Genomic DNA, 55171 nt, shown 5'->3' on the forward strand with positions numbered 1-55171 from the left:
CGGGAAGGCGGCGGGTGAGGACCGGCGGAGGGGCACCGCCCCGGTCGTCATGACCCTGCCCGCGCCGGACGGCGGCGACCGGCCGGCGCTGCGCGTCGGGCCGCTGGTCTGCTTCGAGTCGGCCTTCCCCGACATGACCCGGCGTCTGGCCCGGGACGGCGCCGACGTGGTGGTGGCCCAGTCGGCGACCTCCACCTTCCAGGAGAGCTGGGCCCCGGCCCAGCACGCCTCGCTGGCCGCGCTGCGGGCCGCGGAGTCGGGGCGTCCGGTGGTGCACGCGACGCTGACCGGGATCAGCGCCGCGTACGGACCGGACGGCCGCCCGGTGGGCGACGGCCTGGGGACGGGCGCGAGCGCCGTCGCGGTCCGGGAGCTACCGCTGTCGGGCGCCACGACCCCGTACGTACGCCTCGGCGACTGGCCGGTGCACGCGGCCGTCGGCGTGCTGGTGCTGCTGGGGGCCGTCGGGGTCGCGGGGCGGCTCAGGCGGCCTGGGCGAGTGCCTCGCGCACCACGTGCTCGCACAGTTCGTGGGTCAGGAGCGCGTCGCGGGCGCTGAGCAGGCGGCCGTCGCGCACGGCTTCGAGGAAGGCGAGGACCGCCTGCTCGATGCCGCGCTGGCGGGCCACCGGCACCCAGTCGCCGCGGCGGCGCACGGTCGGCTGGCCCTTGTGGTCGACGACCTCGGCGAGGTTGAGCACCTGGCGCTTGGTGTCCTGCCCAGAGACCTCCAGGATCTCCTCGGTGGAGCCGCCCCGGCGGTTCATGACGCCGAGGGCGGTGAAGCCGTCGCCGGACAACTGGAGCACGACGTGGTGCAGGAGTCCGTCGCGGACCCTGGCCCGTACGTCGGTGTGCTCGACCTCCCCGGGCAGCAGGAAGCGCAGCGTGTCGACGACGTGGATGAAGTCGTCGAGGACGAAGGTGCGCGGGTCCTCGGGCAGGCCGACGCGGTTCTTCTGCAGGAGGATCAGTTCGCGCGGGTGGTCGAGGCACTGCGCGTAGCCGGGGGCGAGCCGGCGGTTGAAGCCGACGGCGAGGCTGACCGCGCGCTTCTCGGCCAGTTCGACGAGCCGTTCGGAGTCGGCGTACTCGTAGGCGAGCGGCTTGTCGACGTAGGTGGGGACGCCGGCCTCCAGGAGCCGGGTGGTGATCTCTGCGTGCACGGAGGTGGGGGCGTGCACGAAGGCGGCGTCGAGTCCGGCGGAGAGCAGCGAGTCGAGGTCGCGGTGGCGCTGCACGGCGGGCAGGTGGAGGCTGTCGCCGACCAGGTCGAGGGTGGCGGGGGTGCGGGTCTGGAGGTGCAGTTCGATCCCGGGAAGGGTGGAGAGGACGGGGAGGTACGCCTTCCGGGCGATGTCCCCGAGTCCGATGCAGCCGACCTTCACGTGGGTCTCCCTCGCCGTCGTTCCCCGGCCCCCGCCTCGGGGCCGTTCGCGCCGGTCAGCTTACGCGGGGCGGTTCGGCGGCGTCCGGCGGGCACCAGTCGGCGATGCCGTCGAAGCCGCGCAGGATCAGTCCCGGGCCGAGGCGGGAGGCGGCGGTCACGGCGGTGTCGCGCAGGGCGACGGCGGGGCGGGCGGAGAGCAGGGCGAGCCGGCCGGTGCGGGCGGCCTTGCGGACCAGGGCCGTGGTGCGGGGCAGCCGGTCGGCGGTGTACGCGGCGAGGGCGGCCGGCACGGGCAGGCCGCGGCCGGCGTGGTGGGCGAGGACGACGGCGTCCTCGACGGCCTGGTTGCCGCCCTGGCCGAGGGTGGGCTGCATGGCGTGGGCGGCGTCGCCGAGGAGGGCCACGCGTCCGCGGTGGAAGGCGGGCAGCGGGTCGATGAGGTGGTGGACGTCGTGCCGGAGGATGCCGGCCTCGTCGGCGGCGGCCAGGATCGCGGGCACGGGGTGGTGCCAGTCGCCGAAGAGGCGCCCGAGTTCGGCCTTCTCGCCGTCGGCGGAGCGTGCCCCGGCGGGCGCCGCGGCCATGGCGTACGCGTAGACGCGGCCGTCCTTGAGGGGCTGGCTGCCCCACAGGCGGGCGGGGCCCCAGGTCTCGTGCGGGGCGAACGGGCGCTCGGGGGCCGGGATGACGGTCCGCCAGGTGGTGAAGCCGGAGTAGCGGGGGCCGGGGTGGGCGGGGAAGAGGGCGGTGCGGACGGCGGAGCGGATGCCGTCGGCGGCGACGAGGAGTTCGGCCTCGATCGTGCCGTCGGGGGTGGTGACGCGGGCGGGCCGGTGGGTGCCGCCGGGGTCGTCGAGGGCGGCCGGCGTCGCGGTGCGGACGGGGGTGCCGGGCAGGGCGGAGGTGAGGAGCTCGACGAGGGTCGCGCGGTGCAGCAGGACGAGGGGGCCGCCGAAGCGGGCGGCGGCGGCCGCGGCGTCGGTGCGGCAGAGCCAGCGGCCGTCGGGGCGGCGCATGCCGCCGTCGCCCTGCCAGGCGGCGAGGTCCCGGACCCGGTCACCGAGGCCGAGGGTGTCGAGGGCGCGCAGGGCGTTGGGCGCGAGGGCGATGCCGGCGCCGACGGGGGCGAGGTCGGGGGCGCGTTCGAGGACGGTGACGTCCCAGCCGCGCCGCCGCAGGGCGACGGCGGTGGTGAGGCCGCCGATGCCGGCTCCGACGACGACGGCACGGTGCTGTTCCATGACTCCCCCTCGGGGACTACGGATGTAGTGACACCCTGACCGTACTACAGATGTAGTCCGCCAGGGAGGCGAGGGTCGGTAGGTTGTCCCCATGACCGCAGCACCGGCCCCCGACGCCCCGCCGACCCGCGCCGAGCTCATCGGCGACGCCGCCCTCGACCTGCTCGTCGAGCGCGGGATGCGCGGACTCACCCACCGCGCCGTGGACGAGCGGGCCGGACTCCCCCAGGGCTCCACCTCCAACCACGCCCGCACCCGGCAGGCCCTGCTGGAGGCCGCCGTCCGGCGCCAGGTGCAGCGCGAGGCCGGCGTACTGGCCCCGCACGAGCTGCCCGCCGCCGACGCGGCACCCGAGGCCGTGGCGGACGCGCTCGCGACGGCCCTGCACCGCTATCTGACGGACCACCGGGCGCTGCTCGTCTCCCGCTACGAACTGGCCCTGGAGGCCACCCGCCGCCCCGAGCTCCGCACCTTCTTCGACTCCGCCGGAGCGGTCTTCCACGGCCCGCTGATCGCGATGATGACCGCCGCCGGATCCCCCGCGCCCGCGCGCCACGCGCTCTCCCTCATCGCCTGGTGCGAGGGGCTGATGTTCTCCTGCGCGGCCGGCTCCTTCCACGCGGCCGTGCCGAGCCGGGCCGAACTGCGCACCGGCTTCGACGAACTGCTGCGCGGCATGCTGGGCGGCGGACCGGCCTGAACCGCCGTCAAACCACTGGCCCGGCGGGGCGATCATCGGAGACGATGCGGGGATGACGACCGAACGCACCGCATCCACCCCGCGCGTCGACCCGGGCACCCTCACCGGCGAGCGCGCGGCCCTGGAGGAATGGCTCGACTTCCACCGGGCCACCCTCGCCCTGAAGTGCGAGGGCCTGGACGACGCCCAACTGCGCACCGCCTCCGCGCCGCCGTCCGACCTCAATCTGCTGGGCCTGGTCCGGCACATGGCCGAGGTCGAGCGCGGCTGGTTCCGGCGGACCCTCGCCGGCGAGGACGCCGGCTGGATCTACTGCACCGAGCAGGACATGGACCGGGACATCCACGCCACGGAGGACGACACCTGGGAGGAGGCGTACGCCACCTGGCAGGACGAGATCGCCCGGGCCCGCGCCAACGCCGCCGGACGCGGACTCGACGACGTCGGCACCGGCAAGCACCGCTCCGGGCAGACGTACAACCTGCGCTGGATCTACCTTCACATGATCGAGGAGTACGCCCGGCACAACGGCCACGCCGACCTCATCCGGGAGCGCATCGACGGCGCCACCGGCGACTGAGCGGGCCGGGCCCCTCTCGTACGGCCGGGGTCAGCCCGCCGCGCGGTGATCACTCATGCGGGGCATTCCCCGCGAGTAGGGGCGCGCGGAAGGCGGTCCCACCAGCAGAGTTGCGCGGGTGCATGGAACCAGAACCACAGTGACGCTGCTCGCCGGGATGGCCGTGGCCGCCCTCTCGGGCTGCGTCGCGGTCGAGCCGCCGCCCGCGGCCCCCGCGCCCGCCCCCCGCCTCTCGGCCGAGACCACCGGCCAGGACGTCGCGCCCCAGATCGTCGAGGGACCCGCCCGCGAGGCCCTGGAGGCGGCGATGCCCGATCCGACGCCCGAGCCGCGATCGGCCGTCGAGCGGCACAAGGAGGGCTCGGACGACCGGCCCGACCCCGGGCCACCGCGCCGCACCGAGAAGCCGCGCCCCTCCGCCGTACCGAAGCAGCAGCGCCGGCACCCGGACGTCCGGCTCCCCGAGCTCCCGAAGATGCCCCACGGCCGCGCCGACGTCTGCGAGCTGGGCGAGCGGTACGGCGGCTGGAACCCGGCGAGCGACCAGGCGAGGATCTGCCGGGGCGCCTACGGGCGCTAGGCCGTGTCCGGACGGGCCTAGGCCGGGGCGCCCGGGTGCTCCTGGCGGCGGAGTCGCAGCTCCAGGCGCTCGATCGCGGCCCGCACCCCGTTCCCGTAGCCGTCGTCGTCCAGGACCACGGCGGCGGCGCGGGCCCGGTCGAGGTGGACGCGGGCCGCGTCGGGGCGGTCCAGCTTCACGTAGTCCGCGGCGAGGTTGAGATGGAGCGAGGGGTAGAGGGCGCGCAGCGCCACCGCCGAGTCGTGCCGGGCGAGCCGGTCCTCGTCGAGCCCCTCGGCGGCGGTCAGGGCCCGCAGGTCCCAGGCGAGCTCGGTGTCGGGGTCGTCCTGGGCGTCCGCCATGTAGTGGGCGAGGGTGCAGCGGTGCAGCGGGTCGCCGTCCGGGCCGAGCTGGTCCCAGATTGCGCCGAATCGGTTGCGGGCCTCTTCCCGGTCGCCGCCGTGGAGCAGCATCATCGCCTGCCCGATCCTGGTCATGACGGAGTCGTCCGCCACCTGCTGCCCGGTCACTGCGCCTCCACGCGTTCTCGTCGGCCCCCTCGCTCCGAGACTGCCGGATCCGGCGCCGGGTGTGGCCCCGCCGCGCCGGATCCGGCCTGATCATCACGGGAATCGCCCGGCTCAGCCGAGGTCGGGGATCCGCCAGTCGATCGGCTCGTGGCCCTGCGCGGCGACGGCCTGGTTGATCTGGGTGAAGGGCTGGGAGCCGAAGAACTTCTTGGCCGACAGCGGCGAGGGGTGGGCGCCCTTCACCACGACGTGGCGGGTCTCGTCGATGAGCGGCAGCTTCTTCTGGGCGTAGTTGCCCCACAGCACGAAGACGGCCGGGTCCGGCCGGGAGGCGACGGCCGAGATCACGGCGTCGGTGAACTTCTCCCAGCCCTTGCCCTTGTGCGAGTTGGCCTCGCCGGCCCGGACGGTCAGCACCGCGTTGAGCAGCAGGACGCCCTGCTCGGCCCACGGCATCAGATAGCCGTTGTCGGGGATGGGGTGGCCGAGCTCGGCCTGCATCTCCTTGTAGATGTTGCGCAGCGAGGGCGGGGTCTTCACGCCCGGGCGGACGGAGAAGCACAGGCCGTGGCCCTGGCCCTCGCCGTGGTACGGGTCCTGGCCGAGGACCAGGACCTTCACCCGGTCGAACGGGGTGGCGGCGAGGGCGGCGAAGACCTCCTCGCGCGGCGGGTAGACCGGCCCCTTGGCCCGCTCCTCCTCGACGAACTCGGTGAGCTGCTTGAAGTAGGGCTTCTCCAGCTCCTCGCCGAGGACGCCGCGCCAGGACTCGGGCAGCATGTCGGTGTCGGTCACGTCAACAACCTCCGTGGGCTTCGTTGTACTCCGGACGAGAACCTACCGGGGGCCACTGACAACGCCGTCGGCCGCCCGGTCCTGCGGGACCGGGCGGCCGACGGCTCGTACACGACTACACGCACACGACTACGCGACTACGCGACTACCAACTGGTGCGGCGGCTGAGCTCCCACATCTGCATGACGGTCTGCGGGTCGAGGGCCCGCTCGCCGCCCGCGATGTCCTCGCTCGCCGCGATGTAGAGCTTGCCCTGCCACAGCGGCAGCAGCCGGACGTCCCGCACCATGATCTCCTGGGCCTTCTTGAACTCGTCCGTGACGGCCGCGCGGTCGCTCTCGCGCCGGGACCTGGGGAGGAGCTCGCCGGTGATCTCGGGGCTGACGTACGGGGTGCCGAGGACGTTCTCCTCGCCCACGAACGGGGCGATGAAGTTGTCCGGGTCCGGGAAGTCGGGGAACCAGCCTCGGCCGAAGACGGGGTACTCGCCCTTCTGGTAGCCGGCCTGGAACTCCGTCCACGGCTTGCCGTGGAGCGTGATCCGGAAGAGGCCGGAGCCCTCCAGTTGGCGCTTGAGCTCGGCGAACTCGGGCGCGGTCGAGGAGCCGTAGCGGTCGGTGGTGTACCAGAAGTCCAGCTCGACCGGCTCGGTGATGCCGGCGCCGCGCAGGATGGCCTTGGCCTTGGCCGTGTCGGGCTCGCCGAAGCGGTCGTAGAAGCTGGTGGTGTGGCCCGCGATGCCCTTGGGGACCATCGAGTACAGCGGCTCGGCGGTGCCCTGGTAGACCTTGTTGACCAGTTCCTCGCGGTTCACGAGCTGGGCGATGGCCTTGCGGACCGGCAGCTTGGCGACCGAGGAGTCCTTGGTGTTGAAGACCAGGTAGCGGATGTCGGCGCCGGTGGACTCGACCAACTGGAGGCCCTGGTTCTCCGGCGTGTCGGCCTGGAGGTCGACGACCTCCGCCGCGGTCAGACCGCGGTAGGTGGCGTCGATCTCCTTCTCCTTGAGCGCGGTGACCATCGCCTCGGAATCCGCGAAGTAGCGGATGGTCACGCCGCCGTTCTTGCGGTCGGCGAAGCCCTTGTAGCTCGGGTTCCGGGTGAGCTCGGCCTTCTCCTTGACCTTGTACTCGTCGAGGACGTACGGCCCGGAGCCGACCAGCTTGCCGTCGGTGCGGAGCCGGTCCGCCGGGTACTCCGCCGGGTCGACGATCGACATGGCCGGGGTGGCGAGGACGAAGGGGAAGGTGGCGTCGGGCTTGTTGAGCCGGAAGACGACCGTGTCGGGCTGGACGACCTCGATCTTGTCGAGCGAGCCCAGCATGCCGTTGGGGCCACCCTTGTGGTTGATCGTGCGGATTCGCTCGATCGAGTACTTCACGGCCTCGGCGTCCAGCTTGTGGCCGTTGGAGAAGGTCAGCCCGTCGTGGATCCGGCACTCGAAGACCCGGCTGGAGGAACCCTCCTTGAACTTGCAGTCCGCGGCGTCCGGCTCGGGCGTCGTCCGGCCGGTCGGGAAGCTCACCAAGGTCTGGAAGACATTCCGGAAAAGCTCCCAGGAATTGTCCCAGGCGGCGGCCGGATCGAGCGTGGAGGGCGAGCTCGTCGTCCCCACGACGATCCTCTGTTCCGTTGCGGATTCACCGTCCGAAAACACACTGCATCCGGACAGGAGGGATATGGACGCAAGGGCTGCAGCGGCCTGCAGACTGGTCCGGTTGAACACGTGCACGCTCCTCGTTCAGCCTGGGGTCGGCCGACGATACCGCAGCGCCCCGCCAGGTCAATGATCGACCCTGGCGGGGCACTTGAGGCATTCGCTGAACAACCGGGGCCAAACCGGTCAGGAAATCAAGAAAGTGTCCGGATATCGGTCACCCGACACCGGCGTTCAGGAAAATACCGCCGTCGACGACCAGGGTCTGACCGGTGATCCAGTCCGACTGCGGCGAGGTCAGGAAGGCGGCGGCACCGCCGATGTCCTGCGGCTCGCCGAGCCGGCCGAGGGGGTAGGCGGCGGCCGCCTCCACCTCCCGGCCCTCGTACAGCGCCGCGGCGAATTTCGTTCGCACGACGGCCGGGGCGATGGCGTTGACCCGGACCACGGGCGCGAATTCGTGCGCGAGCTGGAGGGTGAGATTGATCATGGCCGCCTTGCTCATTCCGTATGCGCCGACGAACGGCGAGGCGGCGATTCCGGCGACCGAGGCGATGTTCACGATCGCCCCTCCGTGTTCCTTCTGCCACGCCCGGTACGTGTGCTGGGCGAAACCGAGGGCCGATACCACATTGGTCTCGAAGACCTTGCGGGCCACCCCCAGGTCGAGTTCGGCGATGGGGCCGAACACCGGGTTCGTGCCGGCGTTGTTGATCAGGAAATCGACCCGCCCGAAGGTCTCCATCGTGGCGGCGACGGCGGCGGCCTGGTGGGCCTCGTCATGCGCCTTGCCGGGCACCGCGATGACCCGGTCGGCGCCGAGCCGCTCCACGGCCTCCTTGAGGGCGTCCTCGCCCCGCCCGGTGATGCAGACCCGGTCGCCCCGGGCCACCAGGGCCTCGGCGACGCCGTAGCCGATGCCCCGGCTGCCACCGGTGACGAGGGCGACCTTGCCCGAGGGCTCCGGCAGTACCCTGCGCTCGCTCATGTGCGTACTCCTCCCCGCGCTCGGGCGTCAGTTGAGCGGGCCGCCGGCCACGTACAGGACCTGGCCGGAGACGAAACCGGCGTCGTCGCCCGTGAAGAAGGCGATGGCGTTGGCGATGTCCTCGGGCCGGCCGACGCGCTGGACCGGGATCATGGACGCGGCGGCGGCCTGGAACTCCTCGAAGCCCATGCCGACCCGCTCGGCGGTCTGCGCGGTCATCTCGGTGACGATGAAGCCGGGGGCGACGGCGTTGGCGGTGATGCCGAACTTGCCGAGCTCCTTGGCGAGGGTCTTGGTGAAGCCCTGGAGACCGGCCTTGACGGCGGAGTAGTTCGCCTGGCCGCGGTTGCCGAGCGCCGAGGAGGAGGACAGCGAGACGATCCGGCCGAAGCCCGCGTCCACCATGTGCTTCTGGCACGCCTTGGCCATCAGGAACGCGCCCTTGAGGTGCACGTTCATGACCGTGTCCCAGTCCGCCTCGGACATCTTGAAGAGCAGGTTGTCGCGGAGCACGCCCGCGTTGTTGACGAGGATCGTGGGGGCGCCGAGCTCGGCGACGACCCGCGCGATCGCGGCCTCCACCTGGGCGCTGTCGGAGACGTCGCAGCCGACGGCGAGCGCGGTGCCGCCCGCGGCGGTGATCTTCTCGACGGTGTCCTTGCAGGCCGCCTCGTCGAGGTCGAGTACGGCGACGGCGCGGCCCTCGGCGGCCAGCCGGATCGCGGTGGCGGCGCCGATGCCCCGTGCCGCACCGGTGACCACGGCTACGCGCTGCTCGGTGGTGGACATGCTTGTTCTCCTCGCCCTTGGATCGTCCCTGGATGCGGTCCGTACCGGCGGCCCGCTCGCTCTCCCGCAGATGAGCGACCGCTTAGTATCGCCCGCAGACGAGACGCTAGAAGCCCTGGCACCCGGTGTCAACGGCCCACCGGGTGCACCGGATCACTCCGTGTCGCCGAACGCGCCCGCTCAGCGCACGAGGAGGTCGAGCAGGCGTTCCACCTCGGCCTCGGGATCGGTGGTCAGACCGGTGTGCACGGGGCCGGGCTGGACCACGGTGGAGCGGGGGGCGATCAGCCAGCGGAAGCGCCGGCCGGCGTCGTCGCGGGCCGCCTGGCCGGCGGCGTCACCGCCCGCGCAGACGCCCTCGACGGCGTGCAGCGCGGCCCGTACGCCGGTGACGTCGGCGGCCGGGTCGAGCGCGGCCAGCTTGGTCTCGTCCAGATGGGTGCGGGCCGCCACGAAGGAGCGGGCGCGGCAGTAGACGACCACCCCGGCGTTGAAGCACTCGCCACGTTCGACGCGGGGCACCACGCGCAGCAGCGCGTACTCGAAGACATCGCGGTCGGTCACGGGGTGCTGTCCTTCTCGGTGGCGGGCTCGGCGGCGTGCGGCCGGGGGGCGAGGCGTTCGGCGAGCCAGCCCGGGGGCTGCTGGGGGCGCCGCTCGGTGCGCGGTCCGAGGGTGATCCGCTCGTGGACGGTCGCGGCGCGCGACAGCAGGGCCTCGACGTACGCGGCCCGCAGCTCGTCCGTGCCGGCGAAGCCGGGTTCGTCGACGAGCCACGCGTCGGGCACGTCGGCCGCGACCTCGGTGAGCAGCTCGCGGGTGACGAGCGGCGCGAGCTCGGCGGCCGCGGCGGCGATGTCCGGCGCGAAGGGGGCGAGCGCGTGGTCGGAGGCGTCGTACGGCTTGGCGGCGGAGGCGGCGGCGCCGGGCCAGTTGTGGTGCCAGATCATGGTGGCGCCGTGGTCGATGAGCCACAGGTCGCCGTGCCAGACCAGCATGTTGGGATTGCGCCAGGACCGGTCGACGTTGTTGATGACCGCGTCGAACCAGACGACGCGGCCGGCCTCCTGGGGATCGACCTCGTAGGCGAGCGGGTCAAACCCGAGCGAGCCCGGCAGGAAGTCCATCCCGAGATTGAGCCCGCCGCTCGCCTTGAGAAGCTCCTGCACCTCCTGGTCGGGCTCCGACAGCCCGATGACGGGGTCGAGCTCGATGGTGACGAGCTCCGGCACCCGCAGCCCGAGCCGACGGGCGAGCTGCCCGCAGATCACCTCGGCCACCAGGGTCTTGCGCCCCTGCCCGGCGCCGGTGAACTTCATGACGTACGTGCCGAGATCGTCAGCCTCGACGATCCCCGGAAGCGATCCACCCTCCCGCAGGGGCGTGACATAGCGGGTCGCTACGACCTCTTGCAACACTTTCCCAGGCCACCCATCTCTTCAACCTTGCAATCCACGGAAGGCTTCTCCGGAACGTAGAGGCCGGGAACACGGGTCTACAGCGCTGGGGAGAATCTGGGGAGTTTCGGCTAGCAAGCTGATCCCCCGCGCTCCCCAAGCAGACCGTCGATGGTGCCGCGTCCCTTGCTGCCGGCCTCCGGCATGAAGTGAGCATAGTAACCGAGAGTGATCGCAGGCGAGGAGTGTCCAAGCCACCGAGCCAGGGTCACGACGGACTCTCCGGCTTCCAACATGATCGAGGCATAGGTGTGCCGAAGCACATGGAAGCCGTCCTTCGGGGCCGCCGCCCACTGCCAGGCTTTCGCCCCCTCGGCGCGCGGCGGGATGACGCCCGCCTTGGCCAAGGCCGGCTTCCAGGTGTAGGTGTTCCATGTGTTCACCGCGACAGCGTTGCCGAAGCGCGTGGTGAGCAGCAGGGAGAACTTCTTCTTCTCCCCCTCCGGCTTGCCCCACGGCAGCTCCACTTCTACCGGCGGGAACGCTTCGATGTGACGCTTGAGTTCCTCGGCTACCGAGGGGGGCAGATCCACCGTGCGGATCTTCTTCCCCTTCGGCAAGGCGAAGTACAGCCTTCCGTGAATCGCCTGTACTTGGCGCCGAACGTGCAGCAGTCCGCGCCCGTAGTCGATGTCCTCCGGACTGAGCCCGAAGACCTCTCCCTGGCGGAGTCCGCACCCCAGGCCGACTACGACGGCGATCCTGTTCCGCTCGCTGATGGCATCGCGGACTCGCAGGGCCGTGTCCATCGGCCACGCGTCGCGCCGCTCCCGTGGCGACTTGGGCCACCGCACGGATTTCGCGTGCATAGGGTTGCGCGCGAGGCGCTTGTCGTCGACGGCCGCCTCCAGGATGGAGGAAAGCTCGGACAGGATGCCGCGCTGGTAGTCGACTGACGAGACTGTCGACTCCAGCTTGGTTATGAACGCGCGCAGATCCGTTGCAGCGATGCTCCTGAGCGGAAGCTGGCCCAGGTGCGGGACGATATGGAGACGCCACCTACGCTCCTGACTGTCCTGGGTTTTCGGAGCACCGCCTCGCCCTGGTGCCCAGTGCATCGCGATGTAGTCGGCCAGCGTGATGGACCCGTCGCGCGGATCTACGAATTCGCCTCGCTCCTCGTCCGTGGCCGCCCGGCGAAGCCACGCCTTGGCATCCTCCAGCACATCAAAGGATCGGTCTCGCACCCCAGGAATCCCAGCGACCTTGTACCGCTTACCTTTACCGTAGCGAGCGGTCTTCTCCCTTCTCCCGGTGACCGGATCCTTCTTCTTCTTGAGCCAACGATCCTCGACATACCCGGCCAAATAAATACCTTTCAAGAGAAGGCGAACGGCGCCTGATAACGCCACGTGGTCAAACGCCGGGGTTCCCACGACGCTGTGGAGCCGCACCCAGTGGGTTCAGGGCAGGGTTAGAGCGAGAGTCTGCGCGTTCCTGCTCATCGATCCAGGCATCGAGAGCTGTACGCCGATACATGACACGGCCACGAGAGCCCATACGGAAACTCGGCGGCCCCTGCCGTCGATGCCGCCAGACATAAAGGGTGTGGGGGGATATGCCCAGGTACTCGGCGGCATCCTTTACGTTGAGAAACCCGGAGCGAACAGCGCTGGCAGGGTCAGGCGCAGCTGAGGCAGCGAGCAGCGATCGTGCAGGCATGGAGCGCTTCCTGTGAGGGGGAAAGAAAACGGGCGTGGGCAGCCCTCGTTCACGACGACTCCACCGCCAAGCACAGTCGAATGCGAACACCTAAATGATCCTGACGATCGCCGGTTAGGCTAACCGGCGATCATGGGCTATGTTGCTCTGCACTCCGGACCACCGCGGCGCCCCCTCGTCACGCTCGGGCACTGTCAACCTGCAATGTGATAGGTCCGTCCGCCCGACGGTTCATGTTCCACAACACAAACGAGAAGGCCGTCCTCCTCGAGTCGAGCGAGGCTTCGCACGACGATCCGGTCCGGGTCTCCGAGGGCGCGAGCCACCTGTACAACGTCGACTCCGGGGTGCCTGGCCACGTAGGCAAGTACAACCCGGTCCCGGCGGTAGTCACGTTGTAGAAGATCCTCTCCGGTCAGCCCGGCCGCACACACGCAGAGGCACAATCCAGTCGCTACGCCTCCGAAATCATGTCGCGCATGAGACATTGCGACCTGCAGCGCACTGAGGGCGAATAGGAAGGGGCTTGAAACTCGGATGGACGACAAAACCTTTGACACAATCCCTCCAAGATCCATCAACGTAGGCACCGCGGCAATTACCAGCGGACCGGATGAGTAGGTTGACATGCCACTACACGGTGTTCCAGTCCCAATCGGAAGATTCCTGTCTGCCGTGAGCAATGTCGAACTCAGTTCTCATTCCACCGGGTTGGCCGGGCAAGCGAGAGCAGCGCTTCTAAGGACCTGGTTTTGAGGTCGTGGGTCGCCACATGCGGCGTTTTCTGTTTCGGATTGCGTGTTCGCCTGCGGCAGGTCACGCGTTGACGCTGTGCTGTGGGCATGGGTGATACCCGGCTGGAACCTGTGGTGCTGTCAGAGGCCGAGCGGCTGACGCTGGAAAACTGGGCCAAGCGCCGCTCGACCGCGCAGCGGCTGGCCATTCGCGCACGCATCGTGCTGGCGTGCGCGAACGGCTGGAACGACACCGTGGTCGCCGCGCGGCTCGGCGTCGGCAGAGACCACCGTGCGCCGCTGGCGCACACGGTTCATGCGCGACTGCCTCGACGGCCTCGCGGACGAACCCCGGCCCGGGGTCCCACAGACCATCACCGACGCCCAGTCGAAGAAGTCGTGGTCCGCACCTTGGAACAGACCCCTCCTGCGGGTGCGCACTGGTCCAAGCGGGAGCTGGCCAAGGTCGTAAGTATCTCGCCCGCGAGCGTGCTGCGGATCTGGCACGCCTTCGGCCTGCAGCTGTGGCGGACCGAGACCTTCAAGATCTCTCCGGACCTATTCCTCATCGACAAGATCCGTGACGTCGTCGGCCTGTATCTCGCCCCGCCGGCGAACGCCGTCGTCTTCGCTGTGGACGAGAAACCGCAGATCCAGGCCCTTCAGCCGACCGCGCCGGTCCTGCCCATGATCCTGGGAGTGCCCGAGCGCCGCAGCTTCGACAGGCCCGCCCGCTAGAGAGCTGAGGCACGGCAAGACCCAGGCGCCCGGGGAAGGCTAGAGGATGTTCCAGGTGAGCTGCTTGTCTCGCATTCGGAGTCCTTCGACCCGCCGCTGGATCTCGCTCAGCGACTCGGGGGCATGTCGAACCTTCCTCGCGTTGGTGGTGATCATCCGTAGTTCGCGAATATCACGCAAGACCGGATAGCCCGCGCTTCTCGTGACGTCCCACCCGTAGGCGTCCACGAACGCTTGATAGTGAGCCTGGCCGTAGCCGAACCGTCGGCAGTGAACCTCAACGGTGACGAGGTCCCATTCCGGCTGACCCTGGGCCACCGTGTCCCAGTCGCACAGCACTGCCGACCCACCAGGGGTGTGCAGCGCGTTCCGATGCTGAGGATCGCCCTGTATCAGTCCGGGAGCGAGGGAGAACTGGACGTCTCCCAGTGCTTCTTCGAGTCGGTCCGCTTCCTCCTCCAAGAATCCGAGGGCTACAGCAGGAAGGCAGGTGATGGCCGTCAATGAGCGACGGATCGCGCGGATGTTGTCGTGCTCGGCAAGAGCGATCGGGGGTGGGGGCAGCGAGTGAAGCCTCTTGAGAGGCCCGGCCAGCGCCCCCGCCGCCACCGGGTGCTCAGGCTGCGGCAAGTAGGTCCAGAAGGTGACAGCGTGCCCATCGACGACCAGCGGCTGATCGCAGGCGTGGAGAGGGACGGTAGGGAAACCCGCATCGAGAAGCCAGCGTACGAAAGCGACCGTGCGCGCGACGCTGCCGGCGTCGGTTCCCTTCCGGGCGATCTTGGCCACCACCTGCTCCTTCTCCAAAAGGAGCACCGCGTTGGTGTGGCCGCGCAGCAGGCGCGCATCACGGCTGTCGAGGCCGGCCTGCGTGCAGGCCCGCTCCAGTACCTGGTACATCTCGAACTCGTCGAACCCACCGGGGGCCGGCGTGATTGTCATGTCGCACAGGCTTACCGACCGGGGCCCGTCCTGTCACATCCGGCCCGGCGGCAGTTCGATGATCTCAAGGAGTTCGCGTGCCGCCCGACCTGTCCGTATCGCTGGCGGGAGGACTTCTACTACCTCGCGGGCCCTCTCCTCCACGATGGGTGTGCGGTGGGCGGGGTCCATCCGCAGGAAGGTGACGCCGGCCAGCTGGCACGCTTCGTCGGGGCTTCGGTCCCGTGCGTAGCAGATGGCGGCTTCGAGACGGAGAAGCGCGGGGTCGATTCCTGTCTTGTCCTGGTAGAGGGCGAGCGCCTCCTCCTGTACCTGTCGTGCCTCGCGCGTGTGCCCGAGAGCCGTCAACGTCCCGCTCCTGTAGAGCAGGTAGCGGCGCACCGGGAAGGCGAACGCGTCGTCCGCCGAGTCCCCGCCGAACTGTTCGAACGCCTTCTTCGCGTAGCGCAGAGCAGCTTCGGCCTCGGCCGTGGCGCCCAGCTTCGCCAGAGCCCGAGCCTCTGCTGCCGCCGCGAAGGCGTGCGTGGCGCTGGTTCGAAACCTGCTACTGATGGTCCTGGCCTCCCGGCACAAGTTCACCGCGTGGGTGATCGGACCGTAGTAGAAGGGGAGCATCGCAGCCTGGGCCCGGACGCGAGCTCGAAGCTCCGCGTTCCCGCTGTCGTCCGCAGCGGTCCGAGCTGTGGCGTACCAGGATCGCGATCGGGAGAGGTCGCCGAGCTTCATGAGCGCGTCGGCCGTGAGCGTGGAGAGTATCGCCGTCAGCTCAGAGAGCCGAACTTGGACGGCGGCCGGCTGTCGGGATGCGGCCAGCCCTTCGACCTCCACCAGGAGGTCCAGCAGGCGGGCGAGCATCTGCGCCGGCGGTGTGTAGATGTACTCCTGGCTGGCCCAGAGAACCATCTCGTCGATGTGGTCCAGTTGACTGGAGTTCACCGTAGCGGAGGCGAGGGTGCGGTCGATCGAGCGTCGCGCGGCGTCGACCCGGTACGAGAGGTGCTCGGCGGCCGTGGGAATCTGCTCGCCGATGGCGGGCACGGGGATCTCCTCGGCCGGGTGGCCGTGCTGGGGCTCTGCCCGTGGGGAGACCGCGGCGACCACCTCGGTCGCGTCCAGCCCCAGGTCTCCCGGCGAGCAGTCGTAGAACGCGGCGAGGACGAGCACGGTGGAGTGAATCGGCTGATGCCTTCCGGTCTCCCACAGCCTCAGCTGTTCCACGGTGACTCGGGGGGCGTTGTCCACGTCTGAGACCAGCCGACGGATCTGGCCTGCCGCTTCAGAGAGAGTCAAACCCTTGGCGAGACGCTGTGCACGGAGGTGGGAAACGGAGCAGTGCACCTGAATTGTGCGAGCGATCTCGCCCGTTGTGTGTCCGCGTTCGGTACCAGTCTCGCGTAACCGCTTTGCGCAGGAGGGACCATGAAGTGCTGGACCACGTCGCATGAGGTCGGTTCCCTTCAACTCGCCCACCAGCGTAGCGACATGCTTTCAGTTGGGGGTCAGGAATGCGTGACACCGTCGAGCGCGACCCCGGAAATACGTGAAGCGTCACGCAGGCCCACCACGTTTGCGTGAACCGTCACGGTTGCCGCCCCCAGTCCACGAGGGCAACTCTTACCTCCCTCGGGCTATCCCGAGATGCACGCCGCTCGCTGGCCGAGGCGCCCGACGTCTGGACCTGTGAGCCCGCGGGTACCTCCGCGCCCAACCGAGCCTGCTCACGACGACCGCTGCCGTCGCCTCATACGCCAAGGAGTCCCCTATGGCACAGGAGCACATCCCCCAGAGCCCCGGACGCTCCGCGTCGGCCACTGTGCCGCTCCGGAACACCGTCGAGGTGTTCCTGCCCAGCGAACCGACGCATGTCAAGACGTCTCGGCGGGTGGCGGAGAGCGCGCTGGAGCGCTGGGGCGGTGTCCCCGCGGTGGTGGCGGACGACGCGGTCCTCATCGTGTCCGAGCTGGTGACGAACGCGATCTTGCACGGGGGCCTCGGCACCCGTGAGCCTGTCGGGCTGCGCATCGAGCACACCGGAAACGAGCTGCTGATCGAAGTCACCGATGGGAACTCGCAGCGGGCCCAGGTGAAGGCCGTCGAGAGCACTGAGACGGGAGGCCGCGGCCTTCTTCTGGTGACGCGGCTGGCGTGCGAATGGGGCACCCGCAACAAGAACCGCACCACGTGGGCACGCCTTCCGACTTATCCCCAGGAGCAGGCGTGCTGATTGCGCGCAAGGACGAGACCACCCGAAGCGTGATGAGTACCGCCCCGATGCACCCCTACCTCGCGCGCGAGCTGATCGCCCGGGCGGAGAGGGCGGACGAGCACTGGACCCGGCTGGCCCAGATGCAGCCGGCCGATCAGCAGATCGACGCGGGCCGCCACATGGATCACGTCAACGCGGGGTTCCTGGCGCGGGCCGTCGCGGACTACGGGTGGCCGGGCGTGCCGCTCGTCGGAGAGGTAGGTGCGAGGGCCGCGTGGCGCCTTGCTCTTCGTGCCGACACCCGGGCCGATGTCCAGCAGCTCGCCTCCCGGCTGATGTACGACGCCGTGGAGCGGGGTACCGCTTCCCTTCGGCAGTGGGCTCATCTCTACGACCGCTATCTCGCGAACTCCGGGCGGCCGCAGCTCTACGGCACCCAGTACCGCCTCGGCCTCGACGGGCCCCAGCGGCAGGCGGTGTCCGACCCGGCCGGCGACCTCGACGCGCGCCGGGCCGCGGTGGGGCTCCCGCCCGCCGGCGTCGCGCTGCGGAGGCTGCGGGACCGTCTGGCCGCGGACCCGTGCTTCGACGCGGCGGGGTCCGTTGTTCTCGCGGGCGCGGCATGACCGCCGCTGCCGCCCCGGACGCGGCCGAGAGCCTCCGGCAGAAGGCGCGGACGCTCGCGGAGGAGGTCCTGGCCTGGGCGCCGGACGGTGAGGACCGGCCTTCGCGGGACGAGGCCGTCGCCGTGGTGCACCAGCTCAACGCGTACGGGGTGTACCTGCGCGACGCGGTAGAGGCCGGTGTGCGGCCGGGCTCGCCCGGCGGACCGCCGCCCGTCCTCAGTGAGGCACACGGGCGGCTTAACCAGCCGCTGACGTCCGCAGTGCCGCCGTTCGCTCTCCCGGCCGACGCCGTCGTCCGCCGGGCGCAGAACCTCGCGCGCCTCGTGCTCGGGCTGTCCGCCCTGGACGCCGGGCCTTCCACCCCGCCCGCCCCGGGCGGCAACACCCACCAGCACCCCCTGATCGAAAGGACTGTCCGATGAGGATCGGCACCGTGGTACTGCTCGCGGGCGCGGCTGTGGCCGGCGTCGGCGTGGCCCGCCTGCACCAGGAGGCGAAGCACCAGCGGGAGCGGGTCGATATCGCCCTCACCCGCAACCAGCTCGACTGGCTGGAGAAGGTCTTCACGGACCCCGCCGTGGCGGCGAAGTGGGCGCCCGCCGGCATGGAGGCCGAGGAGTACATGGGGCTGATGTCCGCCAACCACATGCTGTGCACCCTCAGCCTGCGCGACCGGCTCGGCCTCGTGAGTGAGCACCAGCTCCGCCTCTACGCCTCGATGATCATGCGCAACGAGACGGCCCGGCGGTACTGGGAGAGGTTCGGGCACCTGCGTGCCCAGGAGGCGGTGGGAGACCCGCAGGCCGAACGCCTCCACGACGCCCTGGCCAGGGCCGCGGACGAAGCCGTACGGGCCGCACGCCAGAACCAGCCCGCCGCTGCCTGACGCGGAGGGGACATCCCGCGCCGTCCTGACGGCGCGGACCTGAACCGGGGCCTTCCTCACCCGAGGGAGGCGGCGCACCCGTCCGCGCCCCGGCCGCACCTCCGTGGGGGAGCTCGCGGCCGGCCCTTCCCCCCTGCACGGGTACCGGCAGTCCGGAGCCGGCACGGGACCCCTCACCCCAAGAGCACCCCTTTTATGCGGATATGCCCGCTGGCGGGAGCGTGGGCGGTGTCCTGGCCGCCGCTTCGTGCGGCAGCGGCCGGCAGACGTGGAGGAGAGCGATGACGTGGTGGGGAGCCGTGTTCGTCGCCGGGTTCTGCGGCGCGGTCCTCTTCCTCGTAGAGATCGCGCCCCGCCTGCCGGGCCGGCGCCCCGGCGGCGTGGGGACAGCGCCACCACCGACCGATCAGCACGCCCAAGACGACCAGAAGGGAGCGCCTTGACCATGAGGGCCTCTTCGACGATGCGCAGGAGCACCGGCACGGCGCTCTCCGCAGCGGACCGCGGTATGTCCGGTCCCGACCGGGCCGGATCCGGCACGCAGCAGATCCCCCGCGCCCGCGGAATGGGAGCGGGCCCCGACCAGCCGATGCTCCTCACCCTCCGCGAGGAACTGCGCTCGGGCATCTGGCGGCCCGGGACGGTGCGCACCCAGACCGGCCTGCGAGTCCGCTTCGGCGAGACCCATCTCATGACCACGGCCGTGACCCGTGTTCTGCGCGACGAGGGCCTGGTCACCCTCGACGGGCTTCCCGGTGTGCGAGCCCTCGGGCCCGCAGGCCGGCCCCCGCACCGCACCAGCACCGCCACCGACCTGGTCGTGCAGGCGATCCGGAAGCGGCTCACCGACCACACCTACCAGCCCGGCCAGCGAATGCCGCCCCAGCAGTCCCTCGCCATCGAGTTCGACACGTCACGAACGACGATCCAGCTCGCCTTTCTCCAGCTCGCGCTGGAGGGCCTGCTGCGCCGCCACCAGGCGGCCGAGACGCCCGGGACGTACGTCCTCGATCCCTCGCGGCAGGCCCGGGAGGCTCTTCTCCTGGCCGACCTGCAGGTGGCGATGCGCCGGGGCGGATGGACGCGGGCGGAGTACCCCGACGTCGTCGAGCGCGCGCTGCACATTCTCGTCGGCTCCGCCGCACGAGCGGGGGCTGAGCCATGACCGACGCCCTCACCATGATCGCGGCCCTGCTGACGCTCGGCCTGGCGGGTGTGAGCGTCCGGCACAGGCAGAAGAAGCCGGCGCCGGCCTTCCCAAACGGGCGGAGCGGGTTTCCGTCCTGCGCCGGGTTCCTCGTCCTGGTGCTGCTGCTCATCGCCTCCACGGCGGTGATCGAGCACAACCCCTGGCCCCAGCCCTCTGCCGTGTCGAAGGAGTCCCGGTGAGCGAGTGGACCCGCGAAGGGCCCGTGACCGAGCCCGTCTACGACCGGTCCGATCCGCAGAGCGGGCGCGCTCTGGTGGACTTCCACCTGCGTGAGCTGGGGCTCGGCGAGAGCTGGCTCATCAGGGCCGACGCCGACGGTCAGCGCTTCTGCCGGCCCGTAGTGCCCCAGGGCCTGGGGGTGTGCCGCGCCTACGTGCTCACCGAAGCCGCCTGGCCCGAGGGCGCGGAGTTGTGCGTGACGGTGGCCTGGACGCCGGACGCCGCGCTGCGCCGCGAGGACAGGACGGGCCGGGTACCGGACGGGGCAGAAGACCACTGGCGGACGCGGATCGCCGCGACGGCCCAGGCCCTGGAGTCCCTCGGCTACGTCGTGGAGCCGAGCCGGTTCAGGTGCTCGCCGCGCTACCACTTCACCGCCGAGCTGCTCGTCTACCGGATGCCCGCGGACGTGCCGCCGAGGCAGCTGCCGGCGGCCACCGCCTGGGCGCTGTCGGAGCCCGTCCCCCCGCACTACCGGCGAAACGGCTGGTATCCCGAACGCTCGCCGCAGGAAGTCATCCGCGACGCCCTGCGCGAGGCCGGACTCGGCTTCTTCCTGCAGGACCGGTCCTCCTTCGGCCGGGTCGGCGTCCGCGACATCACCCAGACGGTGTGGCCTCCCGAGGCCGACCGCTGCGCCTGGCTGACCTGGTGGCCGGCCGCCGCCTTCGCCCGCGCCCCGGATACCGGCCTGCCGCCCGCCGGTGCGGAGGACCACTGGCACGAGTGCCTCGACCGCCTCCACCAGGCCCTGTCCGTCGTCGGCCTCGTCCTCCGTTCCCGCTCACGCCCTTGGAGCCTGGCCGACGACAGCGCCGACTTCCTCGTCCACCGCGCCGCCGCCCCGCTCTCGACCTCGGAGTGACCGTGTCTCTTCTCCCTCTCCGCCGACCGGCGGACCCGGCCGTCGTACGGACGGCGACCATGCTGAAACAGGACCTCACCGCGCTGCGGCGGGTGACCACCCGCCGCGTCTGGACGGCGGCGGCCGTCGAGGAGGCGCACCACCACGTCTGGGCGGCGACCGGCCCGTGGCTGGGGCTGGCACGGTCCCGGCGTTCCCACACCGACTCCCCTGCGGACCGGGCGCGCTGGGACGCCTGGATCTCGGCGCTGACGCCGCCCGAGCGCTCCGGCACCAGGAGCTACACGGACGTATGCGTCCTGGCCGGCAGGGCTCGGGACATGTTGCGGGCGCTCCGGCAGGCCCTTCCTCCCTGTCCGCCGGTCGGCTCGGTGGCCGCCGAGATCGAGCGGCGGATCCGCAGCGGCGACCTGCCCCCGGGCGTCCGGGTCGGCCGGGCCTCGCTGGCGAAGGGGCTTCACGTCCCTGGTGAGCACGTCGACCTGGCGCTTGCGGACCTGGCGGCACGCGGCCTGGTGGAAGTCAGCGCCGGCGGCCGGGCAGTCGTCACCAGCAGAACCCTGGGCTCCGGACACCGCACGGGCGGGTACGGCCGGCAGGCCGTCACCGTGGGCGGGGCCGGGGCGGGTGCGGCGTGAACGCGTTACGGGTCTCACCGGCCAGGGCGCTCCTGCCGGGCCGGGAACAGCGCGTCCTCGTCCGGCCGGGACGACCACCTCTTTCCGCCGGCCCGCCTGAGGAAACCGGCTCCTTCCCCCTTTCTGTCCCTCCTGTCGAACCAGGACTTCACATGTGCCAGCACCAGCCCGCCTGCCCTACCGCCGACTCCGCCGACCGTGAGGCGGCCCGCCCGATGGCCTCCCGCCCCGAGCAGGGGTGGAGCCTTTTGTGCAACGGTGTCCTGCTCTTCGAGGACACCGGGGAACTGCTGCCCGACGGGCAGATCATCGCCCCGCACCGCCCCACGACGGCGGTGGCCGCGTGAGCGCGCTCGCCGACTCCCGCGCCCTCGCCCGGCAGAGGGACCTCGCCGCGGCGCGTGCCGCGCTGCGTGACCTCATCGGCCGGCTCCCCTACGAAACGGCTCTTCCCCCGGTGGAGAGCCTGGCCCGTGAGATAGCCCGGACGGTGAAGCTCACCCGCCAGGCGCTGGGGGAGCTGGACGCGGACGGCGACATCGCCCTGCCGCGCCGGGGCCAGGCCCGGCGCCTGCGCCCGGACGAGGCGCACCCCAAGGACAAGGACCTCGTGCGGGAGATCGGTGACCAGATCCTCTCCGGACACTACCGAAGCGGCACGCCGCTGCCGACCGGGCTGCTGGTACGCCGGCACGGACTGGGGACCCGCCGGATGGCACGGGTGTGCCGGCCCCTGCTCGCCGACGGCCTCCTCGTCCACCGGGACGAGCCCGGCGGCCCCCGCCTCTACGTCGCCCCGCCGGCGCCGAGCCAGAACGGCCCGGGGCCGATCGAGGACTACGCCCTGCTCGGCGACCAGCGGGGCGCGGCCCTGGTCCGGCGGGACGGCAGCATCGACTGGCTGTGCCTGCCCCGGTTCGACTCCGACGCACCCTTCGCCCGCCTGCTGGGCACCTCCGAACACGGTTTCTGGCAGCTCGCCCCCACCGTCCTTCCCGGCGCCGCCGCGCCCGTCCCGGTGCGCCGGTACGCGGGCGACTCGCTGGTCGTGGAGACCGAATGGGCCTGCGAGACCGGGACGGTGAAGGTCGCCGACTTCATGGTTCCGGGCGCCGAGGCGCCGCAAGTGGTCCGTATCGTCAACGGCGTCCAGGGCGCCGTGCCGATGCAGATGCTGCTGCGGCCCCGGCCCGGATACGGACGCCGCCGCCCCTGCCTCGGACGCCTCGACGAGCGGCGCGTGGCCATCGGTCTCGGCGAAGACGGCGGTGGGCGGCTGTGGTTCAACAGCACCGCCCGCGTCCAGGCGGACGCCGGCGACATCCACACCCGCTTCACCATCACGGAGGGGGAGACGGTCGCGTTCACCCTCGCGTGGCGGGAGGGCACCGACAGCCCGCCGCCGCAGCCGGCCCCCGACGCCCTGCTCAAGCACACCCTCGACCACTGGGCGGCGTTGGCGGCCCGCTGCACCTACACCGGCCCGCATCGCGAAGCGGTCGTCCGCTCCCTGCTGACCCTGGCCACCCTCATCTACGCCCCCACCGGGGCGATGGTGGCCGCGCCGACCACGTCCCTGCCCGAGGAGATCGGCGGCGTCCGCAACTGGGACTACCGCTTCTCGTGGCTTCGTGACAATGCCTTCGCCGCCGCGGCCCTCGCCCGCTGCGGATACCTGGACGAGGCTCTGGCCTGGACCGACTGGATGGTCCGCTCCTGCGCCGGCACCCCCGGGCGCAGGCAGATCATGTACGGGATCGGCGGCGAGCCCGAGCTGCCCGAGCAGGCACTGCCCCACCTGCCCGGGTACGAGAACTCCGCGCCGGTGAGGACCGGCAACGGCGCGGCCGGCCAACTCCAGCTCGACGTGTACGGGGAGCTGGCCGACACCTTGTACGAGATCGCGCTCGCCGTCCCGGACGCCGCACCCGGTATCGCGGCCGTCCTCGTCGACCTCGCCACGGAGTTGGAAGCGCTCTGGCACGAGCCCGACATGGGCATCTGGGAGATCCGCGGGCCCCGCCGCCACTTCACCCACTCCAAGATCATGGTCTGGGTGACCTTCGACCGGGCGGTCCGGGTCATCGAACACGGCTGGACGACCGGCCCGGTGGGCCAGTGGCGGGCCTTGGCCGAGACGGTCCGCCGCGAAGTCTTCGAGGAGGGCTACGATCCCGAGCGCAACACCTTCGTGCAGCACTCCGAAGGGACCACGCTCGACGCCTCCCTCCTGCACGCCATGCTCGCCGGGTTCCTGCCGGCCGACGACAAACGGGTCATCGGCACGATCGAAGCGGTCCAGCGCGAACTGGGCACGGGCAACGGGCTCCTGCTGCGCTACCGGACCGAGGGCGAGCACCCGGGCATCGACGGCCTGCCCGGCGACGAGGCGCACTTCCTGATCTGCACCGGCTGGCTGGCCCAGGGCCTCGTCCGGATCGGCCGCGCCGACGACGCCGCCGCGGTCCTCGGCCACCTGCTGTCGCTGCGCAACGATGTCGGCCTCCTCGCCGAGGAGTACGACCTGAACGCCCGCCGCCAACTGGGCAACTACCCGCAGGCGTTCAGCCACATCGCCCTGGTCTGCGCGGCCCTGGAGATCGGCTCCGCGCCCGTCGGCGGCGAGCGTGCCGCCCTCCTGGACGCCGTGCCCGCCCAGGCCGCCTCCGCCCCCGGAAAGGTACGCCAGCCGTGACATCGTTCCAGAAAGCCCTCTTATCCGCCCGTACCGCGAGGCACGGAAGGATCGTCCGCACGCCGCACGGTGTTCCGGCCGGCCTCGCCCTGATCGGGGCGAACCTGGCCGGTCTCACCCTGACGGCCGGCGTGATCGCCCAGGAGGCCGGTCACGCCCCGGTGCTGGGGGCCGCGACGGTGCCCGACCAGTCGCCTGTCGAAGAGCAGCCGCAGCACGACGCGGCCAACGCCACGACGGGCAGCGTCCGCACCTACCGCTACGAGCCCCGCACGACGGTCCCGGCCCACCCGAGCGCCCCGCCGCTGTTCCACGGCGACGGCCGCACCGGGGAGGTCTGGTCGTGACCCGTCACCCGGTCACCTCGTACATCGGCGACAGACCGCCCACCCTGGTCGAGCTGGACCAGGAACTGGGGAAGACCGCCGCCGAGCACCCGGCGCTCTGCTCCCTGCGCAAGATCGGCCGTTCCCGCGAGGGCAGGCACATGACGATGCTGACCGTCCACGGGGGTCACAAGCACGTCCTCGTCATCGGCGCCCCGCACCCGAACGAACCGATCGGGCTCGCGGTGATCCCTGCGCTCGCCCGGTACCTCGCCGAGCACCCCCAGACGCGGGAAGAAGTCTCCTGGCACCTCGTGGGATGCGCCGACCCCGACGGCGTCGCCGCCAACGAGGACTGGTGGGCCTCGACGTGGCCGCCGACGCTGGAGGACTACCACCGCGGCCTGTACCGCCCTCAGGCCCACTGCCAGCCCGAGTGGACCTTCCCCACCCCCGCCTTCGACACAACCCTGCCGGAGACCCGTGCCCTCATGAGGGTGATCGACGACGTGCGGCCGGCGCTGACCGTCTCGCTCCACGGAAGCGACTCCGGCGGGGTGTGGGCGATGGCCTCCCGCGCCGAGCCCGCCTTCCCCCAGGTCATGGCGGACCTGGCGGCCCGGTACGGCCTGCGCGTCGAGCAGACTCCGTCGGACTGCATCGGTCTGCCCTCCTTCGGAGCAGGCGCCTACCTCCTGGCGCCTCCCGCCGTCACCAGGACCGACAGTCCTCGCGGCGGGGACGACGACGGCGAGTGGGAGCCGGCCGGATCCAGCAGCGCCCACTACACAGCGCGGCACGGCGGCCTCGGTCTCTTCCCGGAGGTCCCGATGTGGGCGTCCGCCCCCATCAGGCTTTCCCCCCAGGAGGCCATCGGCGTCCTCGAAGACACCCGCTGCGTACTCGGCGACCTCATAGCCGAACATATGGCGGCTTCGGATGAGGAGACCGTGTTCCTGGCCTCCGCGAAGGAGATCCGCTCAATCACCCCTCTGATGATCCGGCAGATCCAGCAGAACCCCGAGGCCGGCCGAGACCAGGACCTCGCCCTCCTCGTCCCAGCGCGCGCCGCGGGCATGCTCCTGCGCCACGCCGACCAGCTCCTCGCCGCCGCCCCGGACCACGAGCAGCTTCAGGCCCTGCGAGCGAAGACCGAGGCCGTCCTCATCGCCTGGTGCCACCGGGCGGAAAAGGCCCTCCGGCCCCAGCCCATGCCGCTGTCGCGTACGGCCGGCTACCAGGCAGAGATGGGCCTGGCCATGGCCGCCCTGCGCCCGGCAGCGTCTGCCGGAACGCCCGGTCCGGAGGTGCGCAATGATCGCTGACGAGCCTCTCCTGGCCGACCGCCACCGCCCCCAGGACATCCATGCGCACATCATCGTCCCACTGACCCAGCCGACCAGGTCGATGCTGCCCCGGGTCCGTTCCCTCCGGCGGCAGGGGGCTGCGCACGTCGGACATCTACGCGGCAGTGCCGTCTGTCCGAACCGGAGCGGGCAGCGCACGCAGACGCTCGGCCAGTTCGGCGCCCGCGCCGATCGTTGCCGGGTCGAGGAGCCGAGTAAGGCGTGCAAGACGGCTGCGGGCAGTAGCTCGCAGTCTCTCAGGCGGAATGAGGTCCAGGACGTTCAGCACGCGGCCGACTGCTGCCTCGGGAGCGTCGCGTGCTTCGGCGAGGGCGAGAACGAGGGTGGCCGCCACCCATCCCGGGGTGTGCTCGGGGGCTGCCGCAATGGAAGTGCGGGCCACGTCGGCGGCCCGGTCGTAGCGCTCCAGGGTGAGGTGGGCCTCCGCGACATGGAGGCGGTGCTCGGCACGGTCGTATCCGAAGCGGCCCGGGATTTCGACGGCCGTCCGCATGATCTCGTCGCTCTCGCTGACAACGTCGTCCGCGCGGGAGACGTCCCCCAGTGCGGCAAGCGTCGGCAGCAGGGCCCAGCCCAGGAGCTGAGCGCGGCGCAGGCCGGCGGGGGCGTGCTGGAGGCCGTGCTCGGCGTGTCCGCGGGCGTGGTCCCAGTCGCGTCGGGAGGTGGCGACCATGGCCAGGGCTCCGCTGGACCAGGCGGTGAGAGCCGTCTCACCGGTGGACTTGCCGATGGCGCCCGCCAGGGTCAGGTGGGCTCGGGCGCCGGCGCGGTCGTCGAGGTGGTAGGCGAGGTTTCCGAGGAGCGCGGAGAGCCAGCCGACCTGACAGTGCAGGCCGCGGGCGGTGTCCCGGTCGGCTGCGGCGACCACGGTGGAAAGCAGGTTGCGGGTAGCCCGGACCTCGTCATGCAGGACGGACGGCGGGTGCTTGCTGTAGTTGAGGGCGTAGTGCTCCACTGCGGCCTCGGCCAGGGTGACGAGCGACGGCGAGCCCTCGGGCGCGTCCAGAACGGCCCACTGCACGGATTCACGGATGGCGGGCAGCCCGCTCTCGGTCGTCATGGATGCCTTTCGTTCGATGCCCTGTTCCTCGCGCTGCCGCCGACCGTAGTCGAGCGGCAGCGGGGCCGCGCACGTACTGCACCACAGGTGGTTCGTGGCGAGCCCAAGCTGGTCCGGGCGTGCCCCATACGCCCGGGAGATCATGATCCTGTACTCGTCGCCGGGCTGCGCCTGCCCATGCTCGTACCGGCACAGCAGAGCCTGCGACAAGGCCGGCGGCAGCAGGTCGTCCGCCAGGTAGACCTGAGCTACCTCGCGGATCGCCTGTGCCCGGGACCATCCCAGAGCCAGGCGCCACGCCTCCAGCGCCGTAAGTTCGGGAATCGCGGCCCGGAGCACGGTGACGGTTCGCTCCTGGCTGTCACCGTCTCGCTGACACTGAGCCCGCAGCCGGGTCGCCTCCCGCTGGATCTCCGCACGCCGCGCTCGCGATACCTTCCCCACCGTCCGCCCCCTCGTCGCCCTGCCACGCCCTCGACTTTCGGGATGCGGGCGGGCATTGACCACAGCAGTCAATGTTCCTACAGCACACGGTCAATGACTGCCCCTCAGCAGGAGGCGCATCGTAGGAGCCAGCGCTCCAACGGCCCTGAGCGACACCACTTCGCCAGACCAGCCCATGGCCGCAGGCGGATCGTGTGGGCCGCACTCGTCGGGAGGCGCCCGCCAGCCGCGCGGGGACCGCCGGCGCCCCAGGAATCCGTACCGGAACCGGCGTCTCCCGAGCGAGGCGTCATTGAGGGCTGCACGAGCCCTCGCTCCCTCCGTCACGAGAAAGGGACTCCCGTGGAGACTGCCCCCGTTCCCCTGCCTTCCGGCAGGTTCACCATCGGCAAGACGTTCGACTTCGAGGCCGGTCACCGCCTCGCCAGCCTCCCGGCTGAGCACAAGTGCTCCCGGCAGCACGGCCACACCTACCAGGTCGAAGTCGTGCTCTCCGCGTCCTCTCTCCAGGGGCCGGGCTTCGTGACGGACTTCGGTGACCTCGGCCCGTTCAAGCGGTACCTCGACAGCGAACTCGACCACCGCAACCTGCACGAGGTCTTCGACTTCGAGCCGACGTCCGAGCTGCTGGCGCAGTACCTGGCTGGCTGGTTCCTCGCGAACATGCCGCCGGGGATCGCCGGGCAGCTGGCCGCCGTCCGCGTCCGCGAGACCCAGCGGAGCTGGGCCCGGTTCGACGTGGCCGCCCCGTGACCGGCGCCGCGGCGACCGTGGGCGGGCCTCTGAGGCAGTTGATCGTCGCCGAGCGCTTCGGTGTCGAGGTGCCCACGTTCCAGGGCGAGGGTCCGAGCTGCGGCCATCCGGCGATCTTCATCCGGCTGTCCCGCTGCAACCTGACCTGCGAGTCCTGCGACACGAAGGAAACGTGGGACTGGAGCCAGTTCAAGCCTCAGGAGGTCTCGACGCGCGAGTCCGTGCAGGATCTCGTGGCGTGGGCGCTGCAGTCGCCGGTCGAGCTCGTGGTCATCACGGGCGGGGAGCCGCTGCTCCAGCAGCGGAACCTGGTCCCCCTGGTGCGACGGCTGCTGGATGAAGGCCGGCGGGTCGAGTTTGAGACCAACGGCACGGTCCTCCCTGACCCCACGCTGCTGGTCGACGGTGTCCGGTTCAACGTGTCGCCGAAGCTGGCGAGCTTCGGGATGGACGAGGCCAAGAGCATCGTGCCGTCCGCGCTCCGGGCGTTCGCCTCTTCCGGGCGGGCCGCGTTCAAGTTCGTCGCCTCCTCCGTCGCCGACGTCGACCGGATCGCCGAGCTGGTGGACCGGCACGGGCTCGCGCCGGTGTGGGTGATGCCGGAGGGCACCACCGCGGAGGCGATCACGTCAACGTCCCGGGTCCTCGCGGACGCGGTCGCCTCCAGGCACTGGCACCTCACCAGCAGGCTCCACGTCCTGGCCTTCGCCGATCCCAAGGGCCGCTGACCGGGCAACCAGCCCGCCCGGTCCTCTCTTCTCCTGCGAAAGCGAGATCCCACATGACGAGTACCACCGTCGCCCGGCCGACGTCGGCCGTCCCCCGCCGGCAGCGGCCCGGCATCGACACCGACCGGGTCGCCGACCTCATCAGCCAGCTGCTGGTCGAGCTGGGCGAGGACCCGGAGCGAGACGGTCTGGCCGAGACGCCGAAGCGGGTCGCGGCCTGGTGGAACGACTTCCTCTCCCCGGGCAGCGCGCCGGCGGCCACCCGCTTCACCGAGTCGCAGTTGGCCGGCCAGCTGGTCGTGGTGGGCGGCATGAGCGTCTGGTCGCTCTGCGAGCACCACATGATCCCCATGAACCTGCAGGTCGCAGTCGGCTACCTGGCGGAGGGCGAGGTGGTGGGGCTGTCCAAGTTCGGCCGCGTCGCCCAGCACTTCGCCGGCAGGCTGCAGGTGCAGGAGCGCTACACCCGCGAGGTCGCCGAGCATCTCGCCGGGGTGATCGGCAGCGAGGACGTCGCGGTCGCCGTACGCGGGGTGCACCTGTGCATGAGCATGCGCGGGGTGCGGATGGAGGACGCCCGCACCACGACCCTGCACTCCGGCGGGCGCTTCGCCACGGACCCGGTCCTCAGCCAGCAGTTCCTTCTCCTCGCGACCAACCAGTTGCACGCGGCGTGACGCCTGCGAGCGGACCTAGAAGGAGGCGTAAGCCATGAGTGCATTCCCCGCGCCGGCGCCCGGGGGCGCCGACCAGGCGGGCCCGCTGTACCTGACCTGGGACGACATAAGGCTCGCGACGGCGGCGCTCGCCCAGCAGACCCTGGCCGCCGGTGTGCCACAGGCCGTGGTGGGGATCGTGCGCGGCGGTCTGATCCCCGCCGTGTGGATCGCCCACCGGCTCGGCGTCCACGACGTCCGGACGATCGAGGTCACCCGCACCACCAGCGACGCCGTCAACGCCGCCAAGACCCCCCTGCCGACCGTCCGGAACCCGGCGTCGCTCGGCGACCTCGCGGGCCTGGACGTGCTGCTCGTCGACGACATCGCCGGCAGCGGCACCACCCTGACCCACACGGCCCAGATGGTTCGCGACCTCGGGCCCGCCCGGGTGCGTACCGCGGTGCTCGCCGTGAACCGGGCCAACTGGCCCGAGGGCGCCGAGCCCCACGACCGGATCGACCACATCGCCCAACTGACGACCACCTGGGTCGTCTTCCCCTGGGAGGAACAGCATGACCAGCGCTGAACTGGACGAGCAGTACCGTACGAGGCGGGGCACCCCGATGATCGGCCCGTACAGCGCCAACCAGATGGACGACTTCTACGCCGCGCTCGCCCGCGGTGAGGCCAAGCCGTCCGGTCTGATGAACCTGATGCAGCACCTCATCGCCGCCGAGGGATGCGCGGAGGGCGCGAACGTGCTCGACGTGTGCTGCGGGCGCGGGCTGGCCCTCCCGCTGCTGCACCGGTACGCGCCGAGGATCGGCCGTTACGTCGGCCTCGACATCAGCTCGGCCAACCTCGCCGAGGCGCGCTCGCGGCTGGTCGAGCTGCGGAGGGAGTACGGCGTCCTGTTCCCGCTCGAGTTCGTCGAGTGCGACGTGTCCGAGCCGTGGCCGCAGCTGCCGCCGTTCGACGTCGCGATCTACACCTCCGCGCTGGAGCACCTGCCGTACGAGCTCGGGGTGAAGAGCCTGGCCGCCACCGGCGCCGCGCTCGCCCCGGGCGGGGTGCTGTACCTGTCGACCCCGCAGGCGTTCGGCCCGCCGCCGCGTCCGCTGCAGTACCGCGTCCACGTCTACGAGTGGTCGTGCGAGGAGGTCGTGAGCGCGGTCGAGGACGCCGGTCTGGTCGTGGAGGACGTGATGGGGCTGCTGCCGCCTGAGCCGGACGAGGTGGCCACCGAGCTCGCCGAGCGGTACGGGACCGGCGCGGTCGACTGGTACCGCGACCTGGCCGCCCGGGTGCCGAAGGCGCTGCTGGACACGGTGTCGTCCGTGATGGTGCCCGACCGGGCGACCGAGCTGCTCTTCGTGTGCCGGAGGCCGGCATGACCGCCCTGACGGTTCCCGGGCCCCGACAGGCGGCCGGGGAGGAGCGGGGCCGGCCGCTGTGGGTGAGCGTGGAGGGCATCAACGGGGTCGGGAAGACCACCGCCGCCCGTGCCACGGCCGCCGCCCTGGGTGCGCGGTGCCTGCTGCTGGACGAGCTGACCGACCAGGCCGCCGACACGCTGCCCGGCCGGGTGATCACGGCCCTCTCTGCGGAGGAGGACGTCTGCCTGCGGACCGGGCACCCGATCGTGGAGACGCTGGCGCTGCTGGCGCTGAAGTTCCGGGAGGTCGAGCGCCTCACGCCCGAGCTGCTGGCCGGCGTCGACGTGATCGTCGAGGACCGGGGCGTGGACAGCGTGGCCGTGTGCCAGGGAGCGATCCTGCACACCGAGCACCCGAGCACGCCCGCTCGGGCGGTGGCCGACCAGATCCTGGCCACTGCCCGCCGCTGGCGCCCGATGCCGGACGCCACGCTCCTGCTGACCGGCGACCGGGAGACGTGCCTGGCCCGGTTCGCCGCCCGGATCGGCCGCACCGTCCCGTCCGACGCCCGGGAGATCATCGAGCAGACCGAGCACCTCTACCGGGAGCTGGCCGCCGCCGAGCCGGAGCGGTACACGGTGATCGACGTGACCGGCTACCCCCCGGAGGAAACCGGCAAGGCCGTCGAGGACGCCCTCCGCGCGATCGTGGAGCGCCGGGAGGTGCACCGTGCTTCGTGACATCACCCTGCTGTGGGCGCTGCGCTCCCCCTGCTCGTTCGCCTGCCCGCACTGCTACTTCGGGGAGCTGGACGAGCACAAGAAGGCCCTTCCCGAGGGACTCGGCGTGCTGTCCCACATCCCCGTCCGCGACCTCGACCGCACCGTGCTGGAGGCGTTCGCGCGGACGCTGGCCGACTCGCCGGTCGAGCGGGTCGTCCTCGCCGGCGGCGAGCCGCTGGACTGGCTGCCCACCCTCAGCCTGATCAAGACGATCAAGGACGCCGGCTGTGAGGTCGTCGTGGCGACCAACGGCGTCCCGCTGAACCGGCCCGGCATCGCCCGACGGCTCGTCGACCTCGGCGTCGACGGGGTCTCGGTCTCCCTGGACAGCGCGGATGCGGCCACGAACGACCGGCTGCGGCCCTCGCGGTCCGGGCGGGTCGGACACCGCGAGGTCCTGGCCGGCATTCGCACCCTGCTCGACGAGCGGGGCTCCGGTGCGGGGCCCCGGGTCGGCATCTACACCGTGGTCATGCGCGACCGCCCTCAGGAGATCACCGACGTCGCCCGGCTCGCGGCGGACATCGGTGTCGACTACTACGTGCCGCAGCCCATCTCCCTCCCGGCCGACCACAAGCTCTTCGCCGAGCGCTGTCACACCGCCGAGGATGTCCCCGCCGTCGAGGACCAGCTGCGTCGCCTCCAGGAGGACCCGCGCGGGCTCACCGTCCCCGGCCCCTCCTACACGCGGCAGTTCCTCGCCTCGATCGCCACCCAGGACAGCGGTCGGGTCGAGGACTGCTTCGGCGGGGCGCAGTTGTTCTTCGTCCAGCCCGACGGATCGCTGTGGGACTGCCCCTCCGACCGCCGGATCGCCGCCACCGCCGCCTCCGAACAGCGCAGCATCGCCGGCGCCGACGCGAGGACCCTGTTCACCGACCGCCCGGCATGTACGGACTGCTCGCACTTCTCCAGGGACTGCGTGAACATGGGCCCGCTCGTGCTCGGCATGCCGCGCCTCCTCGCCCGGGAGGCAACGTGACCGGCCTGCCACCGGTCCCTGCGGCGGAAGGTCTGGGCGAGGGCATGCTGGCCGCGCTTGCCGGCATGCCCGATCCCACCGGAGCGTCGTTCGCTGACCGGTTCGAGCAGGACCTCACCGAGAGGTTCACCAGTCGGCACGCGGTCGCGGTGTCCTCCGGCACGACGGCGCTGCACGCCGCGTTGTCCGCCGTCGGGGTCGGGCCCGGCGACGAAGTCCTGGTACCGGCCCTCACCGTCGTCATGACCGCCGCGCCGCTCGCCCAGCTCGGCGCCACCCCGGTCTTCGTCGACAGCGGCCCCGACACCCTCGACCTGGACTACGACGACGCCGCCGCGAAGGTGACGGCCCGGACGAAAGCGATCGTCCCGGTCCACCTGTGGGGCAGGATGGGCGACCCAGTCGGCCTCCGCTCGTTCGCCGCGCAGCACGGGCTGGCCGTGGTCGAGGACGCCGCCCAGGCCGCCGGGTCGTCGCGCGGCGGCGTTCCGGCAGGCGCGGTCGGCGATGCCGGGTGTTTCAGCATGAAGGACGGCAAGATCCTCTGGAGCGGGGAGGGCGGATACGTCCTGACCGACGGCTCGGCTCTCGCCGCCCACGTCCGGGCCTTCCGCGGCCACTGGCTGACGCCCCCTCCCGGTGGCCGCTCTCAAGAACGGCTCGCGGTCAACGGACGCCTGGCCGAGCCGCTCGCGGCGCTCGCGCAGGCCAACCTGCGCAGGTTCCCGGTCCTGCTGGAGCGCCGCCGCGCCCAAACCGGGTACCTGCTCCAGGCGCTGGCCGGTGTCCGGGGTCTCACGCCGCTGACGCCAGCGAAGGACGAGGCGTGGAACCACTACGCCCCGCTCCTGCGCATCAGTCTGCCGGAGCCACGGGCCTTCGCCGAGCACCTCGCCCGGCAGAGAGTGCCGAGCTCCACCGGCGCCTTCCGGCTCGTGCCGTGCGACACCCGGCCCATGTTCGCCGCCAGCGACCGGACTCCGTGCCGCGGGGCCGCTCAGATCCTCGACCGCACCCTCGCCCTTGTTCTCACCGAGCGCGACGACGAAGCGGTCCTCGACCACTACGCCACTGTGCTCGCCCGGGAGGCCGCCGCATGGCGCCCATGACCGGCGACCCGAACCGATCCACCGGCGGCGTTCCCGCCGGCGGCCCGCCGTCCTCGTCTGCGAACGGAAACCGCATGACCACCACACGCTCGCTGTGCAGCCGTGGCCCGCTGATCTCCGCCGAGGGTCTCAACGGCGTCGGCAAGACCTACCTCACCAACCGCGCCGTCGAAGCCATCGAGACGAAACCGCTGATGCTGGACGAGTTCTCCCAGCGGGCGAACGGACGCCCGGGCCTGGGTGAAGCGCTCCTCCAGTCCCTGCGCGAGGCCAGCGCCGGGGACCCATTCCTGCGCGGCGGCACCCCGATGGCCGAGGCTCTGCTCCTCATCGCCATCAAACGGCACGACCTCGACACCGTCCTGCCCGACCTGGCCCGCGGGCAGACCGTGGTCGAGGGCCGCAGCGTGGACACCACCGCCGTGTGCCAGGCGCTCCTGCTGCACCCCGATGACCTGGACGCGGCCCTGAGGGCGGCGGTCGACCTGCTGGGTCTCGCCTCCTCCTACCGGCCGCTGCCCGACCTCACGATCCTCGTCACCGACGACGCCTCGAAGGCCCTGGAGCGTGCGCAGTGGCGTGACCGGTGCGTCTTCACCGACGAGCAGGCGGAGTTCATGCGCAAGGCGTGCGTGCTCTTCGAGCGTCTCGCCGCCACCGATCCGGTCCGCTACCGGGTCGTGGACCGGCGCCACGTCGACGAGTACGAGGCTGCCGACCTGATCCGGGAGTGGATCGAGGGCGCCGGTGGTGATCTCGCCTGTCTGGTGGAGCCGTGGCAGGGGCCGGGCGCGGGCTGCATGTGCTGCGGACAGCCCACGAAGGCCGAGGCGGCGTGAGCACGGCTGCCCGTCTGCCGCTCTGTCCGGCCAACCGGTCCGCAGGGAACCGGTGTTCCCCGACGGTCCCCGAGAGGGTGGAGGCTCTGGTCCTCGACTTCGACGGCGTCCTCGCCGACACCGTCGGCCGGCACGAGGCCGCTCTGCGCGCGGCCCTGCAGCCGTACGGTGTCGCCCTGGACTCTGGCTGGTACAGCCGGCACGTCGGCCTGTCCATCCACGACCTCCTGGCGGCGCTGCCCGGTGGCCGGTCGCTTCCCCACGACGAGATCGTCCAGCGCAGCCGCGGTCATCTGCTGGCCTCGGTGCACACGATCACGCCGATCCCGTGCGTCGTGGAGCTGCTGGGGCAGGCCCGGCGTGCCGGAGTGCCGTGCGCCGTGGCATCGGGCGCCAGCCGGCTGCTCGTCGACCCGGGGCTCGACGCCCTGCGCTTGAACGAGGCGTTCGCGGCCGTGGTCCGGCGTGAGGACGTCGTTCACGGCAAGCCGGATCCGGAGCTGTTCCTCACCGCCGCCCGCCGCCTGGGCGTCGCGCCGGACCGCTGCCTCGCGGTCGACGACGCTCCCGACGGCATCGCCTCCGCCCGCGCCGCCGGCATGCAGGTGATCACGGTGGTCGGCGGCCACCTGACGCCCGTAGGCGAACAGCCGGCGCAGCCCTTCGCATCGCCCCAGTACACCGAGCCCATCCGATGACGGCACGACGCCGTCCGACCCCGGGAGCATGATGCCCGTCCTGCACTCGACTAAGAACCTGCACATCATCGAGGAGCCGACCGCGGCGCGTGAAGGCGTCGGCGTCTTCGAGTACACCGACCACTACACCGTCTTCCACTACGGACGGATGCCGGATCCGATCCCCGGCAAGGGCGAGGCGACCTGCCGGATGGCCGCCTTCAACTTCGCGCTGCTGGAGAAGGCCGGCGTGCGGACGCACTTCCGCCGGTTCATCGCACCGAACCGGATCGAGTTCACCCTCGCGCGCCTTCCGGAGCAGGTCCGCCAGCCCCTCACGCCTGCTGGCGGCGGCTACCTGCTGCCCCTGCAGGTGCTCTTCCGCAACGAGCTCCCGCCGGGCAGCTCCGTCCACCGGCGCCTCGCCGCCGGCGATCTCACCCCGGCCGACGTCGGTCTCGACGCGGTCCCTGCGGTCGGCGCGAAGCTGGAGCGACCGCTCATCGAGTACGCGACGACCCAGGAAGACGTGAACCGCTTCATCGCCCCCGGCGAGGCCCAGCGCCTCGCGGGTCTGGACGACGAGCAGTTCGCGGCCCTGCGGGAGATCACCTGGAAGGTCAACGCGGTGCTGACCGGCCACGCCGCCAAGGTCGGCCTCAGCCACTGCGACGGCAAGGCCGAGTACCTGCTGACCAGCGACCAGCAGCTGGTGCTCGCCGACAGCCCCGGCACGCCGGACGAGAGCCGCCTGATGTTCGCTGGTGTCCACTGCGGCAAGCAGATCCTGCGCGACTGGTACGTGAACTCGGGCAACGAGGTGCCGGTCGGCAAGTTGATCGCCGCCGGTGTGCCCAGGGACCGGTGGCCACAGCCCGTGCCGCTGCCGCCCGAGTACGTGGCGGTGATGACGGACCTGTACCAGTCCCTGAGCGAGACCTGGACGGGAGAGCGGCCCTGGAGCGCACCGGATCTGGAGACCGCGACCCGGGCCGTCACCGACCTCGTCGGCCGATGACCGCGCGCCACGGCGGCCGGAAGCCCAGCCGCCTCCTCACCGCAGCCGCGGATCGGGTCAGGGCGGGACGTACGCGAAAGGAGAACTCATGGGCGGCTTGACCCAGGATCCCGCCTTCCGGGCTACGACGTTCGTCGTCATCGACTTCGAGACGACGACCCCCACCGGCTACCCGGCCCAGCCCATCGAGGTCGCAGCGCTCGCCCTGCGGTTCGAGGACGGCGCGTGGACGGAGACCGGGCGCTACACGTCCCTGATCCGGCCGCCCGAGTTCGCCCCGGTGACCCCGGCGGACACCGCTCAGACCGGGCTGACCGCCGAGCAGCTCCAGCAGGCTCCCACCCCGGCCGAAGCGCTGGGGGCGCTGGACCAGCGGCTCACGGCCGGCACCCCGTATCTGCTGGTGGCCCAGCACGCGGCCACCGAGGCGAACGTCCTCCACAACCAGGTCGAACACAGCCCGACGCTGGCCAGGACGGACTTCCTCGACACGATCCCGCTGGCCAAGCAGCTCATCCCAAACCTGCCGAACTACAAACTCGACACGCTGCTGGCCCACTTCGGCATCCCGCAACCCACGGACCGGCACCGGGCCCCGGCCGACGTCGACGTCACCGCGAAGGTCTTCCTGCGCCTCATCAGCGCCGCGGACGAAGACCCGCGGTTCGCCAGCCTCGCAGCCCTGGTGAAGACCGCCGGCCGCACCGCCAAGGCCAACCTCCCTGTGCAGGCGGGTCTCTTCGACGTCTGAACACCCCGGCACACGAACCGCCGTACGACCGATCCAAAGAAAGGACGTGCTCAACTCGATGACGAAGAAAGAGCAAGGACTGACCCAGGTGCCCTTCTGGTTCGACCCGTTGTGCCCCTGGGCGTGGGTGACCTCGCGATGGCTCCTGGAGGTCGAGACGGTCCGGTCCGTACGCGCGGACTGGCGGATCACGTCGCTCGCCTACCTCAACCTCGAACAGCGCGAGGGGAAGGGACTCAGCGACGACTACCGCGCGCTGATGGAGAAGGCATGGGGCTCGGTGAGGGTCTGCGCGGCTGCCGCCGAGCACGCCGGCCAGGACATCCTCGGCCCGCTGTACACCGCCATCGGCACCCGCCTGCACAACCAGCGGCGCCGCGAGGACCCCGCCGTGATCACGGAGGCGCTCGCCGAAACGCACCTCCCCACCTCGTTGGCCTCCGCCGCAACGAGCACGGAGTTCGACCGCCTCATCAAGGACTCGCACAACGAGGCATTCGACGAGGTCGGCCTCGATGTCGGGACCCCCGTCCTCCGCATCGCCGGCACAGCCCTGTTCGGCCCGGTGCTCCGGCAGGCCCCCCGCGGCGAGGACGCCGGCCAGCTCTGGGACGGCCTGCTCCACGTCGCAGCGACGGACGGGTTCTTCGAGCTCAAGCGAAGCCGGGACAGCAAGCCCTCCTTCGAGTGAGCGAATCCGCCCCTGGCAGGAACCACACCCCGACCGTCCCCAAGCATGGAGGCTGACACCCGTGGTCCGGCACCGAGGCGAGCAGGGCCGCCGGCGTGCTGACTGGTGCGCCTCTGGCACGAGAGCCCGGGACCACCGGTGCTCCGGTACAGCCCGTCTAGGCCGGTGCCGTGACCGCTCGCCTGATGCGGTGTCCGACAAGACGCTCGGCCACCTCCAGCGGGTACCAGCCGGCGCCGGTCACCTCGGACTCCTGAATGCGTCCGACATCACCGCGGACCGTGGTGAAGGCGTATCCGATGTCCAGGTGGTAGTGCTCCGGCTCGTCCTTCTGCGGCCGGGCCGGCACCTTGCCGTACTCGACGTAGACAGGCGTCGGCGAGACCACGGAGACCTGCCGGGGGTCCATGCCGGTCTCCTCCGTCAGCTCGCGTACCGCCGCCTCGACCAGCGAGGTGTCGGTCGGCTCAAGGTGACCGCCGGGCTGAAGGGTGAGGCCGTATGCGAGGTGCTCGATGAGCAGGATCTCGGCGCCGTCGCGGACGAGCAGAGCTCCGACGGTCACGTGCATGGGGAAGCTGCGCCGAGAGGCGAAGTTCCTGCCTTCCGCGAGGAGCTGCAGGGGCTTGGACAGCTGCTCGGCCTCGTCCGGGTGGCGCTCCAGGTAAACGCCGAGAGCGTCCGAGATGTCGGAATCAGTGATGGCCACGAAGCGGCTCCAGCAAGGTGTTCGTGCGGGGAGGTTCGCACTCTACAAGTCCGGTGGGGGCCGTTGTTCCACAACGCGCCCGGTCTCGCGCTAAAGGGTCTCGCCATCGGCGATTCGGCCAACCTCCTTACCTGCCAGCGCCGTTGGAAGAACCGGGTCGATGCATCCGCCACGCTCCGACACGCGCCGAATCTCGGGGATTCCGCTGAGACCGAAAGACACCAGTTCGATATCCCGGCGCGGTCGTTGAGCCACCCGACCGCCCCACGCGACCGTCCAGGAGGAACCGCCGTTGACCTCGACTCCCGTGAACGATCAGCACAAGACCACACTGCCTCCTCCGCCGCCGGCGGAGATCACCTACACCGGGCAGTACTCCATCAACCCCCTCGCCGAGGTGTCCTTCCGGCGGATGTGCGCGCAGATCCCCGCCGTCCTGGGCCGGATCGCGCGGCTGTCCTGGCGGATCGACCGGGGGGCCGTGCAGCTGCTTCTCGGCTGCCAGCTGGTCACTGGCGTCTCGGCCGCCGTGCTGCTGACGGCCACCGCCCGCGCCATGGAACCCGTGCTCGGAGCCGGGTCCGCCGGAGACCGACTGCGGGGTGCCCTGCCGGCGCTGCTCGTGGTGACGGTCGCCGCCGCCGTGGCTCGGACAGCGAGAGCGGTGGCCTCGTACGCGGGGCGGCGGATCACGCCGCGGTTGACGACGGAGATGGATTCGGCGCTGGTCGAGGCGGTGTGCCGAGTGGAGGCGGCTGCGTACGCGGAGGACGGTTTCTCCGACCGGCGCGAGGCGGCCGAGATGGGGGTGATGCGCACTCATGTGATGGTGGCCGACGCGCAGCAGTTCGTGTCGGCGGTGATCCGCATGGTCACCGCCGGAGGCGTGCTGTCGGTGCTGAACCCGCTGATGCTGCCGCTGCTCCTGCTCGCCGTACTGCCGGCCGGTGTCGGGGCCGTGCTGAGCGCGCGGGTGGACTACGAGATCCACTACGGCAACATCGCGGATCGCAACGTACGCGGGATGATGCGCTGGTGGGCCACCGAGTCCAAGTACAGCGACGAGATCCGCGCGAACTCCATGGTCGACTATCTCGTCTACTGGTACCGGGCCCTGTCGGACCGGTGCGATCGGCGCACCCTGGCCGCCGCGCCACGAACCCTGCGGATCGCTCTGTTGTCCGCGCTCGCCGGCGGCATCTGCCTGGCGGCGACGTGGGGTGCACTGGCGTGGCTGGCGATCTCCGGCCGGATCGACCTCGCGGTCGCCGCGACGGCCGGGATCGCGGTGCAGACCATGCTCGCCGCCTTGACCCAGGTCGTCACCGGTGGCGCCGCGGTCTTCCACACCAGCCTGTACCTCGGCGACATGCAGAGCTTCCTCGACGAGGCCGCCGACCGCGCGCCCCAGCGGGGTCCTTGCCGTCTGGCCGCGCCGGTGGACGAGATCCGTCTGGAAGAGGTGGTCTACCAGTACCCGGGCAAGGACAAGCCCGCCGTCGACGGCGTCTCGCTGACCCTGCGGCGCGGCCAGATCCTCGCGATCGTCGGGGCGAACGGTTCCGGGAAGAGCACCCTGACCCGGCTGCTGACCGGCATCTACCTGGCGGACAAGGGCACGGTCTCGTGGAACGGCACCGACCTCGCCGACGCCGACCCGGCCTCGGTCTGGCGCCTGACCGGTCTGGTGCCGCAGATCTTCGGGCAGTGGCCGCTGCGCCTGCGCGAGAACGTGACCCTCGGCCAGCCGCGTACCCACGACGACGCCCCGGTGTGGGAGGCCATCGACGCAGTCGGGCTGCGCGACGCCGTCGAAGACCTCCCCGCCGGTCTCGACACCCTCCTCGCCCGGGACCTGTGGGGCGGCACGGAGCTCTCCGGCGGTCAGTGGCAGCGCATCGCGTGTTCCAGGGCCTTGTACCGCCGGCCCGAACTGCTCATCCTCGACGAGCCCACCTCCCAGATGGACCCCCGGGGCGAACACCAGATCTTCGAACAGATCAAGGCCATCGCCGCCGACCGCATCACCATCGTGGTCACCCACCGCCTGGAGAACACCAAGATCGCCGACCACATCATCGTGATGGAGCACGGTCGGATCACCGAACAGGGCCGGTACGACGACCTCACCCACGGCGGCGGAACCTTCGCCGAACTCCTGGAACTCTCCCAGGACCGCTGAACGACCTCACCGCGCCTCTCTGTCGCGCCCCGCCAGGCGGACAGGCCACATCAAGGAGGATCCGTGCCCCCGTCCCCCGCCACCAGCGCCGCCTGTGACGTGCGCTCCTCGTACGCGTCGCACCCGAGCGCGAGGTGCACGGCGTGAGGCAGAGGAAGTCCCTTCCCATCGCCGTGCAGCGTTGGGCGGAGCAGTTCACCGAGCAGGTCGTGACCGTGCGCGACGCCTCGCACGACTGGCACCGCTCCCGGGTATGGGAGCTCACCGGCGAGAGCGGGGCCCGCTGGTACGTGAAGGTCGCGCCCTCGGTGAAGTTCTTCGCCCGTGAGACCCGGGCCTATCGAGGAGTCGTTCCCGCGCTCGGGCACAGCCGGGCGCCCCGTCTCCTCGCCAGCCGCGCGGACGACTTGGCGTTGCTGCTCACCGTGGCACCCGGTGGCCCGGCACCTGGACTGGGACTGACCGCCGCCGAGTGGCGGGCCGTGCACGCGCAGGCCGGCCTGCTGTGCGCCCGGCTCCACGACGCCGGTGCACTCGACCCCCGCGACCGAACGGAAGCCGAAGCGTCGCTGGTGGCCGCGGCCGATGGCGCGAAGAAGTACCTGAGCCGCGCCGGGAACCGGCTCACCCCGGACGAGCAGCAGCTGGTCCGCGACTACGCGGCTCAGCTCCGCCGCGTCGGACCGGTGCCGCTCGGCTACATCCACGGCGATAACCAGCCGAGAAACTGGCTGTGGTCCGAGGGGGGGCTCGCGCTCGTCGACTTCGAGCGCACTCGCCCTGCCGCCCGCGTGCAGGACCTCGTCATCCTCGCCGTCACCGAGTGGCTCGACCACCCCGACCGCCGGCAGGCGTTCCTCCAGGCGTACGGGCGAGACCTCACCGGCGCCGAACGGCACGCGCTGCGCTGCCTGACCGCGCTTGACGCGGTCAACTGCCTGGCCTGGGGCCCGGACAACGGCCATCCCGAGGTCACCGCCAGAGGCCGGCGAACCCTGGACCGGCTCATGAAGGAGGACCGGCCGTGAGCAACGTCCATCGCAGCATCACGCACGTCATGGTCCTGCTGCGCCAGCCGGCCGACGGCCGGGTTCTCACCGTCCGGCACCAACCGCGGTCGTGGCACTCCCCCGGGCTGCTCACCCTCGTCGGCGGCAGGCTCGAAGCCGGCGAGTTCTTCGACGAGGGCGCCGCACGCGAGCTCGCTGAGGAGACCGGCATCCTCATCACCCCGGGCCGTCTCGAATTCTGCCAGCTGGTCCACCTTCACGCCGCTGACGGAGAACGGGTGACCGGCGTCGCCTTCCTGGCCAGGGAGTGGGAGGGCGAGCCGTACAACAGGGAGCCGAACACCCACAGCGAGCTCGTCTGGGTCGACCCCGCCAGCCCGCCCGACGACTGCCACCCCTTCACCCGCGAGATCCTCCGCTTCTTCGCCGCCGGGCACCGGTACGCCAACGTGATCGCTCCCGAGCTGACCGTCGGGGGTGAACCCCGATGACGGTCGCCGCCGGGACCCACAAGACGACCGCCTGGGCGCTGCCGGCCTACCGGTACCTGCTCGGCAGCGAGGCCGTGACCCTGGCCGGGTCGGGCGTGAGCGCCGTCGCTCTGCCCGCGCTCGCGGTCCTGGAACTGCGCGCCACCGCCGGGCAGGTGGCGACGCTCGCGTTCCTCGGCCAGCTTCCCAGCACGCTCGCTCTCTGGGCCGGGGCCTTGTCGGACCGGCACGCCAAGCGTTTCCAGCTCCTCGTCTCGGACCTGGTGGCCGCCGCGGCGCTCACCACGATCCCGGCCGCCGCTCTGGCCGGGGTCCTCACCATCGGCCAGCTGTACGGGGTGACACTCGCGATGGGCGCGGCCAAGGTGGTCCGCGACGCCGCGGCCATCAGCCTCCTGCCGGCCATCGTCGCCCCGCACCTGCTGCACGACGCCAACTCCCGCCTGGGCGCGGCTTCCTCGGTGGCCGACAGCGCGGGCAGCAACGTCGGCGCCGCGCTCGTGGGCGCCGTAGGCGCCGCACGGTCACTCCTCGTCGACGCCACCTCCTTCCTCGCCTCCGCCTGGCTGGTCTGGCGTATCCGCGCGCCCGAGCCACACATGTCCCCCGTCGGGGCCGAGAAGTCGCGCGGCCTTATCCGGGACATCTCCGCCGGTGTGCGCTACGTGATCGGGCAGCCGACGATCCGCACGGTGATCGCGGCCCTGGCCGTGCTGTCCTTCGGCCTCGCGCTGATAAAGAGTCCCGACGGGCGGCGCACTCCGCTCTCCCCTGTGCGGTGGCGCTGCACAGCGATCCGCACCGCACCGTCGAGCAGCAGAAATACCGCGAACAGGCCGAGTGCCACTATCGCGATCATGATCGCCCCTTCCGCGGTTCCCGCCAGGGCAGGACTGACACCAGATGGTCGCCACAAGGCTGCTCTCGTGCCGGCGTGCCGATCTGCCCCGGCAGCCAGCCGATCGACGTGGCCGGTCAGTGCTGGCCGGCCGATCGCTGGGCTTCCTCATGGCCGCTCCCGAGGAAGGAGAGCGCAACGCAGGTGATGCCGCCGAGCACGATGAAGGCGTCGGCGAGGTTGAAGGTGGGCCACCAGCCGGTATGCAGGTAGTCGGTGACGACGCCGTCGCGGGCACGGTCGGCGAGGTTGGCCGCCGCGCCACCCAGGATCGCGGCGAGCGCGATGCCCCACAGGCGCGGGCTGGTCGCCACGGTACGCCACAGAGCGACCGCCACCGCAGCCGTGATGAGTCCGGTGAGGGTCACAACCACCCACGCGGGGGCGTCGGAGGCGAAGGAGAACGCCACTCCAGGGTTGAAGGCCAGCTGCAGGTCGAGCGGACCTCCCTCGATGGGAGCGCCAGGCAGGGCCTGCTCGGCCCACGTCTTGATGGCCAGGTCCGTTCCGGCGAGGACGGCCGCGAGGACCAGCAGCCCGGTGCGGCGCCTCAAGGCGCCGCGCCGGGCCGGGACAAGCTCGGCGGTGCTCACTTGCAGCCGTCCGAGCACGACGACTTCTCCGACGCGGCCGATGGCTTGTCGTCCTCACAACCGTCGTCACAGACGAGTTCGCCTTCCCAGGCTTCCTTGCCCTCCATGATTGCGAAGGCGGCGATGACGAAGCCGGCGACCGGGTCGAGCCAGGTCCAGCCGAAGAGAGCGAAGGCCAGCAGACCGGCGAAGGTGGACACCGACAGCCAGGCGCACAGCTTGGTCTCGGCGGCGTCGGCGACGACCAGGCGGGAGTTCATCTCAAGGCCGGCCTTGCGCTTGGCGCGAGCGAGCCACGGCATGATCACGATGGACACGCCGGTCAGGATGATACCAACGATGGAGGTGTCGGGCTTCTCGCCGCTGATCAGGTCGCGGACGCCTTCGACGGTGACGTACGCGGCGAGGGCGAAGAACGTGAGGGCGATGAACTTGAGCGCCCGGCGTTCCTTGGCTTCGTCCGGCTCGCCGCCCTTGATCTCCGCGAGGAGTCGTACCAGCACCACCACCGCGGCGGCGACCTCGATGCCGGAGTCGATGCCGAATCCGATCAGCGAGACGGCTCCGGCGACCGCGCCGGCGGAAATGGCGATGATGCCCTCGACGACGTTGTAGCCGATCGTGAACTTGGCGTAGCGGACTGCGCGGTGCGCGGCCGGGCCGGTCACGTCCGGTGTGGTCGCGGAGGTGGGGGTGGTGCTCATCGGGTGGGCTCCTCGGCGGCGGGGTGGGTGCCGTAGGTGGGGCAGAGGTCGACGGCCTCGCCAGTTGCGGCGAGCAGCTGCTCGGCGGCGGCGAGCAGGTCCAGCAGTTCGGGGTGGGCCAGCGAGTGAAGCGATGCGCGCCCGACGGGGCGGGAGACGACCAGTCCGCATTCGCGCAGGCAGGACAGGTGGGCCGAGACGGTGGACTGGGCGAGCCCCACGCAGGTGACGAGGTCGGTGACCCGTGCTTCGCCCTCGGCCAGCCGGCGCAGGATCGCCAGGCGAGCCGGGTCCCCGAGTGACCGGAAGAGGGCCACGGCGGCGGTAGGTGCGGCACAAGGGTCAGCCGTCAGGGACGTTTCCGTCGGTTTCATCAAATCACTCTCCGTTACGAAGTAGGCCGCCGTTGCCACTTCTGAGGGCTCCGGGGGCGACACGCTATTCATCGCTCGGGACCGATGATAGCGTGCCGAGTCGATGAGGGAAGTTCGTTCGAACGACCTCTATGGTTACCGACCGGTTTCATCCATCTGTTCCGATTACATCGTTAGCATCCGATGTTGGAGCGGGCCGTCAGGGGGACGGCTCCGCTGCGATGGGGGGTGCAGAGATGCAGGTGCTCGTGGTGGAAGACGACACGCGGATCGCCGAGGCGCTGACTGAGGCACTGCAGCGGTTCGGGCACGACGTCGACTGGGTCGGCAGCGGGGCCGAGGCCCTGAAGGCCGCACCGTCCACCGAGTTCGTTCTGCTGGACCTAGGGCTGCCCGACCTGGACGGGCAGGAGGTGTGCCGGCGCGTTCGGGAGGCGTCGGCGGTTCCGATCATTGCGGTGACGGCGCGGGCCGAGGAGCTCGACCGGATCCTGGTGCTCCAGGCCGGCGCCGACGACTACCTGGTCAAGCCATACAGCATGCGTGAGTTGCTGGCGCGGATGGAGGCGGTCGCCCGCCGGGTGCACGCGCCCGCCGCTGCGAACGCGCCCAGCGGCGCAGCGATTGAAGGTGAGCTCTGCGCGTTCGGGCCGCTGTTGGTGGACATGCGCACGCGTCAGGTGCAGATGGACGGCGAGCTGGTGCATCTGACGCGCCGCGAGTTCGATCTGCTGGCCGCTCTTCTTGCGGACGCCGGCGCGGTACACGGCCGGGAGGACCTGATCAACGAGGTGTGGGACCCCAACTGGCACGGGTCCACCCGCACGCTCGACGTCCACATCGGCTCGCTTCGGTCCAAGCTCGGCGGACGCGAGTGGATCCAGTCGGTGCGGGGTGTGGGCTTCCGTCTGGTCCTGCCCGACCGGCACTGACCAGCCGGTCGAAGTGACTTGAGGATGAAGGGGGAATTCTGGCGTGCGGCGTCACCTGGTGGCCGCGTTGGTCGCCTTACCGGTCGTGGTGGTCACCGTTCTGGGGCTGCCGCTGGCCCTGCAGCGCAGCGACGAGGCGCTGCGGGAACTCGCTCACGCGCGGGCGACAGAAGCACGGGAGCTGTCGCCCACCGCGGTGAAGGCCCTGTCAAAGGGCGAACGGGCTGGGCTCCGGCAGCGGATCGCGGACTACCAGGACCGTACGGGCGGTCGTGCACACGTCTACAACGCCGAGGGTCAGTCGGTGGACGGAGCACTGTGCCTTCTGCCGCCCGACGAACTTGCGCAGCAGAAGGTGGTGCGGGCGGCCTTACAGGGACAGTTCACCGACTCCTCCGACCGGCAGATCTCCAAGCTCGCCGAGGAGCTGATCGTGGCGGTGCCGGTGATCCACCAGGGCCTGCTGGTCGGCGTCGTGGTGGTGTGCTCAGCCCTGGACGATCTGGAGCTGAAGCAGTGGACGATCTGGGCCGTGGTCGCCGTGATCGGGGCTCTGGCACTGGCGGCGAGCGGCTTCCTGGCGGAGCCGCTGGCCCGCTGGATTCTGCGACCCGTGCGCTATCTGGAGGTGGCAGCACGCCGGTTCGCCGCCGGGGACCACACCGCTCGTGTGCCGGTCCATCTCGGCCCGCCGGATCTGCGGGTACTCGCCGAGACGTTCAACCACCTGGCCGAGCAGGTGCAGCACCAGGTCACGGTGCAGAAGTCGTTCGTCTCCGACGCCTCTCACCAGCTCAGGTGAAGTTTCCCCGTGATCTTGGACACTCGTTCGTTATGCCGCGAGGGTGTGTTGATGCCGCTGCCTGGTCTCGGCCGGGGTGAGGTAGCCGAAGATCTTGTGCTTGCGTAGGCGGCGGCGGTTGTAGAAGGTCTCGATGAAGGTGAAGACCTCGGCGCGGGCGGTGGCCCGGTCGGGCCAGGTCCGGGTGCCGATCTCCTCCTTGAGCAGGGCCCAGAAGCTCTCCGCGGCGGCATTGTCGAAACATGATCCGGTGCGTCCGCAGCTCTGCCGAAGCCCCAACTCCTCTATTCGGGCGCGGAAGTGGGTCGATGTGTACTCGCTGCCGCGATCGCTGTGGATCACGCAGCCGGGCTCCAGACCGCCTCGGCCGTAGGCCATGTCGAGGGCGTCGACGACGAGTTCGGCGCGGTGGTGGTCAGCCATGGCATAGCCGACGACCTCGCGGGTGGCCAGGTCCAGCCAGCAGGCGAGGTAGAGCCAGCCCTCGGCCGTCAGGAGATAGGTGATGTCGCCGACCAGCTTGATCCCGGGACGCTCGGCGTGGAAGTCGCGGCCGATCAGGTCCGGGGCCGGCTTCGCCTTCACGTCCGGCCGGGTCAGCGGGCGGTGCTTGCGGCGGGTGACGCCGCGGATGTCGCGCTCGCGCATGACGCGGGCGATGCGCTTGCGGTTCACCCGGTGCCCCAGGCGTCGCAGCTCTGCGTGGATGCGCGGGACGCCGTAGGTGCGACGGGAGGCGATGTGGAGCACGGTGATCTCGTGGGCAAGCTCGTCGTCGGCCGCCCGGCGGGCCTGGCGGGCAGCCTCGCCCTCGCGCCAGGCGTAGTAGGAGGAGCGGGCCACGTGCAGCACCCGGCACAACAGCACGATCGGGTAGTTCGCCTTCTCCGCATGGATCAACCGGCACAACATGGTCACCGGTCGCTCTCCTTCACGAAGAAGGCCGTCGCTTTTTTCAGGATCTCGATCGTCTGCTGCTGTTCGCGGTTCTCTCTGCGCAGCCGGCGCAGTTCCTCACGCTCCGCGCTGGTCAGCTCGCCCGGGGCGCCCTCGCCCTGGTCGGCCTTGGCCAGGCGGTACCAGCCGCGCAGGGACTCGGAGCTGATACCGAGTTCCCGGGCGACGGCGGTGACCGTCTTACCCGAGGAGTCGACGAGCGCGATCGCGTCCCGCTTGAACTCCTCGGTGTATCGCTTCGTGTACTTGCTTCCCACCTGGTGCTACTTCCTCTGGAACTTCAGGTCCCAGTCTCCAGGGTGTCCACGATCAAGGGGAAGCTTCACAGGTCCCCGCTGGTGGCGCTGCGGCTGCGCTTGGAGAACCTGGAACCCCACATCGAGCGGGACGGAAGCCGCGGTCTGGAGCAGGCGCTCGGCGAGGTGGACCGGATGACCGGCATCCTCAACGCGCTGCTGCTCCTGGCCCGGGCGGAGTCGGGTGCCCAGGCCGCCGAGGGCGTGGACGTGCTGGCGGTCGCCGAAGAACGGGTGGCTTCCTGGCGGCTGGTGGCCGAGCCCAGGGGCATTGCGGTGACCATCGAGGGTGAGGGGGACTTTGTCGCATCGGCGGTCGCCGGCACGGTGGACCAAATCCTGGACGTGTTTCTCGACAACGCTCTGCGCATGGCACCGGCCGGCACAGCGGTGCGGGTGCGCCTGGTCGAGGACGCGGCGATGGTGGCCGTGCAGTGTATCGATGCCGGTCCCGGAATGAGCCCTGCCGAGCGGGCTCGTGCCTGTGACCGCTTCTGGCGCGGTGCTAAGGCCGCCGCCGGAGAGGGATCCGGCCTGGGCCTGGCCATCGCCGCCAGCCTCGCCCGGGTCAACGACGGTCATGTCCTGCTCCAGGAAGCTCCTGACGGAGGGCTGCACGCCGAGGTTCGCCTGCCGGCGTGGGGGCCCGGTCGAGGCGCGCACCATCCCAACACCCTCCTTAGGAAGCACCGGGGGTGATAGCGATCTCGGTCTTGCATGTTCCCTGCATCTGTCCTGCCGGACTGCTGCAGCAAGCGTTTCTACGCTGACGCCCGGCACTGCCATGCGCGGTGCGTCTATTCAGGCCGCTGTTTCCGGCCCCCTTATTCCCTTTCGTGCGCGCCCCACCGGGCCGCATCCCTTTATCTCACCTCCAAGGAGGAGGCGTGGGTTCCCAGTCCACTGTCCGCAGCGAGACGCCGACCAAGTCCGCACCGCCGGTCGCACCGAAGGGTCTGGCCGCGCTGGGCCGCTGGCTGGCAAAGCGCCGGCTGCTGGTCCTGCTGGTCACCTTGGCGGCGCTGGTCGTTGCGGTGCCGTTCGGCTCCGATGTGGAAAGCCGCCTGTCGGAGGGCGGCATCACCGTTCCGGCCTCGGAGTCGGCCCGCGCCGACGAACTGCTCAACACCCGCTTCGAGGGCGGCTCCCCGCACCTGGTGTTCATCGCCGCCGCCGACACCAGCGTCGACAGCCCCGACGTCAGCAGCGAAGCGAAGGAGCTGACCGACCGCCTGGCCAAGGAGCCGGGCGTCGTGCAGGCGGCGTCCTACTGGACGCTGGACAAGGCGCCCACGCTCCGCTCGAAGGACGGCCGCACCGGACTGATCATGGTGCGCCTGGCCGGCGACGAGGACGAGGTTCGCAAGTCCGCCGCACGGATCGTGCCGAACGTGGTCGGCGAGCAGGGCCCGCTGAAGGTGACCGCGACCGGCGTGACCGCCGTGCGTATGGAGATCGAAAAGCGCAGCGAGGAAGACCTCACCAAGGCCGAGCTGCTGTCCGGCCCGCTGGTACTGGTCATCCTGCTGCTGGTGTTCGGCAGCGTGGTCGCCGCCAGCACCCCCCTCGCGGTCGGCATCCTCGCCGTCATCGGGTCCTTCGTCATCCTGCGGCTGCTCGACATGGTCGTCCAGGTCTCGGTGTTCTCCGTCAACATCACCACCGCCCTCGGCCTGGGCCTGGCCATCGACTACAGCCTGTTCATCGTCACCCGCTACCGCGAAGAACTCGCCCGTGGCCGCACCGTCCACGACGCGATCGCCGAATCCGTACGCACCGCGGGACGCACCGTGCTGTTCTCCGCCCTGACGGTGGCCGTGTCGCTGTCGGCGATGCTCGTCTTCCCCATGTACCACCTGCGGTCCTTCGCCTACTCCGGCATCGCCGTCGTGATCCTCGCCGCGCTCGGTTCCGTCATCGTGCTGCCCGCCCTGCTGGCCGTCCTCGGCCACCGCATCGACGCCCTCAACGTCCGGCGCCTCTTCCGCCGAGGCGCCAAGACAGCCGCGGCCCGTACCGACACCGCAGGGTTCTGGCACAAGCTGGCCATGGCGGTTATGCGCAGGCCACTGCCGTTCGCGCTCACCATCGCAGCCGTCCTCGTGGCGCTGGGCCTGCCGTTCATGCGGGCCGAGTTCGGCGACAGCGACGACCGGGTCCTGCCCGCCAGCTCCCCCGCGTACCAGGGCGCCCAGGTGCTGCGCGAGGAGTTCGACAACCGGGAAGGTTCCCCCCTCAACGTCGTCCTGCCCGACATCGACCCGGCCTCGGCATCCATCAAGGTGTCCGACTACGCCAAGCAGCTGTCCACCGTGCCCGGCATCACCCGGGTCGACGCCGTGACCGGCTCCTACAGCGAAGGCACCCAGATCGCTCCGCCTGGCCCAGCGTCCGAACGGTTCAAGGCCGACCAGGGCACCTGGCTGTCTGTGGTCTCCGACACCGAGCCCTACTCCGAGCGCGGCATGGACCTGGTCGACACGCTCCGTGCGCAGCCCGCACCGGACACCGTGCTCGTCGGCGGACAGGCCGCACTGCTGGTGGACTCCAAGGCCACCCTCGCAGACAAGCTGCCCTGGGCACTCGGCATCATCGCGCTGTCGACCATGGTGCTGCTCTTCCTGTTCACCGGCAGCCTCCTCATCCCCCTTAAGGCCATCGTGCTGAACCTGCTCAGCCTGACGGCCACCTTCGGGGCGATGGTGTACGTCTTCCAGGACGGACACCTGCGCTGGCTGGTCGGTGACTTCACCGTCACCGGCATGCTCGACATCGACACCCCGATCCTGATGTTCTGTGTCGCCTTCGGCCTGTCCATGGACTACGAGGTCTTTCTCCTGTCGAGGATCAAGGAGGAGTACCACCGCACCGGCGACAACGTCTCCGCCGTGGCCTGGGGCCTGGAGCGCACCGGCCGGCTGGTCACCGCGGCCGCCGCCCTGGTCGCGACCGTCCTGCTCGCCTTCGCCACGTCCTCCCTGACCCCGCTCAAGCTCCTCGGCGTCGGCCTCGCGCTCGCGGTGATCGTCGACGCCACCCTGGTCCGCGGCATCCTGGTCCCGGCGTTCATGCGCCTGGCCGGCCGCGCCAACTGGTGGGCCCCACGGCCGCTCGCCCGTCTGCACCAGAAGATCGGCCTCGACGACTGAGACACAGACCCGGCGGGGCGCGGGCCAGGACGGTCCGCGCCCCGCCGGCGCTGGCGTCCCACCCCACCGGGTCGATGCAGCACACCTCCGGTAAGCAGCTGCACTCCCTCGGCCGCCTGACGTCGGCCCGCCACGCCTCGCTGTCTGCCGGTCCGTGCTCGCACCGATCACCACCCCCGCTCGGTCACACCGTCGCACCGATGTCGCGGGCGCTGGCCGGCAGCCGGATCTCAGTCCGTCAGCCGCCGCCGCGGGACCCTGGTGGGGCGGGGCGGGACCCGCCCCGCCAGGAGGGTGGGCGCGAGCGGCCCGGCTCCGGGTGGCGGGTAGCATCGCCGGCGTGTCCTCGCGTCCTGTTCACCGGCCCCGTCCGGCCGTCGCCATCCTGGTGGCCGGTCTGCTGCTGGCCTGTGGCTTCCTGATGTGGGGCACGAGCCACGCAATGGCCATGAGCACCGTCATGCCGCCGTCCGCGCCTGTCTTGGCCGACTCAGTGGCCATGGAGCATGGGGCCGCCGAGGAGACCGCCGCGGACGGCATGTCCGGCGGCTGTCCCTCCACGGCCATGGACTGTCCGCTGGCCTCAGCGTCGTTCCCCGCCTCTGGCGCTTTCGCCGCACCCCACATGGTGCAGGCACCGCAGGCACCCGGTGACTACATGCCCGTGACACGGGGCCCATCCGCCTGTTGTGCTCGGCCTCGGGCACCTGATCCCATCTCGCTCCTCTGCGTCAGCCGGACTTAGGCACCCTCGCGCCCCTTCGGCCTCACGGCCGCTCGGCGGCGCTTCGGCCTGTCCGGAACCTTGCTGCGATGCAGACGAGAAAGATTCTCTCCATGGCTTCTACCACAGCCTTGTTCGTCACCGGTGTGACCACCGGTCTGTTCGCCGGCGGTGCCTCGTGTGCCGCCGTTCAAGGCGGCCTGCTTGCCGGTGCCGTCGGCCGCCGCGCCACCCAATGGCCCCGCGAGGCGTGGGAGCGCAGCGGCCTGTTCGCGCCCGTCGGTTCGTTCCTCGGCGCCAAGCTCGCCTCCCACACCTTGCTCGGCGCCGCTCTCGGGCTGCTCGGTGCGGCCGTCCAGCCCAGTCCGCGTGCGCAGGCCGCGCTGCTGATGGCGGCCGCAGCGCTGATGGTGATCTTCGCTCTCGACATGCTGGGGGTGAAGGCTGTGCGCCGGTTCGTGCCGCGGCCGCCCGCTTCCTGGGGCCGGCGAGTGCGGCGTTCGTCCAAGTCGGCCGCCGTCACCACCCCGGCCGTGCTCGGCTTCCTCACCGTCCTCATTCCCTGCGGTGTCACCCTCAGCGTCGAGCTGATCGCCATCACCTCCGGATCCGCGATCACCGGGGCATCGGTCATGGCCGGGTTCGTCCTCGGGACCGGCCCCCTGTTCGCCCTTCTCGGCTTCTTCCTCCGATCCGCCGCCCGACTGTGGCAGGGCCGCCTCACCATGGTCACCGGCGTGATCGTTCTGCTGGTCGCTCTGTGGTCCCTCGGCTCCGGCCTGCGACTGGGCGGATGGTGGCCCTCAGCCACTCCGCCGGCCACCGCGGCGGAGACTGTCGCCGCCGATACCGTGACGATCAACCCGGACGGCAGTCAGACCATTACCGTCCAGGCCCGCACCAACTCCTACACGCCGGCCACGATCATGGCCGAGGCCGACCGGCCCACCACCCTCGTCGTCGCCACCAGCAACACCAGCGGCTGCGTGCGCGCGTTCGTCGTCCCCGATCTCGGCATCCAGAAGATCCTCCCTACCGACGGCCAGACCGACATCGCCCTCGGTGCCCGCAAGGCCGGAACCCTCACCTTCACCTGCGGCATGGGCATGTACGGCGGTCAGATCACCTTCCGACAGACCGCCGCTCAGCCTCAGTCCCCCGCCGCTTCGGAGGCCACCTCGTGACCAGACATATGGAATTCGCCGTCACCGGCATGCACTGCATCAGCTGCGGGCTTCTCATCGACGATGAGGTCGAGGAACTGCCTGGCGTGGCGTCCAGCACCACCAACGTCCGCACCGAACGCACTGTCGTCGAGGTGACCGAGCCGGTGGACCCCACCCGCATCGTCGCGGCCATTGCCGACGCCGGATACACAGCCGTCCCGGTCAGCTGAACCACCGTCCAGGCCCGCCACCACACCCCTGGTGGGCCTGGCCTCGCGGTCGAAAGGCCGGGGACCTCCCGAGGCCGGCAGGACGAACAAAGCGTTTGGGCCCCTAGCACGGCGTCGTCCACTGCCATGTTCCCTGCCGTGCAGAATCACCCAAAGGGGATAATGTCGAACTCATGAGCGGAACTTAGAGGTCCGCTGCACGGGTGCTGCATCTGCGGCTCATAGCGTGGGCCGTGCCGTTGGGACGTCCGACCAAGCTCTCCGCATGGCGTCCCAAGTGGCCAGATACGTGTTCAGCTACCAGGTGGGGGGACCCGGTCCATGCGGTTTCTGCAGCGTGAACGTACCGTCGTCGAGGAAGTGCTGCCCGGCCTCGACCAGAGCCTGGCCGCGATCCCGCTGGCCGGGCTGGAGGCGGCCGACGGCCCTGGCGTGAAGCTGTTCCGCGACGCCGGCGGTCCTGGCCTGCTGGTGCCCACCGAGCATGGCGGCCGGGGTGCGGATCTCCTGACCACCCTGCGCGTGCAGCGGGCGATCGGCTCCCGCTCCCCCTCCCTCGCCGTGGCGACCACCATGCACCACTTCTCCGTGGCGTCGCTGGTCGAGGCGGCGGCCACCAGCAGCGGCATGGAATGGATGCTGCTCGCCGCCATTTCCAAGGACAATCTGCTGCTCGCCTCCGGCTTCGCCGAGGGACGCACCGGTCAGGGCATCCTCAACCCGTCCCTGACCGCCCGCATCGACGGTGACAAGGTGTTCCTCAGCGGGTCGAAGAAGCCATGCAGTCTTGCCCGCTCCATGAACCTGCTCACCGCGTCCCTGCCCCTGCCCGGGCCGGACGGCAACGATCAGCTGGCCATCGCCCTGATCCCCGCCGACGCCCCGGGCGTGTCGGTCAAGCCGTTCTGGGGCAGCCCGATCCTGGCAGGCGCCGAGAGCGACGAGGTCGTCCTCGACGACGTCGAGGTACCGGCCGAGCTGCTGGTGCGGACGGACGTCACCGCGGACGGCCGCCTGGACCAGCTGCAGACCGTCGGCTTCGTCTGGTTCGAAGGTCTCATGACCGCCAGCTACCTCGGCGCCGCCTCCGCGCTGGTCGAGCGAACCCTCGGCAACACCCGCGGGGACACAGCTGTCGCCGCCGAAGCGGTGACGTGCGTCGAGTCCGTCGCCCTCGCACTGGAAGGGCTCGCCGCCGATGTGGCAACGGCCGGTGTCACCCAGGACACGCTGTCGCGGTCCTTGATGTGCCGGTACGCCGCCCAGGACGCGATCAACCGGGTTCTGTCGCTGTGTGTGGAGGCGCTGGGCGGCATGGCCTTCATAGGCTCCGGTGACGTCGCCTACCTCAACTCCGCCTGCCGCGCCCTGGCCTTCCACCCGCCGTCCCGGGCTCGTATGGCCGCCCCGCTGACCGAATACTTCACCGGCCGCGCCCCTCTGCGCATCCCCTGAGCTCAGGCCCCGTTGACGCGCGGCCCCTCGTGCCGCGTCGTCCCTCTTCCTCATCGTTCACGGTTCCGGCTGCGTGCACTTTGCGCGGTCCGCGACCGCTTCGGCCATGCCTTCGAACGGCTGCCGCCTGCCTTCGACTCCTGTACGCCCGCTGACCTGTCCGTGAGGTGCTCGATCGTGCCCAGCCATCCCACCGTTCTTCTCACCGGCGCGTCCGGTGTCGTGGGCAGCGCGCTGCTGCCCCATCTGTCCGACTGCCACACCATCGCCCTGACCCACCACACCCCGGTGGCCGGCACCGATGAGCAGCTGGCCGGTGACCTGACTGCTCCCCGGCTCGGCCTGGACGCCGACGCCTACCGGCGTCTCGCCACGCGGGTGGACGTGATCGTGCACTGCGCGGCCATCACCGGTTTCTCCAGCGGCCCGGAGGCCACCCACGCGCTCAACGAGGCCGGGACCCGGCAGATGGTGCAGCTCACCGCCGACGCGGGCGCCGTGCTGTATCACGTGTCTACCGCGTTCGTGGACCGCACCGACCTGACCCGGGCCCAGCTCGGGCAGGACCACGGGGATGCCACCGCGCGGCCGGAGGACTACCTGGACTCCAAGCGCGCCGGCGAAGACGTCGTGCGGTCGTCGGGCGTCCCGGCGGTGATCGTCCGGCCGTCGGTGGTGATCGGGGACGCTGCCACCGGTGCGATCTCCGCGTTCCAGGGCATGCACGGCATCATCCACGGGCTGCTGCGCGGCCTGCTTCCGCTGGTGCCGGTGCCCGCCGACTCGCCCATCGACTTCGTTCCCCAGGACCTGGTCGCCGCCACGATCGC

The 55171-nt window shown here is 70.9% G+C and carries 62 protein-coding genes (2 of these 62 running past the window's edge); 42 read left to right on the forward strand and 20 right to left on the reverse strand.

Going from position 1 to position 55171, the window contains the following annotated elements; translation table 11 throughout:
• On the forward strand, positions 1-559 hold the end of the coding sequence (lnt, locus tag ABZ135_RS14500; protein WP_356695429.1) for an apolipoprotein N-acyltransferase. Its footprint begins 1433 nt before the window's first position; the window shows 559 of its 1992 coding nt (coding positions 1434-1992); its start codon lies beyond the left edge, outside the window; its stop codon occupies positions 557-559.
• On the opposite strand, the gene ABZ135_RS14505 is transcribed toward lnt, so the two are convergent.
• Together ABZ135_RS14505 and ABZ135_RS14510 are read right to left on the reverse strand one after the other, a co-directional pair.
• The gene (locus ABZ135_RS14505; protein ID WP_356695431.1) at positions 483-1388 is read right to left on the reverse strand and encodes a Gfo/Idh/MocA family oxidoreductase; all 906 of its coding nucleotides are present in this window, start codon (positions 1386-1388) and stop codon (positions 483-485) included. The two genes, lnt and ABZ135_RS14505, sit on opposite strands and share 77 nt — an antisense overlap.
• 55 nt (positions 1389-1443) lie before the next feature.
• A complete protein-coding gene (locus ABZ135_RS14510; protein ID WP_356695433.1) occupies positions 1444-2631 on the reverse strand; it encodes an FAD-dependent oxidoreductase in 1188 nt (395 codons plus the stop codon).
• Between the two features lie 91 nt (positions 2632-2722).
• On the opposite strand from ABZ135_RS14510, the gene ABZ135_RS14515 reads away from it, so the two are divergent.
• The 3 genes from ABZ135_RS14515 (at position 2723) to ABZ135_RS14525 (ending at position 4491) form a co-directional block, all read left to right on the forward strand.
• Complete coding sequence (locus ABZ135_RS14515; RefSeq protein ID WP_356695435.1) at positions 2723-3331, forward strand: TetR family transcriptional regulator; 609 nt, start codon at positions 2723-2725, stop codon at positions 3329-3331.
• A 52-nt stretch (positions 3332-3383) separates the two neighbouring features.
• On the forward strand, positions 3384-3911 hold the full coding sequence (locus ABZ135_RS14520) for a DinB family protein (RefSeq protein ID WP_356695437.1): 528 nt from the start codon (positions 3384-3386) through the stop codon (positions 3909-3911).
• 118 nt (positions 3912-4029) lie between these two features.
• The gene (locus ABZ135_RS14525; protein WP_356695438.1) at positions 4030-4491 is read left to right on the forward strand and encodes a hypothetical protein; all 462 of its coding nucleotides are present in this window, start codon (positions 4030-4032) and stop codon (positions 4489-4491) included.
• Between the two features lie 17 nt (positions 4492-4508).
• Here the strand turns inward: ABZ135_RS14525 and ABZ135_RS14530 are convergent, their stop codons facing one another.
• The 9 genes from ABZ135_RS14530 to ABZ135_RS14570 all read right to left on the reverse strand — a co-directional run bounded on the left by ABZ135_RS14530 (position 4509) and on the right by ABZ135_RS14570 (position 12348).
• Positions 4509-4967, reverse strand: a complete 459-nt coding sequence (locus ABZ135_RS14530) for a hypothetical protein (protein ID WP_356695661.1) — start codon at positions 4965-4967, stop codon at positions 4509-4511.
• Between the two features lie 144 nt (positions 4968-5111).
• Entirely contained in the window at positions 5112-5795 is a 684-nt protein-coding gene (ung, locus tag ABZ135_RS14535; protein ID WP_356695440.1) for a uracil-DNA glycosylase, read from the reverse strand.
• Positions 5796-5940: 145 nt separating this feature from the next.
• The gene (locus ABZ135_RS14540) at positions 5941-7521 is read right to left on the reverse strand and encodes an ABC transporter substrate-binding protein (protein WP_356695442.1); all 1581 of its coding nucleotides are present in this window, start codon (positions 7519-7521) and stop codon (positions 5941-5943) included.
• 148 nt (positions 7522-7669) lie between these two features.
• Complete coding sequence (locus tag ABZ135_RS14545) at positions 7670-8440, reverse strand: SDR family oxidoreductase (RefSeq protein ID WP_356695444.1); 771 nt, start codon at positions 8438-8440, stop codon at positions 7670-7672.
• Positions 8441-8467: 27 nt separating this feature from the next.
• A complete protein-coding gene (fabG, locus tag ABZ135_RS14550) occupies positions 8468-9229 on the reverse strand; it encodes a 3-oxoacyl-ACP reductase FabG (RefSeq protein WP_352080279.1) in 762 nt (253 codons plus the stop codon).
• Positions 9230-9409: 180 nt separating this feature from the next.
• Positions 9410-9793 carry a DUF3037 domain-containing protein gene (locus ABZ135_RS14555; RefSeq protein ID WP_356695446.1) on the reverse strand — a complete coding sequence of 128 codons (384 nt, stop codon included), beginning with the start codon at positions 9791-9793 and terminating at the stop codon, positions 9410-9412.
• Entirely contained in the window at positions 9790-10647 is an 858-nt protein-coding gene (locus ABZ135_RS14560) for a HipA family kinase (RefSeq protein ID WP_356695448.1), read from the reverse strand. The genes ABZ135_RS14555 and ABZ135_RS14560 overlap by 4 nt, the downstream gene beginning before the upstream one ends.
• A 110-nt stretch (positions 10648-10757) precedes the next feature.
• Positions 10758-11852, reverse strand: coding sequence for a tyrosine-type recombinase/integrase (locus tag ABZ135_RS14565; protein WP_356695663.1), 1095 nt, complete (start codon positions 11850-11852; stop codon positions 10758-10760).
• A gap of 190 nt (positions 11853-12042) precedes the next feature.
• Positions 12043-12348, reverse strand: coding sequence for a helix-turn-helix domain-containing protein (locus ABZ135_RS14570; protein ID WP_356695450.1), 306 nt, complete (start codon positions 12346-12348; stop codon positions 12043-12045).
• 842 nt (positions 12349-13190) lie between these two features.
• Here ABZ135_RS14570 and ABZ135_RS14575 point away from each other — a divergent pair.
• Positions 13191-13820: a hypothetical protein gene (locus ABZ135_RS14575; RefSeq protein WP_356695452.1), complete on the forward strand. Its 630-nt coding sequence runs from the start codon at positions 13191-13193 to the stop codon at positions 13818-13820.
• Positions 13821-13859: 39 nt separating this feature from the next.
• Here ABZ135_RS14575 and ABZ135_RS14580 read toward each other — a convergent pair whose 3' ends face one another.
• Complete coding sequence (locus tag ABZ135_RS14580) at positions 13860-14762, reverse strand: phosphotransferase (RefSeq protein WP_356695454.1); 903 nt, start codon at positions 14760-14762, stop codon at positions 13860-13862.
• Between the two features lie 33 nt (positions 14763-14795).
• The gene (locus tag ABZ135_RS14585) at positions 14796-16004 is read right to left on the reverse strand and encodes an XRE family transcriptional regulator (RefSeq protein WP_356695456.1); all 1209 of its coding nucleotides are present in this window, start codon (positions 16002-16004) and stop codon (positions 14796-14798) included.
• Between the two features lie 520 nt (positions 16005-16524).
• Between ABZ135_RS14585 and ABZ135_RS14590 the strand changes: the two genes are divergently transcribed.
• The 12 genes from ABZ135_RS14590 to ABZ135_RS14645 all read left to right on the forward strand — a co-directional run bounded on the left by ABZ135_RS14590 (position 16525) and on the right by ABZ135_RS14645 (position 25758).
• Complete coding sequence (locus ABZ135_RS14590) at positions 16525-16986, forward strand: ATP-binding protein (RefSeq protein ID WP_356695458.1); 462 nt, start codon at positions 16525-16527, stop codon at positions 16984-16986.
• Positions 16980-17594, forward strand: a complete 615-nt coding sequence (locus ABZ135_RS14595; RefSeq protein WP_356695460.1) for a DUF6624 domain-containing protein — start codon at positions 16980-16982, stop codon at positions 17592-17594. Before ABZ135_RS14590 ends, ABZ135_RS14595 begins: the two co-directional genes overlap by 7 nt.
• The gene (locus ABZ135_RS14600; protein ID WP_356695462.1) at positions 17591-18016 is read left to right on the forward strand and encodes a hypothetical protein; all 426 of its coding nucleotides are present in this window, start codon (positions 17591-17593) and stop codon (positions 18014-18016) included. Before ABZ135_RS14595 ends, ABZ135_RS14600 begins: the two co-directional genes overlap by 4 nt.
• A complete protein-coding gene (locus tag ABZ135_RS14605; RefSeq protein ID WP_356695464.1) occupies positions 18013-18480 on the forward strand; it encodes a DUF6082 family protein in 468 nt (155 codons plus the stop codon). Before ABZ135_RS14600 ends, ABZ135_RS14605 begins: the two co-directional genes overlap by 4 nt.
• Positions 18481-18925: 445 nt before the next feature.
• Positions 18926-19645, forward strand: a complete 720-nt coding sequence (locus ABZ135_RS14610) for a GntR family transcriptional regulator (RefSeq protein ID WP_356695466.1) — start codon at positions 18926-18928, stop codon at positions 19643-19645.
• Positions 19642-19869 carry a hypothetical protein gene (locus ABZ135_RS14615; protein WP_356695468.1) on the forward strand — a complete coding sequence of 76 codons (228 nt, stop codon included), beginning with the start codon at positions 19642-19644 and terminating at the stop codon, positions 19867-19869. Before ABZ135_RS14610 ends, ABZ135_RS14615 begins: the two co-directional genes overlap by 4 nt.
• Complete coding sequence (locus ABZ135_RS14620; protein ID WP_356695470.1) at positions 19866-20774, forward strand: hypothetical protein; 909 nt, start codon at positions 19866-19868, stop codon at positions 20772-20774. The genes ABZ135_RS14615 and ABZ135_RS14620 overlap by 4 nt, the downstream gene beginning before the upstream one ends.
• 59 nt (positions 20775-20833) lie before the next feature.
• Positions 20834-21412: a GntR family transcriptional regulator gene (locus ABZ135_RS14625; protein WP_356695472.1), complete on the forward strand. Its 579-nt coding sequence runs from the start codon at positions 20834-20836 to the stop codon at positions 21410-21412.
• Between the two features lie 152 nt (positions 21413-21564).
• The gene (locus ABZ135_RS14630) at positions 21565-21759 is read left to right on the forward strand and encodes a DUF5999 family protein (protein WP_356695474.1); all 195 of its coding nucleotides are present in this window, start codon (positions 21565-21567) and stop codon (positions 21757-21759) included.
• A 365-nt stretch (positions 21760-22124) separates the two neighbouring features.
• On the forward strand, positions 22125-24107 hold the full coding sequence (locus ABZ135_RS14635) for a glycoside hydrolase family 15 protein (protein ID WP_356695665.1): 1983 nt from the start codon (positions 22125-22127) through the stop codon (positions 24105-24107).
• A complete protein-coding gene (locus ABZ135_RS14640; RefSeq protein WP_356695476.1) occupies positions 24104-24454 on the forward strand; it encodes a hypothetical protein in 351 nt (116 codons plus the stop codon). Before ABZ135_RS14635 ends, ABZ135_RS14640 begins: the two co-directional genes overlap by 4 nt.
• Positions 24451-25758 carry a M14 family zinc carboxypeptidase gene (locus ABZ135_RS14645; RefSeq protein ID WP_356695478.1) on the forward strand — a complete coding sequence of 436 codons (1308 nt, stop codon included), beginning with the start codon at positions 24451-24453 and terminating at the stop codon, positions 25756-25758. Before ABZ135_RS14640 ends, ABZ135_RS14645 begins: the two co-directional genes overlap by 4 nt.
• Positions 25759-25894: 136 nt before the next feature.
• On the opposite strand, the gene ABZ135_RS14650 is transcribed toward ABZ135_RS14645, so the two are convergent.
• The gene (locus ABZ135_RS14650) at positions 25895-27199 is read right to left on the reverse strand and encodes a Twin-arginine translocation pathway signal (protein WP_356695480.1); all 1305 of its coding nucleotides are present in this window, start codon (positions 27197-27199) and stop codon (positions 25895-25897) included.
• 447 nt (positions 27200-27646) lie between these two features.
• Between ABZ135_RS14650 and ABZ135_RS14655 the strand changes: the two genes are divergently transcribed.
• The 13 genes from ABZ135_RS14655 (at position 27647) to ABZ135_RS14715 (ending at position 37669) form a co-directional block, all read left to right on the forward strand.
• On the forward strand, positions 27647-28057 hold the full coding sequence (locus ABZ135_RS14655; RefSeq protein WP_356695482.1) for a 6-carboxytetrahydropterin synthase: 411 nt from the start codon (positions 27647-27649) through the stop codon (positions 28055-28057).
• A complete protein-coding gene (locus ABZ135_RS14660; protein WP_356695484.1) occupies positions 28054-28785 on the forward strand; it encodes a 7-carboxy-7-deazaguanine synthase QueE in 732 nt (243 codons plus the stop codon). The genes ABZ135_RS14655 and ABZ135_RS14660 overlap by 4 nt, the downstream gene beginning before the upstream one ends.
• A gap of 53 nt (positions 28786-28838) precedes the next feature.
• Positions 28839-29462, forward strand: a complete 624-nt coding sequence (gene folE, locus ABZ135_RS14665; protein ID WP_356695486.1) for a GTP cyclohydrolase I FolE — start codon at positions 28839-28841, stop codon at positions 29460-29462.
• Between the two features lie 34 nt (positions 29463-29496).
• Positions 29497-30030 carry a phosphoribosyltransferase family protein gene (locus tag ABZ135_RS14670; protein WP_356695488.1) on the forward strand — a complete coding sequence of 178 codons (534 nt, stop codon included), beginning with the start codon at positions 29497-29499 and terminating at the stop codon, positions 30028-30030.
• On the forward strand, positions 30017-30838 hold the full coding sequence (locus ABZ135_RS14675; protein ID WP_356695490.1) for a class I SAM-dependent methyltransferase: 822 nt from the start codon (positions 30017-30019) through the stop codon (positions 30836-30838). Before ABZ135_RS14670 ends, ABZ135_RS14675 begins: the two co-directional genes overlap by 14 nt.
• Positions 30835-31560, forward strand: coding sequence for a thymidylate kinase (locus ABZ135_RS14680; RefSeq protein ID WP_356695492.1), 726 nt, complete (start codon positions 30835-30837; stop codon positions 31558-31560). The genes ABZ135_RS14675 and ABZ135_RS14680 overlap by 4 nt, the downstream gene beginning before the upstream one ends.
• A complete protein-coding gene (locus ABZ135_RS14685; protein ID WP_356695494.1) occupies positions 31550-32584 on the forward strand; it encodes a radical SAM protein in 1035 nt (344 codons plus the stop codon). The genes ABZ135_RS14680 and ABZ135_RS14685 overlap by 11 nt, the downstream gene beginning before the upstream one ends.
• A complete protein-coding gene (locus ABZ135_RS14690) occupies positions 32581-33693 on the forward strand; it encodes an aminotransferase class I/II-fold pyridoxal phosphate-dependent enzyme (protein ID WP_356695496.1) in 1113 nt (370 codons plus the stop codon). The genes ABZ135_RS14685 and ABZ135_RS14690 overlap by 4 nt, the downstream gene beginning before the upstream one ends.
• Positions 33694-33767: 74 nt before the next feature.
• Positions 33768-34532, forward strand: a complete 765-nt coding sequence (locus ABZ135_RS14695; protein WP_356695498.1) for a thymidylate kinase — start codon at positions 33768-33770, stop codon at positions 34530-34532.
• Between the two features lie 77 nt (positions 34533-34609).
• The gene (locus tag ABZ135_RS14700) at positions 34610-35230 is read left to right on the forward strand and encodes an HAD family phosphatase (protein WP_356695500.1); all 621 of its coding nucleotides are present in this window, start codon (positions 34610-34612) and stop codon (positions 35228-35230) included.
• 28 nt (positions 35231-35258) lie between these two features.
• Positions 35259-36227: a phosphoribosylaminoimidazolesuccinocarboxamide synthase gene (locus ABZ135_RS14705; RefSeq protein ID WP_356695502.1), complete on the forward strand. Its 969-nt coding sequence runs from the start codon at positions 35259-35261 to the stop codon at positions 36225-36227.
• Positions 36228-36315: 88 nt separating this feature from the next.
• Positions 36316-36978: a 3'-5' exonuclease gene (locus tag ABZ135_RS14710; RefSeq protein WP_356695504.1), complete on the forward strand. Its 663-nt coding sequence runs from the start codon at positions 36316-36318 to the stop codon at positions 36976-36978.
• A gap of 58 nt (positions 36979-37036) precedes the next feature.
• Positions 37037-37669 (forward strand): disulfide bond formation protein DsbA, encoded by a 633-nt coding sequence (locus tag ABZ135_RS14715; protein ID WP_356695506.1) that lies wholly within the window; start codon positions 37037-37039, stop codon positions 37667-37669.
• Between the two features lie 157 nt (positions 37670-37826).
• Here the strand turns inward: ABZ135_RS14715 and ABZ135_RS14720 are convergent, their stop codons facing one another.
• Positions 37827-38378 (reverse strand): NUDIX domain-containing protein, encoded by a 552-nt coding sequence (locus tag ABZ135_RS14720; RefSeq protein ID WP_356695508.1) that lies wholly within the window; start codon positions 38376-38378, stop codon positions 37827-37829.
• A gap of 412 nt (positions 38379-38790) precedes the next feature.
• Here ABZ135_RS14720 and ABZ135_RS14725 point away from each other — a divergent pair, with 412 nt between their 5' ends.
• The 4 genes from ABZ135_RS14725 to ABZ135_RS14740 all read left to right on the forward strand — a co-directional run bounded on the left by ABZ135_RS14725 (position 38791) and on the right by ABZ135_RS14740 (position 43107).
• Positions 38791-40560, forward strand: a complete 1770-nt coding sequence (locus tag ABZ135_RS14725) for an ABC transporter ATP-binding protein (RefSeq protein WP_356695667.1) — start codon at positions 38791-38793, stop codon at positions 40558-40560.
• Between the two features lie 143 nt (positions 40561-40703).
• Positions 40704-41588 (forward strand): phosphotransferase, encoded by an 885-nt coding sequence (locus tag ABZ135_RS14730; protein WP_356695510.1) that lies wholly within the window; start codon positions 40704-40706, stop codon positions 41586-41588.
• Positions 41585-42061: an NUDIX domain-containing protein gene (locus tag ABZ135_RS14735; protein ID WP_356695512.1), complete on the forward strand. Its 477-nt coding sequence runs from the start codon at positions 41585-41587 to the stop codon at positions 42059-42061. The genes ABZ135_RS14730 and ABZ135_RS14735 overlap by 4 nt, the downstream gene beginning before the upstream one ends.
• Entirely contained in the window at positions 42058-43107 is a 1050-nt protein-coding gene (locus tag ABZ135_RS14740; RefSeq protein WP_356695514.1) for an MFS transporter, read from the forward strand. Before ABZ135_RS14735 ends, ABZ135_RS14740 begins: the two co-directional genes overlap by 4 nt.
• Here ABZ135_RS14740 and ABZ135_RS14745 read toward each other — a convergent pair.
• The 3 genes from ABZ135_RS14745 to ABZ135_RS14755 are packed head-to-tail and all read right to left on the reverse strand — an operon-like array spanning position 43037 to position 44630.
• Positions 43037-43570 carry a signal peptidase II gene (locus ABZ135_RS14745; RefSeq protein ID WP_356695516.1) on the reverse strand — a complete coding sequence of 178 codons (534 nt, stop codon included), beginning with the start codon at positions 43568-43570 and terminating at the stop codon, positions 43037-43039. The two genes, ABZ135_RS14740 and ABZ135_RS14745, sit on opposite strands and share 71 nt — an antisense overlap.
• Positions 43549-44256 (reverse strand): cation transporter, encoded by a 708-nt coding sequence (locus ABZ135_RS14750; protein ID WP_356695518.1) that lies wholly within the window; start codon positions 44254-44256, stop codon positions 43549-43551. Before ABZ135_RS14750 ends, ABZ135_RS14745 begins: the two co-directional genes overlap by 22 nt.
• The gene (locus ABZ135_RS14755; RefSeq protein ID WP_356695520.1) at positions 44253-44630 is read right to left on the reverse strand and encodes a metalloregulator ArsR/SmtB family transcription factor; all 378 of its coding nucleotides are present in this window, start codon (positions 44628-44630) and stop codon (positions 44253-44255) included. Before ABZ135_RS14755 ends, ABZ135_RS14750 begins: the two co-directional genes overlap by 4 nt.
• Positions 44631-44866: 236 nt before the next feature.
• Here ABZ135_RS14755 and ABZ135_RS14760 point away from each other — a divergent pair, with 236 nt between their 5' ends.
• Both ABZ135_RS14760 and ABZ135_RS14765 read left to right on the forward strand, forming a co-directional pair.
• Positions 44867-45562: a response regulator transcription factor gene (locus ABZ135_RS14760; RefSeq protein ID WP_356695522.1), complete on the forward strand. Its 696-nt coding sequence runs from the start codon at positions 44867-44869 to the stop codon at positions 45560-45562.
• A gap of 43 nt (positions 45563-45605) precedes the next feature.
• Positions 45606-46364 (forward strand): HAMP domain-containing protein, encoded by a 759-nt coding sequence (locus ABZ135_RS14765; RefSeq protein WP_356695524.1) that lies wholly within the window; start codon positions 45606-45608, stop codon positions 46362-46364.
• 30 nt (positions 46365-46394) lie between these two features.
• Here the strand turns inward: ABZ135_RS14765 and ABZ135_RS14770 are convergent, their stop codons facing one another.
• Together ABZ135_RS14770 and ABZ135_RS14775 are read right to left on the reverse strand one after the other, a co-directional pair.
• Positions 46395-47276: an IS3 family transposase gene (locus ABZ135_RS14770; RefSeq protein WP_356695669.1), complete on the reverse strand. Its 882-nt coding sequence runs from the start codon at positions 47274-47276 to the stop codon at positions 46395-46397.
• Between the two features lie 2 nt (positions 47277-47278).
• Positions 47279-47578 (reverse strand): transposase, encoded by a 300-nt coding sequence (locus ABZ135_RS14775; RefSeq protein WP_356695526.1) that lies wholly within the window; start codon positions 47576-47578, stop codon positions 47279-47281.
• Between the two features lie 42 nt (positions 47579-47620).
• Here ABZ135_RS14775 and ABZ135_RS14780 point away from each other — a divergent pair, with 42 nt between their 5' ends.
• From ABZ135_RS14780 to ABZ135_RS14805, 6 genes are all read left to right on the forward strand, one after another.
• Entirely contained in the window at positions 47621-48316 is a 696-nt protein-coding gene (locus ABZ135_RS14780; protein ID WP_356695528.1) for a HAMP domain-containing sensor histidine kinase, read from the forward strand.
• Positions 48317-48504: 188 nt separating this feature from the next.
• A complete protein-coding gene (locus ABZ135_RS14785) occupies positions 48505-50766 on the forward strand; it encodes an MMPL family transporter (protein WP_356695530.1) in 2262 nt (753 codons plus the stop codon).
• An 837-nt stretch (positions 50767-51603) separates the two neighbouring features.
• Positions 51604-52674: a sulfite exporter TauE/SafE family protein gene (locus ABZ135_RS14790; RefSeq protein WP_356695532.1), complete on the forward strand. Its 1071-nt coding sequence runs from the start codon at positions 51604-51606 to the stop codon at positions 52672-52674.
• An 8-nt stretch (positions 52675-52682) separates the two neighbouring features.
• On the forward strand, positions 52683-52886 hold the full coding sequence (locus ABZ135_RS14795; protein WP_356695534.1) for a heavy metal-associated domain-containing protein: 204 nt from the start codon (positions 52683-52685) through the stop codon (positions 52884-52886).
• Positions 52887-53207: 321 nt separating this feature from the next.
• Complete coding sequence (locus tag ABZ135_RS14800; protein ID WP_356695536.1) at positions 53208-54341, forward strand: acyl-CoA dehydrogenase family protein; 1134 nt, start codon at positions 53208-53210, stop codon at positions 54339-54341.
• Positions 54342-54518: 177 nt separating this feature from the next.
• On the forward strand, positions 54519-55171 hold the 5' portion of the coding sequence (locus tag ABZ135_RS14805; protein WP_356695538.1) for an SDR family oxidoreductase. The gene runs 424 nt beyond the window's last position; only the first 653 of its 1077 coding nucleotides appear in the window; it begins with the start codon at positions 54519-54521; its stop codon lies beyond the right edge, outside the window.

The sequence above is a fragment of the Streptomyces sp. NPDC006339 genome, from assembly GCF_040612775.1.
GTDB lineage: Bacteria > Actinomycetota > Actinomycetes > Streptomycetales > Streptomycetaceae > Streptomyces.

Coding starts and splice junctions, on each gene's coding strand:
- ABZ135_RS14760 (WP_356695522.1), top strand. CDS start 44,867: ATGCAGGTGCTCGTGGTGGAAGACGACACGCGGATCGCCGAGGCGCTG.
- ABZ135_RS14800 (WP_356695536.1), top strand. CDS start 53,208: ATGCGGTTTCTGCAGCGTGAACGTACCGTCGTCGAGGAAGTGCTGCCC.
- ABZ135_RS14600 (WP_356695462.1), top strand. CDS start 17,591: ATGACCGCCGCTGCCGCCCCGGACGCGGCCGAGAGCCTCCGGCAGAAG.
- ABZ135_RS14710 (WP_356695504.1), top strand. CDS start 36,316: ATGGGCGGCTTGACCCAGGATCCCGCCTTCCGGGCTACGACGTTCGTC.
- ABZ135_RS14625 (WP_356695472.1), top strand. CDS start 20,834: ATGCTGAAACAGGACCTCACCGCGCTGCGGCGGGTGACCACCCGCCGC.
- ABZ135_RS14520 (WP_356695437.1), top strand. CDS start 3,384: ATGACGACCGAACGCACCGCATCCACCCCGCGCGTCGACCCGGGCACC.
- fabG (WP_352080279.1), bottom strand. CDS start 9,229: ATGTCCACCACCGAGCAGCGCGTAGCCGTGGTCACCGGTGCGGCACGG.
- ABZ135_RS14570 (WP_356695450.1), bottom strand. CDS start 12,348: ATGCCTGCACGATCGCTGCTCGCTGCCTCAGCTGCGCCTGACCCTGCC.
- ABZ135_RS14580 (WP_356695454.1), bottom strand. CDS start 14,762: ATGACAATCACGCCGGCCCCCGGTGGGTTCGACGAGTTCGAGATGTAC.
- ABZ135_RS14635 (WP_356695665.1), top strand. CDS start 22,125: ATGGCACGGGTGTGCCGGCCCCTGCTCGCCGACGGCCTCCTCGTCCAC.
- ABZ135_RS14705 (WP_356695502.1), top strand. CDS start 35,259: ATGATGCCCGTCCTGCACTCGACTAAGAACCTGCACATCATCGAGGAG.
- ABZ135_RS14750 (WP_356695518.1), bottom strand. CDS start 44,256: ATGAGCACCACCCCCACCTCCGCGACCACACCGGACGTGACCGGCCCG.
- ABZ135_RS14675 (WP_356695490.1), top strand. CDS start 30,017: ATGACCAGCGCTGAACTGGACGAGCAGTACCGTACGAGGCGGGGCACC.
- ABZ135_RS14630 (WP_356695474.1), top strand. CDS start 21,565: ATGTGCCAGCACCAGCCCGCCTGCCCTACCGCCGACTCCGCCGACCGT.
- ABZ135_RS14530 (WP_356695661.1), bottom strand. CDS start 4,967: ATGACCAGGATCGGGCAGGCGATGATGCTGCTCCACGGCGGCGACCGG.
- ABZ135_RS14725 (WP_356695667.1), top strand. CDS start 38,791: ATGTGCGCGCAGATCCCCGCCGTCCTGGGCCGGATCGCGCGGCTGTCC.
- ABZ135_RS14545 (WP_356695444.1), bottom strand. CDS start 8,440: ATGAGCGAGCGCAGGGTACTGCCGGAGCCCTCGGGCAAGGTCGCCCTC.
- ABZ135_RS14770 (WP_356695669.1), bottom strand. CDS start 47,276: ATGTTGTGCCGGTTGATCCATGCGGAGAAGGCGAACTACCCGATCGTG.
- ABZ135_RS14510 (WP_356695433.1), bottom strand. CDS start 2,631: ATGGAACAGCACCGTGCCGTCGTCGTCGGAGCCGGCATCGGCGGCCTC.
- ABZ135_RS14605 (WP_356695464.1), top strand. CDS start 18,013: ATGAGGATCGGCACCGTGGTACTGCTCGCGGGCGCGGCTGTGGCCGGC.
- ABZ135_RS14615 (WP_356695468.1), top strand. CDS start 19,642: ATGACCGACGCCCTCACCATGATCGCGGCCCTGCTGACGCTCGGCCTG.
- ABZ135_RS14790 (WP_356695532.1), top strand. CDS start 51,604: ATGGCTTCTACCACAGCCTTGTTCGTCACCGGTGTGACCACCGGTCTG.
- ABZ135_RS14695 (WP_356695498.1), top strand. CDS start 33,768: ATGACCACCACACGCTCGCTGTGCAGCCGTGGCCCGCTGATCTCCGCC.
- ABZ135_RS14515 (WP_356695435.1), top strand. CDS start 2,723: ATGACCGCAGCACCGGCCCCCGACGCCCCGCCGACCCGCGCCGAGCTC.
- ABZ135_RS14610 (WP_356695466.1), top strand. CDS start 18,926: ATGAGGGCCTCTTCGACGATGCGCAGGAGCACCGGCACGGCGCTCTCC.
- ABZ135_RS14740 (WP_356695514.1), top strand. CDS start 42,058: ATGACGGTCGCCGCCGGGACCCACAAGACGACCGCCTGGGCGCTGCCG.
- ABZ135_RS14590 (WP_356695458.1), top strand. CDS start 16,525: ATGGCACAGGAGCACATCCCCCAGAGCCCCGGACGCTCCGCGTCGGCC.
- ABZ135_RS14575 (WP_356695452.1), top strand. CDS start 13,191: ATGGGTGATACCCGGCTGGAACCTGTGGTGCTGTCAGAGGCCGAGCGG.
- ABZ135_RS14715 (WP_356695506.1), top strand. CDS start 37,037: ATGACGAAGAAAGAGCAAGGACTGACCCAGGTGCCCTTCTGGTTCGAC.
- folE (WP_356695486.1), top strand. CDS start 28,839: ATGACGAGTACCACCGTCGCCCGGCCGACGTCGGCCGTCCCCCGCCGG.
- ABZ135_RS14680 (WP_356695492.1), top strand. CDS start 30,835: ATGACCGCCCTGACGGTTCCCGGGCCCCGACAGGCGGCCGGGGAGGAG.
- ABZ135_RS14795 (WP_356695534.1), top strand. CDS start 52,683: ATGGAATTCGCCGTCACCGGCATGCACTGCATCAGCTGCGGGCTTCTC.
- ABZ135_RS14755 (WP_356695520.1), bottom strand. CDS start 44,630: ATGAAACCGACGGAAACGTCCCTGACGGCTGACCCTTGTGCCGCACCT.
- ABZ135_RS14670 (WP_356695488.1), top strand. CDS start 29,497: ATGAGTGCATTCCCCGCGCCGGCGCCCGGGGGCGCCGACCAGGCGGGC.